Source organism: Campylobacter sp. RM16188 (genome assembly GCF_012978795.1).
GTDB lineage: Bacteria > Campylobacterota > Campylobacteria > Campylobacterales > Campylobacteraceae > Campylobacter_A > Campylobacter_A canis.
In genome coordinates this window covers 1-57,671 of sequence record NZ_LIWQ01000014.1, presented here as the reverse complement: position 1 = coordinate 57,671, position 57,671 = coordinate 1, and the positions used below count along the sequence as shown (strand labels likewise).

The following is a 57,671-nucleotide window of genomic DNA, read 5'->3' as shown; positions in this document are numbered from 1 at the left end:
AAGGTTTGTGTAGTGAAGCGTGAAGGAGCTGGTCTCCAGTATCCAAATTTTGGCTTTAGTGTCTAACTCGGCTAGCGGAGTGCCTACGTTTCCGCCCATTACCGAGCCTTTTGCTTCTAGTAGGTACTGCATCATCTTGGTTGTGGTTGTTTTGCCGTTTGTGCCGCTTATCCATACGCTAAAAGGCATCTTTGAAGCGAAAAAATCATATTCACTTATCAAATTTTGCGATTTTTTAATCAGCTCATGATACGGAGGAAAGCCGGGGCTTGGGATCTCAAGTTCGCTTTTGTCTGGATTAAATTCACTTACCGGCAAAAGATTATTTCCAAATTCATCCTTTGAAATTTGGCTAAATTTGTCATCATATACATCCCAAATTCCTTCATCTTGGCAGTTTTTGGCAATAGCCTTGGTCGTGCCGCCGTAACCGAACAAACTTCTTTTCATTATCTTATCTTTAACGCCGTTAGAGCGATTAGATTTGCTAAAAGCGCGATGATCCAAAATCTAACGATGATTTTGTTTTCAACCCAGCCTTTAATCTCGAAATGATGATGAATAGGCGCCATTAAGAAAATTCTCTTTTTGAAAATTTTAAAGCTTCCAACCTGCAAAATAACGCTTAAAGTCTCAATTACAAAGATAAATCCTATGATAATAAGCAAAATTTCGTTTTTAGTCATAACTCCCATAAGTCCTATGTAAGCGCCTATGCTAAGGCTTCCGCTATCACCCATGAAAACTTGTGCGGGATGGCAGTTAAACCACAAAAACCCCATCAAAGAGCCGATTAGAGCCGAAGCGATGATGATAGTTTCGCCCACGCCGATGATCTTTGGAAGTAGTAAATAAGAGCTAAATAGCGCATGTCCGCAGATATAGGCAAAAATTCCTAACGTGACAAGCGAAAGCATTGCGGGAACGGCTGCAAGTCCGTCAAGCCCGTCTGTTAAATTTACTGCGTTTGAGGCCGCAACTATAACTAGCGTCCAAAAGACTATGGCAAAAATTTTAAGATCCAGTAGCGGGAATTTATAAAACGGCACATAAAATTCGGTTCCTATATCGCCGCTAAAATAAAGCACGGTTGAAACCGCAAACGATACTAAAATTTGAGCTAAAAGCTTGGCTTTAGGACTTAGCCCCGCGTGGTTGTTTGCGCCTAGAATTTTTGATATGTCGTCTTTAAACCCGATCGCCGTAAAACCCGCAAGACAGAGCAAAGAGGCGATAACAAAGCTATTATCAAGTCTGGCGCAGATGATAGTTGCCAGTATCGCAGTTACCATAAAGACTATGCCTCCCATGGTCGGGGTTTTTTCTTTTTTTTGGTGCGTTTTTGGAGCAAGCTCGTAAATCGGCTGACTGGCGTTTTTAGCCCTTGCCCAAGCGATAAATTTAGGCATAAGATAAACGGTAAGCGCAAAAGATATGAAAAACGCTATGCCTGCGCGAACCGTGATGTATTGAAAGATGTTAAAATTTAGGATTTCATAAAGATAATAAAACATGTGAGCCTTTATTTTTAAAAAGAGTAATTTTAGTATAATGCTCTTAAAATTTATCTAAATTTAAAGAATGAAATATGAAACAAAAAACTATTTTAGTAATAACAGACGGCATAGGATTTAATCCAAACTCGGAATTTAACGCATTTGCAGCGGCGAAAAAGCCGACTTATGATTGGTTATTTAAAAATGTGCCAAATTCGCTTATCAAGACTTCAGGTCTTGCGGTAGGCTTGCCTGAGGGGCAAATGGGAAATAGCGAAGTAGGGCATATGTGCATAGGAAGCGGGCGGGTTCTGTATCAAAATTTGGTAAAAATTTCGCTTGGGTTTAAAGACGGCTCACTCTCTCAAAACGCAAAACTAAAAGAGCTTTTTAAAAAGTGTAAAAATATCCACATCATCGGGCTTTATAGCGATGGAGGCGTGCACTCTCATCTTGAGCATTTTGACGATATGTGCAAGCTTGCTATAAATAACGGTTGTAGTGTCTATGCTCACGCTATAACCGACGGTAGGGACGTAGCGCCTACGAGTGCGGCTGAATTTGTGAAGCAGCTTGAAGAGAAATTTAACGTGGCTACGATTTGCGGTAGATTTTACGCTATGGATAGAGATAAGCGCTGGGATAGGGTAAATGAAGCTTACAAGACTATGATTGATGGTGCAAATTTACAGAGCCTAAAACCAAGCGAATATATCCAAAATAGCTATAATGATGGCGTTTTGGACGAGTTTATAAAACCTGCCAGTTTTAACGGCTTTAAAGGGATTGGCAAAGATGACGGAGTTGTGTTTATAAATTTTAGAAACGATAGGATGAGGCAGATAGTAGCGGCGTTTGGCGTGAGTGAATTTAGTGAATTTGAGCGACCTTTCGTAATGGAAAATTTATTAACGATGACCGAATACGACGCGAATTTTAGCTTTCCTGTTTTGTTTGAAAACGACAAGATAACAAATACTTTAGCAGAGGTTATATCTCGTGCCGGACTTCGCCAGCTTCATACGGCAGAGACGGAGAAATACGCTCATGTGACTTTTTTCTTTAACGGCGGAGTTGAGGAACTGCTTGAAAACGAAACTAGAATTTTAATCCCAAGCCCAAAAGTTAAAACTTATGACGAAAAGCCTGAAATGAGCGCTGATGGTGTATGCGATGCGGTTTTAAAAGCGATTGATGATGAGCAGGATTTTATCGTAGTAAATTTCGCAAACGGCGATATGGTAGGCCATACTGGCGATTTTAATGCAGGCGTAAAAGCAGTAGAGGCTGTAGATAGAGCGCTTGGTAAGATTGTCGCTAAGGTAGAGGAAAAGGGCTATGCGATGATAATTACGAGTGATCACGGTAACTGCGAAGAGATGCGAGATAAAAGCGGAATGCTCACAAACCACACGACTTACGATGTGTTTTGCTTTGTGCTAGGTGGTGGAGTAAAGGAAGTAAAAACCGGTGGGCTAAATAATATCGCAGCAAGCGTTCTTAAGCTAATGGGGCTTGAAAAACCGACCGAGATGGACGAGCCGCTTTTTTAGACGCAATATTTAAGTTAGTTTAAAAATTTAAGTCTAGTTAAGCTTTTTTAACTTTACTTTGCTAAAATTGTCCAAATTTTAAATTTATAAACAGAGGCGAAAAAATACGTCAAGAAAGGCAATATATGAAATTCAGTGGGAAAAACGTTCTTATTACCGGTGCAAGCCGCGGTATAGGTGCGCAGATAGCAAAAACGCTTGCAAACATGGGGCTAAAAGTATGGATAAACTACCGCTCAAAGCCTGAGATCGCGGATGCTTTGCAAGCTGAGATAGTATCTAACGGCGGAGCCGCTGCGGTAATAAAATTTGACGCCACCGACGAAGATGAATTTATAAAAGGCATAAATTTGATTGTTGATACCGACGGCGAGCTAAGTTACCTTGTAAATAACGCGGGAATCACAAACGATAAACTTGCACTTCGTATGAAAACGGACGAGTTTATAAACGTGCTAAATGCGAATTTGACATCAGCATTTATCGGCTCAAGAGAGGCTTTAAAAGTGATGAGCAAAAAGCGCTTTGGAGCTGTTGTTAACGTAGCTTCCATAGTAGGCGAGATGGGAAATGTGGGACAGGTTAATTATTCGGCGAGTAAAGGCGGCATGATAGCTATGACAAAGAGCCTTGCTAAAGAGGGAGCGAGCAGAAACGTGCGATTTAACTGCGTAACACCTGGCTTTATACAAACTGATATGACGGAGGTTTTAAGCGAAGAGATTAAGCAAAACTATATAAACAATATCCCGCTAAAACGTCTTGGAGATGCAAGCGAAGTAGCCGAAACTATCGCATTTTTGCTAAGCGATCACGCAAGTTATATTACAGGTGATGTGCTTAAGGTAAACGGCGGACTTTATATGTAGTTTAAGCAAAAATATATTAAAATCTGAAACATTTTTTAATAAGGAGACCCCAAATGGCAGTTTTTGATGATGTTAGAGATGTTGTTGTTGAGCAACTTAGCGTAAGCCCTGAGGCTGTTAAGCCTGAGTCAAAGATTATCGAAGATCTAGGCGCTGATTCACTTGACGTTGTTGAGCTTGTTATGGCTTTAGAAGAGAAATTCGAAGTTGAAATTCCGGATAGCGAAGCTGAAAAGCTAATAAGTATTAACGACGTTGTAACTTATATAGAAAAACTAAATAAATAATTCTTTTTATAGATAAAAATAAGGAGATATATTGAGAAGAGTTGTAGTCACCGGAATCGGTATGATAAATGCTCTTGGACTCGATAAAGAGAGCTCTTTTAAGGCTATCTGCGAGGGCAAGAGCGGAGTGAAGAAGATAACGTCTTTTGACGTTTCTGAATATCCTGTTCAAATCGCCGCTGAAATTACCGACTTTGATCCTTTGACCGTAATGGACGGCAAAGAAGTTAAGAAAGTCGATAGGTTTATACAACTTGGTATCAAAGCAGCTCGCGAAGCTATGACTGACGCAAATTTTGGCGAATTTGACGCTAACGAATTTGGTATAAGCTCGGCTGCAGGTATCGGAGGGCTGCCAAATATCGAGAAGAACTCAAATATACTGCTCGAAAAAGGTCCTAAAAAAATATCTCCGTTTTTTATCCCTTCTGCACTAGTAAATATGCTTGGCGGTATAATTTCTATCGAGCATGGACTTAGAGGACCAAACATTTCAAGCGTTACGGCTTGCGCGGCTTCTACACATGCGATATGTGAAGCGGCTAAGACGATAATGATAGGCGAAGCCGAGAAGATGCTTGTCGTAGGTGCGGAATCTACAATATGCGGTGTAGGTGTCGGTGGATTTGCCGCTATGAAGGCACTTTCAACCAGAAACGATGAGCCGGGAAAAGCTTCTCGTCCTTTTGATGCAGAGCGAGACGGCTTTGTTATGGGTGAAGGAAGCGGGGCTTTAGTGCTTGAAGAATTCGAAAGCGCTAAGGCAAGAGGGGCTAAAATTTATGCTGAGATAGTAGGCTTTGGAGAGAGCGGAGATGCTTATCACATTACGGCGCCGACTCTTGAAGGACCTCTAAATGCTATGAAAAAAGCTCTTAAAATGGCAGGCAATATTAAGATCGACTACATAAATGCTCATGGAACTTCAACTCCAACGAACGATAGAAATGAAACTGCTGCGCTAAAAGAGCTATTTGGCAGCAATTGTCCGCCGGTTAGTTCTACAAAAGGTCAAACAGGACACTGCTTGGGAGCCGCAGGAGCCATAGAAGCGGTCATCTCTATAATGGCTTTACGTGACGGGATTATACCTCCAACCATAAATCAGACAACAAAAGATCCTGAGTGCGATTTGGACTATGTGCCAAATGTTGCTAGAAAAGCCGAGCTTAAAGCTATCATGAGCAACTCGTTTGGCTTTGGTGGAACCAACGGTTCGGTAGTATTTAAAAAATTGGACTAAAATGGCTAGTTATTTAGATTTTGAAAAGAGTATTAAGCAGATTGATGATGATATAGCGAATGCTAAAATTCGCGGCGATGAACATGCTGTTGAAATTTTAAATAAAAATCTAGAAAAAGAGACTGCTAAAATTTACAAAAATTTAAACGAGTATCAAAGGCTAAGCCTTGCTCGTCATCCTGATCGCCCGTATGCTATAGATTATGTGCGCGGGATGATGACTGATTATTACGAAATTCACGGTGATAGGGCATTTCGTGATGATCATGCGATAGTTTGTTATATCGGATATGTCGGCTCTAAAAAAGTAGTTGTTATAGGCGAGCAAAAGGGTCGCGGTACTAAAAATAAACTAAAAAGAAATTTCGGTATGCCTCATCCTGAAGGGTATAGAAAAGCGCTTCGTGTTGCAAAACTTGCCGAGAAATTTGGCTTGCCGATACTATTTTTGATAGACACTCCGGGCGCATATCCGGGAATTGCGGCAGAGGAGCGCGGACAGAGCGAAGCTATAGCTAGAAACCTTTTTGAATTTGCAAATTTAAAAACTCCAATGATAGCGGTCGTAATAGGCGAAGGCGGTAGTGGCGGAGCTCTTGCAATAGGCGTAGCCGATAAACTTGCTATGATGAGAAACTCGGTATTTTCGGTTATTTCTCCTGAAGGTTGTGCCGCAATACTTTGGAATGATCCAAGCAAGCAAGAACAAGCAACTAAGGCTATGAAGATAACCGCAGATGATCTAAAGAGCTTGAATTTAATAGATGACGTTATAGAAGAGCCCCTAAACGGTGCTCATAGAGATAAAGATAGTGCTGTAAAAGCGCTTGCGACATATTTTACAGATGAACTTGCTAAGCTTGAAGATCAAAGCATGGATCAAATTTTAAGCGCTAGAATGAATAAAATCTTATCTGTCGGAGCTTTCCAAGAGGGCAAGTAGGCTGCATTAGTCCTTGCTCTTTATTTACTCTAAAACAACTACTTTTTAAAGTATATTTTATTTCTTAAATTTTAAACTTAATATTATTTAATCTTACAAATTTAACCCCAATATCTACCATAGTAATACTTATTTAAATAGTATATTAATAAATTTTAAGGAAATATTTAATATAGTTTTATTTATAAAATTTGATTATTGTTATTAAGATATTTCTATGCAAGGAGGACTATATGAAAAGTTTGTTTGAAAAAGCCTTTGCTTTTTCTATTTTAACTGCTAGTCTTGTTTTGCAATTAGATGCGGCAGAAATAAAACCAAGCAGAGTAGCACTTGACGAAGTTACTGTAACTGCTACTAAGACTCCAATCAAAGTTGAAGAGGTTCCTGCTAGCGTTGATGTCATAACTAGCGATGATATCAATACCAAAGCGGGTGTAAATAACGTCTTTGATGCGTTAAAAAGCACGCCTGGTTTTACAAGCCCAAGCAATACCTTTGGTTTAGGAGTGTTTGATATCAGGGGCTATGCTCCGTCTTTTCTTTTAAACGGCAGGGATAGTAAGCATTTTGCCATGGATCACACCTTTGATCCGAATTTGGTCGATATGCAGGCTGTAGAGAGGATAGAGGTCTTAAAAGGACCGCAATCAACAATGCATGGTGGACGAGCGATTAGCGGAGTTGTAAATGTGATCATGAAAAAAGGCGATAAGAACCATCCTTTCTTAAGTATAAAATCAGGATTTGGTAGCGATAAATCTTTGCGGGGGGGTGACTTTAGGTGGAGGGGTTGATAAATTCTCTTATATTTTTAGCCTCTATTCCGACAAGAAAGATAAATTTAAAACCCCAAGAGGCGTAATACCTTTTAACAAAACCAAAAGACAAAATTTCTATACAAGGCTTGATTATGATATAAACGATGATCATACTCTTACCTTTGACTATACTTACAATAAATCCAGAAACATAGTTGGTGGCAAAGGTCAGCAGCACGATAAGCTGCCTGATTCTACAAAGAAAATTTTAGATGCCGACCCGTCCGTATACCAAAGCGCCAATTTAAGCTATAACGGAAAATTTAATGATATTTTCTCTTTATATGCGACTCTGGGAGCGGGTGAGCAAAATTTTAATTATTCATATGGATACAACGGCTGGGGAACTACCGATATTAATGACTATCTTAGCAAGCGCAACACAAATGAGATGAAAAATAAGTTTGTATATGCAGAGACTAAGGCGACTTTGAATTTGATGCCTGAGGATAAGCTAAGGATGATAGCCGGAGTTCAAAGTAAAAGCACTAAGCTTGACTATCCTGCTAGGGTTAATAACGTCTTAAATTTCCATACCAAAGAGAAAGAAACTTATATAGCTCCATATACGCAAGTGGAGTATAGACCCATAGATCAAATTCTTGCAATTGCAGGTGTTAGATACGATCGCTATACTTACGATAAGTCAAACAAAAAGAGCTCGACTAGTCCTAGGTTTTCGCTCTCTTACTTTCCTTTTGCCGGCACAAATTTTGATTATACGACTATCTGGGGTTCATACTCCGAAGCGTTTAATCCGCCTGCCGCCTGGCATATGCTGGGAAATGCTTTTGTCGCGGCAAATCCTGACGTAAAACCCGAAAAGGCAAAAGGCTATGAGGTCGGTTTAAAGCAAAGAATTATTGAGTAGGGCAATTTCGAGATTAGCTATTTTCATACAAATTATAAAGATATGATTTCGTCAAAATTTATAACAGGGCCAAAGAGAGTGATATTTACAAATATCGATGAGGCTGTTGTTAAAGGTGTTGAAAGTAAGGTTGAAATTTATCCTACGGACTGGCTAACGCTTTATCTGGGATATACGGCTCTTAGTAAAAAAGATAAAGCAAAAAATCAAGACATTACGGGAAAGCCCGGAACTATCTTGCAATACGGAGTTAGTGTTGATGATTTAAACGGATTTTATGCAAATTTGCAAGGAGTTCAATATAAAAAATATAAAAACATGTCTAGTTATACAGCAAATTTGGGCGAATATCATCCCTCAAATAATAAAACAATCTGGAATTTTAAGATTTTATACCGATATGAGATGGATAATAAGCTTGTATTAGAACCTTATTTTGGGATAAATAATCTAGGAAATCAGGAGTATTATGAGGGCTGGTTGCCAAATTTGGTTGAAGGACGAACTTATCAAGCGGGCGTTTCGTTTAAGATGGAATTTTAAGGGGTGAGCTATGAAAAATAAATTTTTTATCTTGTTGCTTGGATTGATATTTAGTCTTTCGGCGACAGCTCATGACTTTTATATAAATGTAACTCAGCCGTTTTTTAAAGATAAGCCAAAAAGCGTAGTTGTAACTCTCGGCTGGGGACATCTGGTGCCTATAGATGATTTTTTTGAGGGAAAGTCGCTAAATAGCTATGAAATTTATGATCCGACTTTAAAAAAAGCGAATTTGAAATTTGACAAAAAAGCAAATTATGAATTTGAAAAGATTGTAGCCTCGGCGGAAGCGGACGCAAAATTCCCTTCGGCTAAAATTTTTAGCGGAGATGTATTTGCAAATAAGATATACTTTGATACAAACGCAACCGAAGGTGTTTATCAAGTAGCCGCATCTACGGAAAAGATGCAATTTTCTTGGTGGAAAGACGCAAAAGGCCGAAGCAAATGGGATATGATCTATCTGGATGAGATAAAAGACGCCAAGGAGATTTTGCTCTGCTTTAACTTTCAAAGCTTCGCCAAGGCTTTTATAAGCTACGGTAAATGGGTAAAGCCAAAGCTTATAGGACATGATCTTGAATTTTTGCCTGTGAGTGACCTTTCAAACGTGAAGGTTGGAGATGTGGTCGAATTTGAAGTGTTTTTTATGGGCGAGCCTTTGCATGAGATAGTTGATGGAATGCCTTTGCAGATCAGAGCTTACAGTGAGCAAAGCGAGGCGGGATTTGTTGGCTCGTTTGTGATGAAAGGAAAAACTAAATTTAAAGTCACTTCAAGCGGCAAATGGGTTGTAAATTTAAGCTTGAAAAAGCTTGTTGGCAAAGATATGGCTCCTGAGCTTATCGGAAAAGCTCTGCATAAAGGATACAATGCAAGCGCTACGTTTTTCGTAAAAGAGAGGTAATCTAAAAGCAAAATTTGAGCGCGATGAAATTTGCGCTCAAGCTAGCTTGTTGCCAAAATATATAATTCCCGCTCCTAAGATCACAAAGGCTAACCCTATGATGTCAAATTTGTTCATCATCTCTTTTTCTACAAATATCATCCATAAAAACGAAGATAGTATGTATATGCCACCATATATCGCGTAAATTCTGCCCGCAGCTTCAAGGTCGATTTTAGTTAGGATGTAGGCAAATAGTATGAGTGAGATTAGTCCTGCTCCGAGCCAAACAGGAGATTTTGCAAGTCTAAAATATAGCCAAAATGAAAAACAGCCAAAAATTTCAAAAAATGACGCAGCTAAAAATAGATAGATGTTTGTTATCACGAGTCGCCTTTGTCTAAAATTTGAGCGAATTATATCAGAAATTTGGATAAATTTTGATAGTTAAAATCAGATAATGAAGTTGATTAAAAAGAGAAAAGAGCCTAAAAATAGGCTCTTAAATTTTAGTGAAGCTCGCTCCAAACTTTGCGTTTCCATAGCCAGCCAAAGATTCCAAAGATTAAGAAGTATATCATGATATAAATTCCCAAGCTCTCTCTTTCGGCTTTTTTCTCATCGCCCGCTTTTTGCATATAAGCTACGACTTGCTCTTCGGCTTTTTTGTTTAGACCGACTCTTGGCATAGCCGTTCCAGGAAGCATTTTTTGTGTGTCGTTGATAAATTTATGCAAATAATCAGCACCCTTTGAGCGTATCATCATAGATAGATCAGGCGGATTTGACCCCATGTATTCGGCTAAATTTACGCGGTTTGTAAAGACATATTGTTTTTCGTATTTCATGTCGTGACATCTTTGGCAAGAGTCTGCAAATACTTTCTCATCACTTACCTCTTTTGGCGCTACTGACTTAAGATAAGCTACCATATCGGCAAGCTCTTGGTTTATGTCTTCACCGCCGGCTCCGAAAAATGCAGGCATCGGATAAGGATTTTCGTCATTAAATTTATGCTTTAGTTTTAGCGCTATATTTGGATTTTTTATTACTGCTGCAAGGAAAGCGTCATCATATAGATATCCTGCAGTGCTTAGATCAGGCGGAACTACCTTATAAGCTTCGCTTGCACTTGCATTATCCATAGGAGCAGGCATGCCTGCAGCCTCAAGTCCGTGACAACCCGCACAGCCTGCGTTCATAAATACTTCCGCGCCTTTTTCGGCGTTGCCTTTTTTAAAGTCTATAGCACCTATTTCAGCCCAAAAAGTTTTGTACTCTTCAAGAGAGTCTTTCGCCTCTTGCAAGTCTTTTTCCGCATTTTTTATCTTGGCTGTCTCTCCAAGCTTTTTTGCGCTCTCTAAATCAGCCTCTCTTTTACTAACTACTACTTCAGCTTGCTTTACGTCGCCCTCGGCAAAGTTGTAATTAACAGGATCTACCTTAGGATGCATGATCGAGTGAGCATAAGGCTCAATGCCCCAGTATGTTATCAGTGATAGAACAACAACAACTATAAGAATTTTTAGCTCTCTCATTTGCCACCCCTTTTCTTTTCAAGCGTAGTTATGATAGGTAGTACCACAAGAAGCAAGATAAAGAATGTAATCGTTGAGTAAAATCCTATCCATGAATTTGAAATTCCCATTGTAACTCCGTCTGCAGGAAGCTTTCCAAATATCGTAAGAACTATCATGTCAATCACTAGTAGCCAGAACCATACGAAAAAGCCCTTTCTCTCGTGCGCAGGAGCAACAACGTCGCTTCTATCGTATATCGGCATGAAAAATAGCGCGATACCCGCAAATGCAAACGCGATAAGACCGATATTGTAAGCAGAAAAGCCAAATATATCAAAGAAAAATCCGCGTAAAATTTCATACTGCCACAAGAAATACCACTCAGGATAGATGTGCGGTGGAGTTTTTAGAGGGTTGCCCGGCTCAAAGTTGATCGGATCCATCGCGAAGTTGAAGTGAAAGCACACAAGATAGAAGAAAAAGATCATGAAAAATCCGATATACATGAAGTCTTTTGCTAAAAATCCCGGCCAGAAAGGTATAACTTTCGCGTTTGCTTTGTCGCCTTTTAGATATTTTTCAGCCTCTACATCAAAGTCTATCTCCTCGCCTGTTTCATTGTTTACATGAGGAATTCTAAGTGTATAGAAGTGAAGCGCGATAACCGCTATCAAAACAAGCGGAAGTAAGCATACGTGAAGCATGAAAAAGCGCGTTAGAGTCGAGTCGCTAACCGCATAGTCGCCTCTGATCCACTCAACTACGGCATCTCCTATCACAGGAATTCCGCCAAATAAGTTTGTGATAACCATCGCAGCCCAGTAGCTCATCTGTCCCCATGGAAGCATATATCCGCTAAAAGCTTCGGCTGAAAATAGTATGAAAAGCAACATGCCGCTTACCCAGATAAGCTCTCTTCCTTTTTTATATGAACCGTAATAAATCGCGGTAAACGTGTGAATGTAGATGATTAAAAAGATAACAGATGCGGCAACTGCGTGTATATGTCGCCATAACCAGCCATATTCAACCTCTTTCATGATAGTGTAGTTTACGCTGTCAAAGGCTAAATTTATATCAGGCTTGTAATACATCATAAGCAAAAAGCCCGTTACTAAAAGCAATACAAAAAGCGTCGTAAGGATAACGCCCATAGCCCACAAGAAATTTATGTTTTTCGGTATCCAGTACTCGCTAACTAGCACTTTCATCATTTTATTAAGCGCTATTCTTTGATCCAGCCAGTCCATTATCCCCGTCGATTTACGAATTTGTGCCATATTTCCCTCCTATGCCTGATCCACAAGTTTTTCATACTCAGGACCCGTTTCGCCAAGTACTAGCTTAGTCCCGTCTATTTTAAACGGCGGTATATCAAGAGGTCTTGGAGGAGGACCGAAGGTGTTGATACCGTCTACGTTAAATTCTCCCGCGTGACAGGCGCAGATAAAGACTTGCTTGCTTGCTCTCCACTCAGGAATACAGCCAAGATGGGTGCAAAGCGCTATGGCTACTATATATCTTGAATCCCCGACTACTACGTCTCTTTTGTCGTTAGCAGGCATATTTGCATCTTTTTTTAGAATAAAGATAGGTTTTTTACGCCATTCGATTTGGCGCATTTCACCGTCTTTCATGGGACTAAGATCTACGGTAGTAAATCCTGCCGCTTTTACGCTCGGGAGCGGATCCCAAGTTTTTTTGACGGCTACAAGCGAAAAAGCACCGCCTACGGCAGCAACCGCACCGAATGCCAATCCGATAAAATTCCGTCTGTCTTGTGTTACGGACATTATTTTCCTTTCTTATAATAATTTTTAGCTATTATATCTTTTAAACTTTAAAACTTTATTTTATGAACTAAAGATAAAAATATTTTTAAATTTGATTAAGAATTTATTAATGAATAATAATATTTTTTATCAAGATGGTGCATTTGTATTGAAATTTTAGTAAGTATAATTTTACAGTAGCTAAATTTAGTTACTAATTTTATAAAATCCAAATTTCGACCAAGTAAATTTAGCCGAAATTTGGCGGTTAAGATTTATAAATTTACTTTATTTCAAAAGTAAAAGAGGCGATTATAAGCTCCTCATCACATATATTTTTGTCCTCAAAGCCGAATTTGTGAGTGGCTTTTAGTATCCACTTTCCTTTTTTAAGTGCCAAGACTTCCGTTTCGCCTTTTAGATCCGTTGTAGCGTAAAATGCGCTTTTATCTTTTAAAAACCCTTCAAGCGTTCCTTCAATCTTTGCTGTTTTTAAAGGTTTCCCTTCAAATAAGACTTTTATTTTAAACGGTTTGTCCACTTTGAAATTCGCAGGATTTTCAAGCGGGATTATTTCAAGGTGTTGCCCTACAGGCTTGGTTACAAATTCATCTTTTGAACCCCCTATATTTATCACGCTTTTTGCAGGCAAACTAGCGTGTAAGCAGTATTTTGGATTTTTTACGTTTTGTTTAGTGCCGTCGTCATGCCAGTTTCCATCTTCGTCTTGAGTTAAAAAAGTAGGCATAAATTCGCCTAATAACAAGTAGCTTCCCTCTTTAAGCTTATCGCCTTCATAGTGGTAGCTTTCGCCTGTTTGTTTTAGCTCTATCTTGCTGCCGTCTTTTTTTACTACGACTAAAGGGGCAAATGATTTTTGTTTATTTTTAGGAATCTCTTCGTACTTTGGGAAATCATGCCCAAACCCGATATCTGCAGTAAATTTATCGCCGTTTTGTCCAAATACCCAAACATCATGAGCCAAAGCAGAGTTTGTAATCATAAATGCGGTAAAAATGGATAAAATTTTAACCGTTTTCATAAATTCTCCTTTATAAATTTAAAAACTATATCTAACACCAAGCCCAAAGACTCTACCCTTATCGTAAGCGACAAGCAGCCCGTAGCCCCTATCAAATACGTTTGAAAAATACTGTTTATCGGTCAAATTTCTAACATAAGCGTATATATCAAAATTTCCTTTCACATAGCCTATCTTGGTGTCGGCTGTAAAATAGCTCTTTTGCATAAGAGTATTTTGCGGATTGAAGTAAGTTTTGCCTACTAAATTCGTATCAAGTCTTGCATATAACCCAAAAGGAGCATGATAGCTTAAGCCCGTAGTAAATTTATAGCTTGGATTTTTTTCTATCCTGTTGCCTTTGGCGTTTGTGCCGTCTAAATTCGGGTAGTTGCCGTATTTGGTCTTTAGTAAGCTTGCTGCGAAATTTAGATCGATTTGCTTACTTAATCTTGCCGTGCTTTCAAATTCAAGCCCTTTTGAAACGGCTTTATCGGCATTTCCTGTTTTGATATTGTTTGGATTTGCAGGATCAACGAAATAAATATGAGTATCTTTTATATCCATGTAAAACGCGGCAGCTGAAAATCTAAAATTTTCATACGCGCCTTTAATGCCTATCTCATAGTTATCGCTAGTTTGAGAATCAAATCTATTGTCTTCTTTTTCGCCTCCTGCAGCGAAGAGATTAAAGCCGCCGGATAAATATCCCTTAGAGTAAGAAGCGTATGCGCTAAGAGCCTCTGTAAATGCGTAACTAAGAGCAAATTTAGGTAAAAATGAATTAAAAGTTCTTTCATCTTCAAAAACAAAAGGAGCACCTTTGGCTCCTCCGATAGGGTATGAATATGATCTTACGATTACGTCTTTTTTGATTCTTTGGTATCTTCCGCCAAGCGTTGCTTCAAGCTTTGGCGTAATTAGATAGCCTATTTGCCCAAATGCAGACATTGTTTTTTCGTGAGTTTTTGAAGGCGCATCCGATTCGTTTGCATTAGGCAAAAACGGAGGCATTGGCGGAAGCTGCTGTCCGACTCTTTTTTTGTCTATTGTTTCGTTTTCAAAATAAATTCCGCCTATCCATTTAGTATCTTGCCCTTCTTTGCTTCCGACTCTTAGCTCTTGGGAGATGTCTTTGATTCTGATGTCGCTAAATGCGTTAAATCCAAGATAGTTTTTAAAGTCTTTGCCTCCAAAACTCATATCGAAATTTCCTCTTTGTTTTGTGTTTTTAAGCGCTGTAACGGAAGTAAAGTCAAATTTATCAAAATCATAGGTTAAATTTAGTGCGAGTGAATTTGATTTTTCTATCGAGTACGTATCGCTTAGAAATTCCGCATGCTTCACATCTTCTCTTGTTATGGAGTTAAATTTCGCATAAGGTATCATTATGCCGTCGTTTCCGTTGTGTCTTTTGCGGTAAGTGTCAAAAAATAGCTTCATCGCAAGCTTATCTGTAGGCGTAAATTTCAAATTTAGACCGAAATTGTGATCTTTTTTATCATTTGCTTTTTCGCCTTTAAGCTCATTTGTAATCCAGCCGCCGTCTTTTGAAGCAGAGCCGTTAAGTCCAAGATAAAGCGTATCTTGTATGATCGCTCCGCTGGCATCAAACATTCCGGTAAAATATCTATAAGAGCCAAATTCGCTTGCGATACTTCCTGATAGTTCCTCGCTAGGCTCTTTTAGTACGATATTTATAACGCCTCCGATAGAGTCTTTGCCGTAAATCGTACTACTTGGTCCTCGCAAGACTTCTATTCTTTGGATATTTGTAGTAGGTATGTAATATCCGTATCTATTGGCTTGCGCAACGCCGTTTATATAAATCATTACGGGATTTGAGCTGGTAAACGCAGAGCCGTTAAGTCCGCGTGCCGTAACCCCCTCATGAATACCCGTAGTGGCATAGGTATTTGATAAAATTTGCGTTAATTCGCTTATATTTTTTATACCCTTTTCTTCAAGCTCAACTCCGCTAATGACACTTATACTTTGTGGGATTTTTTCTAAATTTTCGCTGATTTTATTTGCTAAGACTTTAACCTCGCCAAGAGCGATGCTCTCTGCGCCAAATACTGCCGAAGCGGTTATGGCGGACAGAGTAACCGCAAATTTTATATATTTTGTCTTCAAAGCTTACTCCTAATTATAAAATTTAAGCTTCATTTTATTATAATCAGATAATTACTATCAATATGATAATAACGTTAAAGGGATTAAAAACTAACGCAAACGGGATAAAATTAATATGGGTATTGATACAAGCCTTTGTAAGTTTTTTAATGATGTGGTTTTGGAAATAAGATTAAAAAACAACAAGAGATTTGGTGAGATTTCGTTTAAAAACAGTGCGGTAGATTGCAAGCTTGAATATTTTGATGTGGGTAATGGGCTTGGATATTGCGCTTATGAAGGCATTTATAACGAAAATTTGAAGTATTCTTTTAAGCGAAACGCTCAGTCTTTTTTGTGCTTTAATGTCGGAAGCGAACATGCTTTTATAGACAGTGATTTAAAAAGTGTAGTTTTAAAGCCGACTAATTTTTGCATAGGCACCGTTCAAGATGAGGTATTATCTGGCGGAGAGCATAAAGTCAAAAGCTGTAAAACTCAGACGATAATTATAAGCAACGAGTTAATGAGCGAATTTGGGCTAAATTTTAGTGATGAGAAATTTAGTGCAAAGACAAATTTGATAAATCCATCTCAAAGTTTGATACTAAAAGAGCTTTTAAATTCTCAAATTTATAGCGGAAAAATGAGAGAAATTTTTATAGAGTCTAAAATTTTAGAGATGGTTTATAAGACTTTAGGATATGCGCAAAGTGAAAAATTATCTGTATGCAAAAGGCTTAAATTTGATGACATAGATATTAAAAATATAATGAAAGCGAAAGAAATTTTACTTAAGAATTTACAAAATCCGCCTACTATAAAAGAACTTGCGCGACTTTGTGCTACGAATGAATTTAAACTCAAGATCGGGTTTAAGCGCTCTTTTGGCGTCAGTATTCATAAATTTTTGCAAAATGAGAGACTTGAAATTTCTAAAAAATTATTAAAGTCTGATGACATAAGCGTTAAGGAAGCCGCTATGATGGTTGGATATAATAACTTCGCTCACTTCAGTAAAATTTTTAAAGAGAAATTCGGCATCTTGCCCAACGAACTTATAAAAGAGCGTAAAATTTATATATTTTAGCCTTAAATTTAACTTATAAATTTAAGGCTAAGAGTAATATTAAATCATGTTTTAAATTTACTCAGCATTTGATTTAGCTTCTCGCCTACATTATAAAGGTGATTTGCAGCCGTTGCTATCTCTTCGGTATTTCGCATATTTAGCGAGCTTATCTGATTTATTTCGTTCATATTTTTAAGCACCTCAGCTATCGCGTCGCTTGTTTTGTTAAAGTCATTTATGCTGCTGGCGGCTTGCTCTTCGCTTTGTTTCATCGCTTCTGTAGCAAAATCAACCGCTTCTATAGTCGCTCCTGTTTTTGTTATGAGCACTTTAATGCTTTTTGAATTTTTCTCTATACTGTCTGAAATTTGAGAGATTGATCTTACTATGGTATTTACCGTTGCACTTATCTCGTCTAGGCTGCTTTGAGTTCCTTCTGCAAGTTTTCTAACCTCATCGGCAACTACGGCAAAGCCTCTTCCGTGCTCTCCTGCGCGAGCCGCTTCTATGGCTGCGTTTAGAGCAAGTAAATTTGTCTGATCTGCTATATCTGAAATTACGTTTAGCACGTCTTTTATCTTGGTTGCTTGGGAGCTAAGCGCACTCATATTGGCAGAAAGCTGCATTTCGCTTTGAGAGGTCTGCTCGACGCTATTTGAAATTTCTATGATATTGTTTCTGGCTTCTTGCAACTTTAAATTTGAGTTTTTAAGAGTTTCAGAGGAGATGACAAGGCTTTCTATAGAGCTTTTTATCTCATCTTTTAGCTCGCTTGACATATTAAACGTATCTTCTACTTTTTTAGTAGTGTTTTCCACGCTTTTACCGACTGTTATAGATGTGGATGAAAGTTCGCTTGAAACAGATGAATTTTCGTTGCTGCTCTCTTTGGCAACCTCGATAGCTGCGCGAACTTTTTCTATGAAATTGTTAAATTCCTGAGCGCTTTGTCCGAGTTCATCGCTACTTTCAACAGGAATTCTTTGAGTTAGATCTCCTTCGCCATCGGCAAGGTCGTTTGCATGATCTTTTAGCCTGTTTATAGGGTTGATTATAAAGAGTTTCATTAAAATCATAAGCGCGATCGTGATAATTATCGTAGCGATACCGCTTACTATCATCTGATCAACCATTCCTTGCGTGGCTGTTTTGATATCGCCATAAACGTGTTCGTTGCTATCTGCGGCAAATATATATCCTATCTGGGCTCCCTCAAAGTCAAACATAGGAATTTTGGTTACAAAATAGCTTTTAGTAGTAAATGCTTGTGTGGCTTCGCTTTCGCTTAAGCTTGCAAGCTCTTTTAATAAATTTTCGTCTAAATTCTTAAGATCTTGTGCGACAACGTATCTGTTTGAGATTATTTTAGGCGCATCTTTTAAGCCGTCGGCTACTTCAAGCAGTGAAGAATTCATCGCGATGATTAAATTTGCTCCTAAATTTTTATTTAGATCTTTAACGACTGATTCAAAGGATTGTATAAACTCAACCGAGCCGATATAAACGCCATTTTCATCAAATATCGGCGCAAGACCTCTTAGCACCAAACCGCTTTTGCCTACCTCTATCCCATGAAGCGGTTTTTTGCTCTCTTTTACCTTTTTTATCGTCTTTCTAAACGAACTTAGATCATCTCCTGATTTATCGTTCCAATGCCTTAAAAAGCTTTTTATGTCGGCATTGTGTATGTGAATTCTTATGTTTTTGTAGTCGGAAAACTCTTTTAATGAATTTGCAAGTTCGTTTATTTTATCCTTGGCGATCTTTTTATCTTGATATGACAAAGCTTGAATAACATATTTGTTTTGGGCTAAATTTATGGCGTTCATAACGCCTACTTGAAATTTGGTGTTGATTTTTTCTTTTATAAACAGAGCAAATGCGGATTCTTTTTGCTCAAATACTCTTTTTTGTATATTTTTGGTGTTGTTTAAGAAAAATACAAACATAACGCCTATAGCTAGGGCAAACAACGCTAAAAGCGGAACGTAAATTTTCCATTTGATAGATAAATTTTTCATTTTTGCAAAACTCCTTTTTTGTAACTCTTCTAATTATTATAAATATAAATTAAATTATGACTTAAAGCGATGATTTTTTACAAAATTTGTCATATTTAGTAAACAATATAAATTTTTCATCCGTTCCCTATCGAAAATTTGTATTATATTCTATAGAATATTAAAATTTTATATAACTAAATATGCAAAGTAAAAAATGATAATAGCTCAATATAATTTGATAATAAGGCGATTTAACTCCTATTTTCAAAATACAGAGCTTTATTTTTAAAATAAAATATATACAAGTATATTAATTAATATAACCGCACTAAATCTAATCAATTAAGTAATCTATACACTCCATTTCGGTAGCAGTCCGGATTTATTTTTTATATCCAAATTTATAAAATTTATATTGATATTAACATGTCTTTTAATACTGCATTTTTACTTGGCAAATTTAATTTATTGCATTAAATAGGATAAAAAATATCTTTTTTGTTGATGTATATCATCGTCTCAAATTTTTTAATGAGATAAACTTACTCTTATTTTATTATAAAGGAGCAAGTATGGGCGAATACAAAAAGTATTGGTTGGCGCTGATTGGCGTTTTGATCTTTGCCTTTGGCATTTTAGGCTACTATGGAGTGGAGGTTTATAGGCAGTCGCCACCCATAGTTAGCTTTGTGGATGATGAAGGAAAAGTATTTATAGAAGAAGAGAGTATCTATAAAGGCCAAGAGGCATGGCAGAGTATAGGAGGCATGCAACTTGGTTCCGTTTGGGGGCACGGAGCTTATCAGGCGCCTGATTGGAGTGCGGATTGGTTGCATAAAGAGCTTGTGGCATTTTTGGACATAAAAGCAAACAAGCTTTATAATAAAAAATATGATGAATTAAGCGATGAAAAAAAGGCCGAGCTTAAAGTAATCCTTAAAAAAGAATATCGCACAAATACCGTTAAAAACGATACTATAGTTTTAAGTAAAGATAGGATAAAAGCCATAGATATAGTAAGACAGGAGTATCTATCTCTTTTTGGAGACGATCCTAAATTTGATAAGCTAAGAGAAGCTTATGCAATGAAGACAAATACGCTTCCGGGCTTACAAAATCGTAAAGAGTTAAACGACTTCTTCTTTTGGACGGCTTGGGCGACAGCTACAAATCGCCCAAATAGCGATGTAACATATACGAACAACTGGCCGCATGAACCTTTGATAGATAATGTTCCAAGTAGCGAAAATATCTTCTGGTCGGTTGCAAGCTTTGTTATATTGCTAGCAGGTATCGGATTTTTGGTGTGGTTCTCATCTTTTTACGGAGCTAAAGAGGATGAAAAGCTTGAAGTCATCACGCAAGATCCTCTTAAAAAACTTGAGCTAACTCCTTCTCAAAAAGCGCTTCCGAAATATCTTTTTGTCGCGGTGGCGCTATTTGTGTTTCAGTTTATGATGGGCGGGTTTGTGGCTCACTATACGGTCGAAGGGCAGGAATTTTACGGTATTGACGTATCTCAATACATCCCTTACTCGCTAGCTAGAACTTGGCATATACAAGCTAGTATCTTTTGGATAGCTACGGGATTTTTAGCTGCGGGATTATTCTTAGCTCCTATCATAAACGGAGGAAAAGATCCTAAATACCAAAAACTAGGCGTTGATCTTTTATTTTACGCACTTTTATTCTTGGTTGTAGGCAGTTTTGCGGGGCAATATCTAGCTATAGCAAACATAATGCCTATAAATTTAAGCTTCTGGCTTGGGCATCAAGGGTATGAATTTATAGAGCTTGGAAGAATTTGGCAGATAATTCTCTTTGTAGGGCTTGTTATATGGATGGTGCTTTTGCTTCGCGGCTTTGTGGGCGGATTTAAAGCTAATGGAGATAAAAATTTACTCGCTATATTTGCAGCTTCTGCCATAGCTGTGGGATTATTTTACGGAGCGGGGTTATTTTACGGTCAAAGAAGCCCGATTCCTATTATGGAGTACTGGCGCTGGTGGGTGGTTCATCTTTGGGTTGAAGGATTTTTCGAGGTATTTGCGACGGCTTCGCTAGCTTTTGTCTTTGTTAGCCTTGGGCTTGCTTCAAAGAAAATGGCTACGTTTGCTACTCTTGCAAGTGCGAGTATATTTATGATAGGAGGAATTCCAGGCACCTTTCACCACTTATACTTTTCAGGAACCACGACACCTATAATGGCTGTTGGAGCCAGCTTTTCAGCTCTTGAGGTAGTGCCTTTAGTGCTACTTGGATATGAAGCGTTTCAGCATTATAGGATGCAGTTTGCTCAAACATGGGCAAAGACGCTTAAATGGCCGCTTTACTGCTTTATCGCCGTTGCGTTTTGGAATATGCTAGGTGCGGGGGTATTTGGATTTTTGATAAATCCTCCGATAGCTTTATTTTATATCCAAGGGCTAAACACAACTCCTGTTCACGCACATGCGGCGCTATTTGGCGTATATGGATTTTTAGCGCTTGGCTTTATTTGGCTAGCTACTATTTATATTTATAAGGATAAAGAGTTTAACGATACTCTTATGAAGGTTGGATTTTGGTCGCTAAACTGGGGACTTATGCTCATGATTTTAACCTCGCTTTTGCCTATAGGAATTTATCAAGCCGTAGCAAGTCTTGAAGTGGGTATTTGGTATGCAAGAAGTGCTGAATTTTTGCAAAGCGAACACCTGCAAATGCTAAGATGGATAAGGATGATAGGCGACATGATATTTATAGTGGGCGGAATTTGCTTCTTTATACAAATTTGTAAATTTATCTTCGGTAAGCCTGCGCTTAAGTCTTAGGATTATAACCGACCTCTAAAATAGGGGTCGGTGTAGTTAAATTTCGATATTTATTGTTTTTTACTAAATTTGTCATATTCAATAAACAATGATAATAGATTTTTCATCTATTATCCTTTGAAAATTGGTATTATATTGTATAGAGTATTAAATTTTTATATAGCCAAATGTATGAATTAAAAAATGATAATAGCACAAGATAATTTGATAATAAGAAGATTTAATTCCTATTTTTTAAAGTATAATGCTTGATTTTAAAACAGGAAATATGTAAGTTTTGTTGATTAATGAAAAATATGAAGCTTTCTACATATTTATTGTAGTGTATAGATTTGTTTATTTATTAATCACCAATATAAATAGTGGAATAATATTAGAGCATATATCTTAATTGTCTATCTATGAGATATTGCGATAAGTTAAGCTTTTGTCAACAAGATAAAGCGGCTTGATATTTTGATATATTCTATATGTTGTTTTTTAAAGAAATTATGGATCTTACATTAAATGAAAATGCAAACGAAGACGATAGTGCTATAAATATCAAGTATATTTTTATATTGAAACAACAAAAAATAAAATATTATTTTGGCTATTGCTCACTATAAAATTTATAGATAATTATTCTATACACTCCATTTCGGTAGAAGTCTAGATTTGTTTTCTATATCCAAATTTATAAAATCTATATTAAAAAGCTCACTTAAATTTCTGTCGGTTAAAATTTCACGAGTGTTGCCAAATTTATATCCATCAATACCGTTTAAAAGTAGTGTTTTGTCTGCCACGGCAAGAGTATGATCGGGATAGTGCGAAGTAAAGATGATACACATTTTATATTCTATATTGAGTCTTTTTATAAGGTTTAAAATAGCATTTTGATGAAACACGTCAAGATATGAAGTCGGCTCATCCATGATAAGTATTTTTGGATTTAATACAAGTGATCTTGCAATTAAAACAAGCTGCAACATTCCTCCGCTTAATTCATCAACATCCAAATTTAAAAAATCGCTAACACCTACTATATCGGCTACCTCTTCAACTCTTTTTTTGTCGCTTTTGCTAGGTCTTTGAAATATACCTATATTTGCATTTATGCCCATAAGTATCATATCTTTTACTTTGAAGCTAAAGGCTATTTTTTCGCTTTGAGGAACATATCCTGTTAGTTTTGCACGACTTTTGTTATCGAGTAACGATATATCGTTGTTGTCTATTAAAATTTTTCCACGGTTAGTTTTTAAGATGCCTAAAATTATCTTGAGAAAAGTGGATTTGCCAATACCGTTTTTTCCTAAAATACCAAGAGTCTCTCCGGAATTTAAACTAAAATTTAAATTTCTTAAAATTTCTTTTTTATCGTATGAAAAGCTTAAATTTTCTACCTTTAAGACCATTTTTTGCCTTTTTTAACCATTATCACGCCTATAAGAGGAGCTCCTACAAGAGCGGTTAAAATACTAAGCGGAATTTCCGCCGAGCTAACGCTTCTGGCAACATTATCCGTAAGCATTAAAAAGATACCCCCAAAAATAGCTGAAATAGGTACTAAAGAGGTGTTATCGGAGCCAAATATCAATCTTGTAATATGCGGGACGAGCAGTCCTACCCAGCCTATAATCCCTGCTATGGCTACACTCGTACTTGTGATAAGTGTGGCAAGAACAACAAATATAAAGCCTAAGAATTTATTTTCGCCAAAAATGCTTGCTTGCTCATTGCCAAGAGATAATATGTTTAACTTCCACCCCATTAGGCTTAAAATAACAAGTCCTATGGTGCAAATCGGAGCTAAAATTATCACATCGTCCCACGATATGGCATTTAAGCTTCCCATTAGCCAATATACTATGCTTGGAAGCTTTTCTTCGGTATCTGCTACGTATTTTACAATAGAAATCAAGGCTTCAAAAATAGCTCCTGTGATAATACCTGCTAAAACCAGCATAAGTTTTGAGTTTTTATTGACCAAAGTGCCTAAGGCATAAGATATCATAACAGCCAAAAATCCAAATATAAAAGCTCCGATTTGTGTGATAAACGGATCTGAAAAGATTAAGATGCAAACTACTGCACCAAATCCAGCTCCGCTTCCTACACCAAGTATATTTGGGCTAACGAGCGGATTTTGAAACATGGCTTGGAAGATGACTCCTGCTACACTTAGGCTTGCACCGACTAAAAAGGCGACTATAAGCCTTGGCAAGCGTAAATCAAAAATAATCGTTTGTAAGGTATCAAAATCATTTGTGTAGTAATTTCTAAACTCTTCAAGTGAAATTCGTCCCACAACTATAGAGAAGACAGATACTAGCGCGAGTAAAAATAGTAAGAAGATATATTTTTTCATTTAGTCTTGAAAAAATCGTAAAATTTGCTATCGCCGTTCATATCAAAGCGTAAAATTTGAGCTATATCGTCATCCTTTAAGTCATACTCATAAAGTATTTTATAGCTTTTTCTCATCTCTTCTACCAAACTCAAATGATTTTGCCCTGAAAAAAGTATGCTAAACCATAGCCATGCAAGGTGTGATTCTCCGGTGGGAGGCTCCCACATATCTCCGCCGATAGGCATTTTGTAAATAGCTTTATTTTTTACCGCTTTTACGCTTTTTAAAAGTTTGTCTTTAAAAAAGTCATTTGGGGTCAAATTATCAAAGTTACTAAGAAGAATAATATCCGGATTTTGTGCAATAATCTCTTCTTTATTGATTATCCTAAAGCCATTGAAATTTGCTATATTTTTACCGCCGCTTAACGAAATTTCATAATCAAAATATGTTTTTTTACCGGCAGCTTCGTAGCTCTTATCTCTTCCAAATATAAACAATACTTTTGGCTTATTTTGGAGGTTCTTTGTAAATTCCTCTATTTTTGCTCTAGTTTGAGCCCTATTGTTTAAAATTTGTGCTACTCTATTCTCTTTTTCGTAAATTTTACCTAGCATATCAAACCAGAAAAGCGGATCTTCTTCCGTCCCTCTTAGATTTACAAGCGCTACGTTTAGACCCACTTTCTTTAGCGGTTCTATAAGCTTTTCTCCTCTCATACCCCATTGGATTACAAGATCCGGAGAGAGTTTAATAAGCTCTTCCATATTTGGCATAAAGTCATCTCCTATACCTCCAACTGGAATTTCCGAAGAGCCTTTTATCATTTTTGATAGCATTGCTCTATCTATATTTTTTTTGGCCATAGGATGGATGGAGGCTAGGCGAGATGTGTTATTTTCAACACTAAGTGAAAACGAAGCTAAAGGAATAGGGAATAGGGCAACGTTTTTAATAGACTCTTTAAAATAGAATTTATTGCCGTTTTGATCTCTAAATTCTACGGCGTTTAAAGATAAGCAAAAAGCTATAACTATCGCTAAAATTTTCAAATTTATCCTTTGAGCTGGAAATAGGGCAGGCTTATAGCCTTACCCTTAAATTTAAAAGCTTGCTTTAAATCCAAGTTTAAAATTCCTCCCCGGATTTAAAAGCGGATTTGTCGCACTTCTTGGCTGCGATATTGCTTCATAGCTTAAACTCGGAGCATACTCTTTGTTAAAAATATTTTCAACACCGAAATTCAGGCTAAGATCTTTAAGCGCTCCAAATTTGCCAAAGCTTTTTCCTAAATATATATTATGTACAAAATATCCGGCTCTTTCTTTTTCCATGCTTTCATCTATGCGCGTTTTGCGTGCAGCCCAATCACCGCTATACTCTATATATGAATTTTTAAGGAAAGTAGAGGAGTATGAAAGCGCTACATGTCCGCTAAGAGGTGCGATCTCAGGCAAAGGCTTGCCGGTGTTTTTATTTTTGCCTCTCGTGTATGCAAGGCTGGTTTTAAACTCTAAAGAATTTAAAACTTTATAGGCCAAATCAAACTCAAGCCCGCTAATTTTCGCTCTATTTATATTTTGAGCCTGATAATAAGTCGTTGCTCCTGTTGTCCAGCTTTTTTCTACGATCAAATCTTTATAATCTCCCGTATAATATATCAAATTTGATCTTAGCATTTGGTCGCTATATCTAAGTCCGGCTTCGTATGTTACACCTTTTTCTATTTTTAACTCCGGATTTGGAAGATAAGCTTCGGCTCCGGAAAATGTTAATATAGGAGCTACTTCACCGCTCATAGGCGCTCTAAATGATGTGGAGAAATTTCCTACAAATTCCAAATCTCCAACCAAAGGATAGATAAGACCAAGCCCATAGCTAGCTCTTGAGTCTTTTCTATTATTTGCGTTTTCATATAGTTTTTTGACGGACGGACTCATGCTGCTATCCATATCAAATGAGGTTTTGATATGATCATATCTTAGATTGGCGCTCAAAATGGCTCCATTGTTAAATCCATACTCAAGCAAGCCAAATCCTGCTACATCAAGTTGCTTAGTTCTGAGCCTATTTCTTAATTTTGGTCCTTTGTCTACGCTTTGATAAACACTATCCCAATCTTCATAATAAAAATCTATTCCATAAGTTTGAGTTAAATTATCGCCTATAAATTTACTTATAAATTTACCGCCATACACTTCGGGTCCGTTAACGTAGTTATCAACTTGTCTTGGCGAGAATGAGCCTATATAAGGTCTTATGTTAAGATGTGTAAAAAGCTCTCTATAGTATAAGCTAGAGTCTAAAATAATTTTATTATTTATATTGGCATCGTAATTAATAGCGATATATTTCTCTCTGAGAGGATCTTCTCTTATATATTTTTGAAATCCTGTTTTATTTGCTGTTCCCGGAGCTCCTACAGAGGTTCCGACAACTCCTCTTTTGGACTCGGTGTATCTTGTTACAAGTTCGATTCTATGATGGTCGGCAAAGCTATATCCACCTTTAAAGTCCAAACTTTTATATCTGTAGTTTGTATTATCTATCTTTCCGGCAGGGGTCTTATATTCTTTGCCGTTTTTGTAATTTAATCCAAGTAAAGCGTCAAATCCATTTCCGACAAACCCGAGCTGTAGGCGATTTTGTGTTCCTTTGTTTACGCTTTGATATTGTGAGCTTATGTAGGTATCAGAGAGTTTAAATTCTCCAAAGACATCTCCGCTTGCTCTTTTTGTTACCAAATTTACTATACCGCCAAAAGCGTCTGTGCCATAAAGTGTACTGGCAGGACCTCTTATGATCTCAATTCTCTCTATTTGATCAGGGCTGAAAATAGAATATTCAAATGCAGGCCTACCTCTAAATCTAAGTCCGTCAATAAACATAGGAACTCTATAATCAGACGAGCTAAATCCTCGAACGTTTATAGTGCCTGAGTCTATTCCTTCATTTACCATCGATACTCCCGGTGCCTCGCTGATTAAAGAAGGGACACTAGTGCCGATTTTTCTTGCAATAGTTTCTTTGTTTATTGCCGATATGCTTTTGCTGATTTGATCCATATTTTGAGAAGACCTTTGAGCTGTTACAGTAACGCTATCTAAAGCTTTAAGATCAATATTGTCATTAGCCATTAAAACACCGACAAGAGCAAAGCTTAGCATAACTTTTCTTTGCATAGAAATCCTTTTTAAATAGTAATAAAACGGCTATTCTATCAGAAATGATAATAATATTCAATTGATTTAAATCAATTGAATTGATACTAAAATTTAGAAATAATTTACATTGTAATATCATATTGATATGTTGTATATAAATAATGTCGTTAAGGCTTTTAAAGGTAAGAGTCGGCTAATTTAAATAATCAATTAGTTTAGCCGTAATCTTTGAAAATGGCAATATGGCATGACCTGAGTTTTTGCTTGCAAATTCTTTTGCATTAGACTCTAGTGCAAATGGTATCAAGTCATCACCGCTTGCACTAACTATCCTAGAGCCAAAAACATAAAACGCTTCGGAGGCTTCAATTGGCTCTCCAGTTTTAAAATCGGTAACTAAAAGCCTGTTTATAGGCACAAAGTGGTGGTTTAGCTTGTAAAAATAGTGAAACATCTGTTTTGATGAGCTAAAAAGGATTTTTTTATTGTCTTTATATTCTATAACGGCTACAAAATTTGGACTTTTAAAAACATCTATAAATTTAATAGGGCAGGTTGAGTTTGTATCGGAAAAATATGGATCATTTTTATCAAGCCCATAGGCAAAATTTAAAAACAAAACCAGGATAATAGAAAATTTTTTCATTTTGTTCCTTACATCAGTTCTTCTAATTTAAATGTGTTATCTTTATTTATCATATAAGTATTGATATTAAAGTTAAATCTTTGTTTTTTATTATAACCTTGAATTTATTATTTGCATAATCATCACTATTAAGCATTAGTCTTATTGGGAGTAGAATTTCAAAAATATCTTTAGGATTTTTTGCCATAAATTCCGGGATTATATTCCTAGTGGTTTTGTTTCTCCCCATTTTCATTCTCATTTTTTATTGTATATATTATCAATTTTTATTTCCTATTCTCATTTTATTTTGACTTTGACAAAATTGCTTAATATAAATGTGTAAAATATCAATCGCAGCAGGTGTAATGCCCGAAATTTCACTTGCTGCAAATAGCGTAGGCGGCGCAAATTTTTCAAGTTTTTCTACCACCTCGTTGCTAAGTCCGCTGATACCGCGGAAGCTAAAGCCTTCAGGAATTTTGACGCTCATCATATCTTTCATTTTATCGATTTGGTTTTTTTGTTCGCTTATGTAGTGCTTGTATTTGCATTCGATTAAAATTTGCTCCAAGCTAGCTTCGTCTAAATTTTCAAAGAATTCATCCAGTTTTCGCAGTTTTTCTTCGTTAAAGCTCTTTCTGGCGACTATCTTTTGAAGTGTGATTTTTTCGCTGATGATATCTTCATTTAAGCTTGCAAGCATAGCTAAATTCTCTTTTGACGGAGTTAGCTCGCGACTTTCTAAAATTTCAAGCCCTTTAGCTAAATTTGCTCTTATGCTTTCTATTTTTTCATAAGTTTTTGCATCTATCAGCCCAAGCTCGCGTCCGTATGAGCCAAGTCTTAAAATCGCGTTATCTTCGCGCAAAAGCAAGCGGTATTCTGCTCTGCTGGTAAACATCCTATAAGGCTCTTTTGTGCCTTTTGTGACCAGATCATCTATCATCACGCCGATATACGCTTCGTCTCGGCGCAAAACCAAAGGCTCTTTTTCATCGATACTTAAAACCGCATTTATGCCTGCCATTAGCCCTTGTGCGCCTGCTTCTTCGTATCCTGTCGTGCCGTTTATCTGGCCTGCTAAGTAAAGCCCCTTTATCTTTTTGGTTTCTAGGCTGTGTTTTAGCTCGGTAGGTTCGACGTAGTCGTACTCGATAGCATATCCGTGGCGAACTATGCGAGCCTTTTCAAAGCCTTTTACCGAGCGCAGCATCTTAACTTGCACTTCGTAAGGAAGGCTCGTTGAAAATCCGTTGATGTAGTATTCAGTCGCTTCAAGAGTTTGAGGCTCGATAAAAAGATGGTGGCGCTCTTTATCTGCAAAGCGATTTATCTTATCCTCTATGCTTGGGCAGTATCTTGGTCCGACACCCTCGATTTGCCCCGTAAAAAGAGGCGCTTTATCGAAATTTGAGCGGATAGTCTCGTGTGTGATGTCGTTTGTGTAAGCTATGTAGCAAGGCAGTTGGGTAGGGTTAAAATTCTCGGTTCTAAAGCTAAACGGCTTTGGATTTTCATCCCCACCTTGCTTTTCAAGCACGCTAAAATCAATCGTCTTGGCATCTATCCTTGGACAAGTTCCTGTTTTTAGCCTGCCCATTTTAAGTCCTAAATTTGCAAGGCTTGAGCTTAAATTCGTAGAGCTTAGCTCGCCAACGCGTCCTGCTTCAAGCTTGTTAAATCCAACGTGAATAAGCCCGTTTAAAAAAGTTCCCGTAGTAATGATGAGCTTTTTGGCTCCATACGTATTTTCAAGATGTGTTTTTACGCCTGTTATCTCGCCGTTTTGAGTTAAAATTTCAGTTGCTATCTCTTGAGAAATTTCCAAATTCGGAGTGTTTAAAAGCAAATTTCGCATATAGACTCTATATCTGTCCATATCAATTTGTGCTCTTGAGCCGCGAACTGCAGGCCCTTTGCTCTCATTTAACACGCGAAACTGAATTCCCGTAGCGTCCGTTGCAAGCCCCATAGCTCCGCCAAGTGCGTCTATCTCTTTTACGAGATGACCTTTTGCTAGTCCTCCGATTGCGGGATTACAGCTTGCCGCACCGATTTGCTCTGCTAGAATTGTTATAAGAAGTGTTTTTTTACCCATTTTTGCAGCCGCCGTGCAAGCTTCAATGCCCGCATGACCGCCGCCGATTACGACTACATCATAATTATCCACTAAATTTGCCTTTTAAAAATAAGGGGGATTTTAGCCAAAAAGTTATAAAGGCTAGCTGACTTGATTTAAAAATTGAAATTTGAAAATCGCTAAAACACTTTTTGACTACATTTTTTATATGAGTATAGAGAATTTTAGAAATTTAAATGAGTAAAATGTATTAATTTTTAATTTTATATATTAAATTTAAGAAATAATATAATATTTTATCAATTAAATTATAATCATCTATATAAAATTAATAAAAATTGATAATATAAAATATAAAATCTCAGAATTTTTATTTATATATTCCTTATATACACGCTAATTATATAAAAATCGCCCTGTTTTCATTAATAAATATTAAAAAAATATAAATTATAAGACTTAATATAAAAATTAAAAATTTGTCAGATAGATGACGGAAATTTTCTTGCAAATCATATAGAATTGTCTTGTCTATTTTAAGAAAAGCGGTGGTTATAAAATGAGTGTATCAAAGCTTTTGAATTTGCATAAATCAATAAATACCTTCAAACATATATTGATTTATAAAATTTCTAACAGCATATCATATGCGTGTATTAAATTTCAAAACACCGAAAGAGAAATAACGGCAGGGAAATACTATGGGTTGCTTAACCCAAATCAAGTAAGCAAGAGCTCATTTGTGGCAGTTCTTGGTTATATTAGGAGGAATTTATGAAAAAGCATAAATTTGTAATCGCTGATTATAAGCGCTGTATAGGTTGCGCTACTTGCATGGCGGCCTGTTTTAAGAGCGCTTATGAGCGAGGCAAGCTGTCAAAAGCTCGTCTAACGGTTCTTAGACAAGCGGGTGGCGTTATGCCGTCTCAATGTAGGCAGTGCGATGATGGGCCGTGCGCAAACGTTTGTCCGACCGGAGCTCTTAGGTTTGATGATAACTGCATAGAGCTTCATGAGGAAATTTGCATAGGCTGTAAGATGTGCACTATCGCTTGCCCTTATGGTGCTATTAGCTCAAGTGCAGAGCTTATGCCGTCTGTTAATTATGCGGTTGAGCCAAAATACTATCTTGAGATAGAGTCTCAAGCCGGTGCAAAAAATATCGCTATAAAATGCGATATGTGCTACGGTCGCGAGGGAGGTCCCGCTTGTGTCGATGTTTGTCCTACAAGCGCTCTTATAATGGTTGATCCTATGCTTAATGAGCACAAGCTTGGCAGGAAGATAGATTTTGAAGCGGCGGATAAATTTGTAAATAAAATTTTACAAGGAGCTAAAATTTGCTCTCCTCAAGGGGGTGAGCTATGATAAGTGTTTACACTCTTTTTTGCGTAAGCTCGATTATTAGTATTTTACTTTACGGCGCTCCAAAGGCTGCCGTTAAGGTTGGCTTTGGGCTTAGCGCGTTAAGCTGTTTTTACGCTATGGTTCACTTTGTAAGCAATATGGGCTCAAGCGATAGTTTTGCGCTTTTTGGCAATTTCCTTTATTCTCCGAATTTCGCTTTAAATCCACTTGGAAATTTCTTTAGCTTTGTTGTTGTATTTATCGGCTTTGCAAGTAGCGTTTACGGCATGAGCTATGCTGAAGAATACGTCAAAAAAGCCAATGTAGGAGTTTTTGCCTGTTTGTTTAATCTGTTTATATTATCAATGCTTCTAGTTATTAGCGCAAACAACGTATTTTGCTTTATTGTGCTTTGGGAGCTTATGACCCTTATATCATCGTTTTTAATCCTTGTAAATGACGGAAAAGGCACTTTAAGAGCGGTAATGATATATCTTGGCATAGCTCAAGTCGGAGCATTTTGTATCACATGCGGCTTGCTTCTTATGGCTTATTATGCGGGAAGCTCGGAATTTTCTGCGTTTATGAACGTAAAAATGCCTATGGGCGCTTCTGTGATAGTTTTTATTCTGTTTCTTGTCGGCTTTGGTAGCAAGGCGGGCATGTGGCCGTTTCACGTTTGGCTTCCGCTTGCTCACCCCGCAGCGCCTTCAAACGTTTCAGCGCTTATGAGCGGAGTTATGATAAAAGTTGCGTTATTTACTCTTGTCAAATTTACTCTGTTTTTGCCGATGAGTATATATTTTGGGCTTACTATATTGATTTTAGGTGCCGCTAGTTCTCTCTTTGGCGTTCTTTATGCGCTTTGCCAACACGATTATAAAGCCTTGCTTGCTTATCACTCCGTTGAAAATATAGGAATTATTTTACTTGGTTTGGGAACCGGAATTTACGGCGTTGCAGCAGGCAATATGACGCTAGCCGCGGTAGGTTTTTTAGCGGGTTGCTATCACGTAGTAAACCACGCGATATTTAAAGGGCTTCTCTTTCTTTGTGCAGGTTCGGTTCTTCATGCAACTCACACAAGAGATATGGACGTGCTTGGAGGACTTGCTAAAAAAATGCCTTGGACAAGCGTGGGTATGTTTATAGGCATCATGGGCATTGCCGCGCTTCCGCCTGTAAACGGCTTTGTGTCCGAGTGGTTTACCTATCAAGGTATGCTTCAAGGAGCCATGGAGCAAGGAATTTTTACCAGATATGCATTTACCCTTTCTGTTGTAGCTCTTGCGCTTACGGGAGTTTTGGTGGGCATGCACTTAAAACTTTATGCGGTTATATTTGCAGGAACTCCAAGAGATAAGAAAATTTGGGAAAATGCAAAAGAAAGCCCTGTGGGCATGGTTTTAGGAATGGTGATTTTGATGATAGGTTGTGTCGGCTTTGGTGTTGGAGCAAATATCATTGTCGATTATATTATGCAAGCTGTTAATTCAATATCTCCAAGCGGATATGATGCGAGTTTAGGTGCCACATCTATCACATCTCCTATCGGAAGTTTTGTATCTACTCCTTTAATAGCGATTATTTTATGCTCTACCATGATACTTCCTTTTGCGATTTTGGTAGTAATGAAGGCAAATAGAACCAAGCCAAGAGAGACTGATCCTTGGGCTTGCGGATTTAAATACAGTTCACGTATGCAAATGACAGGAGGTCCTTTTACGGGCGATCTTAGAAAGATTATGGATTGGCTGTTTAAAGGGCATAAAAAAATAATTACAAAGGGCTATTTTAATCCTGTAGAGTATCATAATCACCCGCAAGACATCTGGTGGGGAATGATATATGAGCCTATCATTAACCGTTGCAAGAGTATAGCCGATAAGATAGGCATAATGCAAAGCGGTTATACAAACGTGTACTCTCTTTATATTATTGTCTATTTGTGTGCGATACTCGCAGTTAGTTACTTTTTGATTTAAGGGGCGTAAGATGGAAACTATACTTTTAATGATATTTCAAGTTGTCGTTATCGTCTTGGTTGCGCCTTTATTTGACGGTATAGCTAGAAAGCTTAGAGCTAAGCTTCAGTCAAAACAAGGAAGCGATTTTTTTCAAACGTATCGCGACATTATAAAGCTATTTAGACGCGGAAGAACAGTGCCTGAATGCTCTCACTGGGTGTTTAGATATGCGCCGTTTTTCTTGTTTGCAACATCTGCTGCGATTTTGGCGGCTATCCCTATAACGTATAGCAAGGAGACCATATTTGGCGCTTATTCTGATATATTCGTTATTCTTTATCTGGGCGCGCTTTTAAGATTTGTCTTTGGCGCGGCATCTATGGATAGCGGAAATCCTTATGCGGCAACGGGCGGCGGACGCGAACAGATGCTTGCCGTATATGTAGAGCCTGTTATGATTATGTGTTTGATCGTCGTTATGCTTAGTGCAAAGACTTCAAATTTGGTTGAAATTCAACAAATGGTAAAAGACGGAACCATAGGATATCAAATTCCAAGCTTTGCGGTTGCGTCAATCGCCTTTTTATGGTGTATGTATGTAGAAACGGGTAGAAAGCCTTTTGACTTGGCAGAAGCCGAACAAGAGCTTCAAGAAGGTTTGCTCGGAGAATATGCAGGAAGTGATTTGGGCTTAGTGCAAGCGTCTCTTATCCTAAAACAATTTGCAATGATAGGACTCTTTTTAACTATATTTGAGCCTTGGAATTTTTCAAATCCGTTTTTAGCCATTGTTATATTTGTTCTAAAAGCGGGAGTGTTTTATGTCGCTGCGGTGTTTATAGATAACTTCGGCCCACGCTTTAAGATGACGTCAAGCCTTCGCAAAAACGCTATCGGCGCGCTTGCCATATCCTTTATAGCGTTGACGCTTTATGTTGTAGGAGTGTAAGATGCAAACTCTAGATATTTTAGCAATATGTATGATAGTAACATCTTTGGCTGTCTTCGGACTTAGAAATTTAAAAGCCTCGGTGGGCGTTTATGCAATCCAAACTTTGATATTAGTTAGCATCTTTTTCATGCTATCTTCTAAATTTAACGCTCCTCAGCTATCAACTTGGGCTATAGTGGCATTTTTTACCAAGGTTTTATTTGTGCCTGCTATTTTGTTTTGGCTAATTAAAAAACTTGGAGTCGTATCTGAAGACGAGCCTGTAGCAGGGTTTTTCGTAAGCCCCGTTATAGCCATGGGTTTTAGTCTGGCGTGTTCTATGAGCATAAATCCTATCTTTTTGGAATTTTCGCTTATAAAAGATCAGATTATGCTGCTGGCTGCCGTATGCGTATTTATGATGGGAATTTTCGGTTTTATGCTTAGAAATTCTTTCGTAAAACAAATTTTAGCTTACTGCCTTTTTGAAAACGGCATACATCTAAGCTTGGCTCTTATGGCTTACAACTCTCACGAGCTTGTCGAGCTTGGGATCTTAACCGACGCGATATTTGCAGTAATCATAATGAGCGTTCTGGCTATTAGATTTTACAAGGCTTACGATAGTCTTGATACGTCTAAAGCTACGAATTTAAGGGGTTAAAGATGGATAGTTTAATTTTGATATTAATTTTACCGCTTATAGGAGCTTTGGTTTTGTTCTTATCTCCTAAAAACTATACGCTTCTTAGCACGGAGCATGCCGCAATATCGGGCGCAACATCTTTTGCGCTGCTTTATAACGTCTGTAAAGTGCTTAGCGACGGTACGTTTTTTAGCTATGATGAGTTTTTGTTTCTTGATGGTCTTGGTTGCGTATTTTTGATACTTATTGCAGTAACCGGATTTTTAGTAAATTTATATTCCACTCAATATATGAAGTGGGAGCTTGAAGAGGGGCATATAAATTTAGAAGATCTTAGAAAATACTATGCGCTTTGCCATGTTTTCGTATTTACCATGACTTTAAGCGTTATTTGCAATAACATAGCCTTTATGTGGGCCGCTATCGAGGCTACAACGCTGGCTTCCGTTTTTTTGGTTGCTATCAACAAAGATCAAAAATCAACGGAGAGCGGCTATAAATACATAGTCCTTTGCTCTATCGGCTTAGCATTTGCTCTATATGCTACGGTTGTTTTATACTCTGCTACTTTCTCAAATGTAGGAAACGGCGAAGAGGCGATGCTTTGGACTACTATCATGAGTAATGCTAAGGAGTTAAATTCAGATGCCGCTAAATTGATATTTGTTTTGGCTCTTATCGGTTTTGGTACGAAAGCGGGGCTTGCTCCTACTCATACTTGGCTACCTGATGTTCACGCTCAAGGTCCTGCACCTATATCAGCGCTTCTTTCGGGCGTTCTTTTAAAATGCGCTATGCTTGCGCTTTTAAGATACTACGCCGTTACCGCTAATGCTACGGGGTTTGAATTCGTGCAAGATATTATGCTGATTTCGGGCACTTTGACACTATTTATAGCGGGAATTTTCTTAGTTAGACAACACGACGTAAAAAGAATGTTTGCATACCACTCTATAGTTCATATGGGCGTTATAGCTTTTGCTTTGGGTATCGGAGGAGAACTTGGAATTTTCGCTGCGATCTTTCACTGCTTGGCACATAGCTTTACAAAAGCGCTTGCGTTTTGTTCTACCGGAAATATAGCAAGAATTTACGGCCACAAAGACATGAGCAAGATGGGCGGCATGATAAAGATAGCGCCTATTACTACGATAATGTTTGGCGCAGCGGTTTGTTCTTTGGTCGGAGTGCCTGCTTTTGCGATATTTGTTAGCGAATTTTTAGTTTTTAAAGGCGCGATAGTTACGGGTCAGTATTTTGCAGTTGCGCTATTTGCAATAGCCCTTGCCATCATCTTTATAGCCGACTTTTCGCACTTTAATATGGCAAGCTTTGGTGAGCCAAAAGGAGTGATCGTTCACAATAAAGAGATGAGTATGTTTGAAAATTTACCGCTTATCGGACTTTGTGCGCTTATTATCATCTTTGGCGTTTGGCATGTGGATAGCTTTTTTGTCTTGGTTGAAAGCGGCGTTAAAATAATAATGGGAGCTTAAGATGCGTGGAGATAAATTTATAGAAATTTTAAAAACTAAGGTCAAAATCCTTGAAGTAACAAGACAAGCCAAGGATCAGATCACTGTTTTGGTTGATAGAAACGATCTTCCGCTTGCGGTAAAAACGCTTTATTATGATATAGGCGGATTTATTTCTACTATGATACCAAATGACGAAAGAGCCATAAACGGAAATTTCGCGCTTTATTACGCTATTTCTATGGAGGGCTCAAAGATGACAGAGGCTGATGATTTTGCGCCTGAGGATAAGTGCTTTATCACTGTTAAGACCTTAATCCCGGGAAATGACCCGACATTTCCATCGGTTACTCCTTTAGTTCCGGCTTGCGTTTGGTATGAGCGTGAGGCTTATGATATGTTCGGTCTTATCGCAGAAGGACTTCCCGATAAGCGCAGGTTGGTTCTAAGCGATGATTGGCCCGATGGACTTCATCCATTAAGAAAAGACGCTATGGACTATCGATATAGACCAAATGCGGTAGCTCATCAAGACGAGCCGGAGGCTGAATTTTTATTTCCTAGCGGAGATAGCGTAGTGGATGTTCCGCTTGGTCCTCTTCACGTAACAAGCGATGAACCGGGTCACTTTAGGCTATTTTGCGACGGAGATGAGATAATAGATGCCGATTATCGCCTCTTTTATCAGCACAGAGGTATGGAAAAGCTCGCCGAAAACAGAATGAACTACGATCAAATGGGCTATCTTGCAGAACGCGTATGCGGAATTTGCGGATACGCTCACGCAATTGCTTGTATAGAAGCGGCAGAAAAGGCTATCCGTCTTGAAATTCCGCTTAGGGCTCAAGCTATTCGCGTGATATGCCTTGAGATAGAGCGTCTTCATAGCCATCTTTTAAATATCGGCTTAGCCTGCGAGGTTACGGGCAACTATAACGCATTTATGCATATCTTTAGAGTAAGGGAATACTCTATGGAGCTAGCTCAACTTGTAACGGGAGGTCGCAAGACATACGGAAACGTCATAATGGGCGGTTTAAGACGCGATATGACAAATAATGAGATTAAAAAAGCTATCGAGATAATAAACAATCTTGATGTTCAGATAACTGAAATTTGGGATGCGGTCATGGATGATAAGCGTCAGATAGGGCGCTGGAAAGGTGTGGGCGTACTTGATAAACAAGTTGCCAGAGACTTTAGCCCCGTTGGCCCAAATATGAGAGGTTCGGGCTTTAAACGAGATAATCGCTACGATCATCCTTACGATTTTTTTAATCAGCTTGAATTTGAAGTTGCTGTTGAGCACGGAGGAGATGTCTTTAGTAGAGAGGTCGTAAGATATAAAGAGCTAAAAAGCTCCATTCATATCATACGCCAATGCTTAGAGCTCATGCCTCAAACTCCTATTATGATAGATCCAAAAACCATGATCAAACCTGAAAATTTCGCTCTTGGTCACGATGAAGCGCCTAGAGGCGAAAATGTGCATTGGATCATGCAAGGAAGCGCTCAAAAGGTATTTCGCTGGAGATGTAGAGCGGCAACTTATAACAACTGGCCAAGCCTTAGATATCAGTTTAGAGGTAACACGATAGCCGACGCCGCGCTTATAGTCTGTTCGCTTGATCCGTGCTATTCATGTACCGAGCGTGTAACATTAGTCGATGTAAGAAGTAAGAAATCTAAAATTTTAACAGAAAAAGACCTTAAAAAATTCTGCCAATCAGGCGGGGTCAGTAAAAAGGATCTAAGATGATGAAACTCTTTGACATAACCGAGAAATACGGAAAAGCGACATATGCTTATCCGTTTGAACCGTATAAAGTTCATGAAAATTTCCGTGGTCAGCCACACTATACTTATGATCTTTGTGTAGGCTGTGCGGCTTGTGGAGTCGCTTGTCCAAGCAATGCCATAGAGATAAAGATGAACGAGAGTCAAGACAAGCTTATATGGCAGTTTGATTGCGCTAGATGCATATTTTGCGGACGCTGTGATGAGGTTTGCCCGACAGGAGCGGTAAGACTAAGCGATAGCTTTGAGCTGGCGGTTAAATTTGACAAAACCGCACTTATTCAAAGAGGAGAACTTGAGGTTGAAAAATGCAAATGTTGCGGTAAGTCCTTTACTCCAAAAAGATTAATTAACTACAGCTACGAAAAGCTTGCCGGCGCAAATTTGCTTCCGGGAAGATTGCAGGAAGCAAAAGAGTATCTTTATATCTGTCCTGAATGCAAAAAAGCCCAAGCGGTTACAAGATTAACCAAGGGCACAGAGGAGGCGATAAAATGAGTTTATATCAAGTTCCTGAAAATATAAAAACGGCAAACGATCTAACCGCAAAGCTGGAGCATCTTAAAAATATAAAAAGAAGCTTTAGCGTTTATAGGATAGATTGCGGAAGTTGCAACGGTTGCGAGATAGAAATTTTTGCAGCCATTACTCCTATGTGGGATCCTGAGAGGTTTGGCTTTAAACTGGTGGCAAATCCTCGTCATGCGGATATATTGGTCTGCTCAGGACCTGTTACCAGACAGATGTATTATCCTCTTCTTCGTGCTTATGAAGCGGCTCCCGATCCGAAGATAGTCGTGGCTTTTGGTGCGTGCGGAAGTAGCGGCGGTATATTTTATGACGCTTATAGCGTTTGGGGAGGAATTGACAAGATAATCCCCGTGGATGTGTATATCCCCGGTTGTCCGCCACATCCTGCAAGTGTTATTTACGGTCTTGGCATGGCTCTTGGCATAATCGATCAAAAGCTTCAAAGAAGAAGCTATGAGCAAGACAATACCTTGCCTCCGCCTGTTGAAAAGTCCGTTTTGGGCGATACTCTTTTTGAAAGAGATTTGCAAGCCGAGTCAAAGAGGCTAATGAGCTATATCTTTGGTAGAACTCTTTTTGAAAAATATATGAGCGCTATTAAAACATCAACCGATGCAAAAAACCCAAAAGCGAGCAAAGAAGCCATCCTTGAAGCCATCAAGCATGAAGACGACCCAAGGTACGCTGAGTGCATGGCGCTACTTCATAATGATGTTTATCTAAAATACGCAAAAGCGGATAGTGAATTTTCAATAGATGTTCAAAAAGAAATTTGGGATAAAAGATGATACAAATTTACAAACTCACAAAACGCCATATGGATGAAAACGAGAAGATGCCAAGAGAGCTTAAGGATATCAAAATTTTCTCCACATGCGTTGGTCATGGAGTCGGGACTATTGATTTCAGTGAGAAAATTTTAGAGCTTAGCGATGATGAATTTGAAGAAATTCTAAGCAACTCGGGCGAATATGTGAAATTCAAAATCGGAAATTTAAGCAAGTATTTTGAAGTTGAAATTTTCCCCGAGCATGCGGCTAGGCTCATCCCGCAGCTAGCAGAGGGTAAATTTAAAGAAATTTTACTTAATCTAAAAGAGGGATATCTTGTGCTTAGAAAGGATTTTTGATGAAAAAGGCTATTCTTTGTATAGGAAATCCGCTTCGCGGGGATGATGATGTGGGTAATGAGGTAGGACGAATAGTTGAAGAGAATTTAAAAGAGTGGAGGGTATTTTACGGGCAAGATGTGCCTGAGGACGAATTTGGTGCGATTAGAGAATTTGCGCCTGAAATTTTGATTGTCGTTGATGCGATGAGCGGCTTTAGCGAAGGCAAGATCGAGTTTTTTGATCTGAGCGACGAAAAGGACTATATCTATTCAACCCATAATTTGCCAACTCCCGTTCTTTTGAGTTATCTTCGTAAAATTTGTCCAAAAACGCTTTTTTTAGGCATTAGCGTGCTTCTTGAAAACGTCCTTGATTTTAAAGAGGGGATGAGCGAGAGAGCTAAACAAAGCGCTAAAAAAGCTTATGAAAAAATTTTACAAATTGATTTGAATTTAAAGGAGACAGCATGTTAAATCCTGCGCAAACGGCTCAAGCCATATCAGGCTCAATGGAACACAAGGCTCATACTCCGCTTATAAGCGTCATATTTTTAGCTATTATGGCAGGAGCCGCGATAGCTATGGGCGATATATTTTGGGCTCATTCTACTGTCGGTATGGCTGAAAAGCAGTCAATCGGCATGGCAAATTTCATAGGCGGCATAACTTTTAGTTGCGGTCTTATGATGGTTGTTTTTTACGGAGGTCATCTTTTTACAAGTTCGGTTCTATCGGGAGTTAGCGCCTATGAGGGCAAGGTTAAGCCAAGTCAGGCGGTATTTTATTGGGCGGTTGTCTGGCTTTGTAATTTTGCGGGCGGAGCGCTGATTGCTTATATGTATTACTATTCGGGATTGCCTTTAAAATTTGACGGCTATATCTTGCAACACTTTGTTCCTGCAGGCGTAGGCAAGGTAACCGCGCCTTTTCACGAGCTTTTCATAAGGGGCATTTTTTGTAACGTCTTTGTTTGTATGTCTATATGGACTGCAACATCAGAAAGTAATTTAGCGGGCAAATTTTTTGCCATTATGTGGATGATAGGCGCATTTGTGGCTTGTTCTATGGAGCACTGCGTGGCAAATATGTTTATCATAACAGAAGCGCTTATAGCCAAGGCTCACTATCTGGCTCAAGTAGGCGGAGATATGAAAGAGCTAGACCATATGCTGCATACTAGCGTGGCCGGATTAAACGAGTTAAATTGGACGAATTTCTTGGTTAAAAATTTAGTTCCCGTAACTCTTGGAAATATCGTAGGAGGACTATTTTTCGTAGGACTTGTAGGATTTATGGCAAACAAATTTGATATGAAGGATTGATATTTGTTTGCTATTTTAAAATTTAGCTGCGAATTTAGGCTTTTTGGTTTTATCAAGAGGCCTAAATTCTCTTAGCTCGCTTTAAATTTAGATATCTGAAATTAGCTTTTAAAAATTAGTTTGTGTAGCTTTGTAATCTTTCATAATCTATAATCAAAAATTCGTGTGGAGTTATCTTTCTGATGACGTCTTCTTTGATCAGTTCGTTAAATGCCGTTGATGCGCTTTGTCTTTTAAGTCCGACAAACGAAGATAAAATTTTAACCGAAAAAGGCAAAAACACATATCTATATCCGTTTTGTTTGAGATCTTGTTCGTTTGCAAGCTCTATCAAAAAGCTTGATATGCGACCTTTTGCATCTTCAAACAATATCGATTTTATTATCTGTCTTTGCAGTAAAGTTATGTTTAGCATTGTCTGATAAAGACCTTTTGTAAATTCGTGATTTTGCAGCATCTCTTCTATATTTTGAGTTTCTATGGAGTAAATTTCGCTATCTTCGTAAAATTTCAATAGCGCAGGTGTCATCAAGTATGGTGATGTTGTTTTTTTGTAAGTGATATATGATAAATTCTTCTCCGTCTTCAAAAAACGATAGCTTTGCAGATCCGCTTTTAAAGATTATGATTTTTATGAAATCGCTGTAAAGGATGCAGCCTTTTTCTAGGGTTTCGTGTTTAAATTTAGATAGCTCGGCCTTGCTTAGTATATCCATGGTTTGTGTTTCTAATAGGCCTAAACGAGATGTTTTCACTTTTTTCTCTGTTTGTAATAAATTTTTGTATTTTATCTTAATCAGATAAAACGCTTTATTAATCAAAACAGATTATCTGAAATATTCTTATTAATCAATATAAATATAAAATATAAAAGTTAATATATAAACTTAAGTAAATAGATTCTTTTTATATTTTAAAATTTTAAAGATACAACAAAATATTTAAAACATATACTTATATCTTATGTTTAAACATATCTAAATACTAAGTTAATTAAATACTAATATATCGTAAAATAAAGCAATATATAATATGCAAATTTAGCATATTACTTAAAATTTTTTTAAATAAAATAATTAATTTTAAAATTAAATTTATTTTTTTAAGAGTATAATATTTTTCGTATATAAATTTAATAATTTTAGAAAGGGGAAGTGAATATGCAAACCATTGTAAAAACCACCTGTCCATATTGCGGCACGGGTTGTGGCATTGATCTGATCGTTGAAAACGGCAGAATCACAGGTGCAAAGCCGACTGAAAAGCATCATGTAAATGACGGCGAACTTTGCTTAAAAGGTATGTTTGGCTGGGAGTTTGTAAATTCTCCAAAACGCTTAACGAAGCCTATGATACGTAAAAGAAACGGGGTTTACGATAAGCACGGTGAGCTTGAAGAGGTAAGTTTTGACGAGGCTTATGAATTTATCGCCGATAAATTTAAGAGCACGGTTGAAAAATACGGTCCAAATTCGATAATGGGCTTTAGTTCCGCTCGCTCAAATAACGAAGATAACTATGTCTTTCAAAAATTCTTTCGTGCTCAAGGAAGCAACAACGTAGATCACTGCGCTCGTCTTTGACACGCTCCGACTGTGGCAGGTCTTGCCAGTACACTTGGAAACGGAACGATGACAAACGATTTGGTTGAATTTGCTACCGATACCGATGTGTTTTTGCTAATAGGCACGAACACGAGCGAGTGCCATCCGATTATAGCGATGCAGATGCAAAGAGGCTTAGAGCGCGGCGCTAAAATGATAGTAATTGATCCAAAACGCACCGATATGGCAAAAAAAGCCGATATATACATGCAAATTCCGATCGGGTCAAATATAAAAACGCTAAATACGATGATAAATTTAATCATAAATGAAAATTTGTGCGATGATGAATTTATCAAAAACTATACTCACGGTTTTGAGTATTTAAAAGAAGCGGTTAAGGACTTCACGCCGGAGCGATACGAGGCTGAAACGGGAGTTAAAAAAGAGCTTATTATAGAGGCTGCCAGAATGTATGCCAAAGCCGATGCGGCAGCGATTTGCTATACTATGGGCATTACTCAGTTTACCGACGGCACATCAAATGTATTTTCTTTATCAAATTTGGCTCTTATAACAGGAAATTTAGGCAAAAAAGGCGCAGGAGTAAATCCGCTTCGCGGGCAAAATAACGTTCAGGGAGCTTGTGATATGGGCGCACTTCCAAACGTCATCCCCGCAGGTGCCGTAAACAGCGAGTATGCACAAGAGCAAGCGCGCAAAATTTGGCATTTTGAGCTAAATCCAACTCCGGGAATTAAGCTAACGCAAGCTCCTGAAAAGATGGATAGCGGCGAGCTTAAGCTACTTTATGTATTTGGCGAAAATCCTGTGATGAGTGATCCTTGGACGGAGCACTTTGTGCATGCCGTTCATCATCTTGACTGCTTTATCGTGCAGGATTTGTTCCTAACCGAAAGCGCTCAAAAGGCCGATGTGGTCTTGCCCGCAGCAGGTTGGGGCGAAAAAGACGGAACGTTTATCAACACCTCTCGCAGGGTTCAGCGAACAAGAAAAGCAAGCGAGCCTGTAAGCGGAGTTGAACCTGACTGGAAGGTGGTTTGCAATATCGCTAATCGCATGGGGCTTGAGGGCTTTAAATTTAACGACGCGGAGCAAATTTGGAATGAACTGCGCGAGCTTATGCCTAAATTCTTTGGCGGTATAAGCTACTATAGGCTTGAAAAACTCGGCGGTATAAGCTGGCCTTGCCCTGATGAGGAGCATGCGGGAACGCCTGATCTTTACACTGATAAAAAATCCATGCTTCCTGACGGAAAATTTCGCCTTGTGCCGGTGCTTTACGTAGATGATAAAGCAAGTCGCGCAAAGGCTGAAGCGGAATTTAGACAAAAATTTGATATCCCTAGCGATTATCCGGTGGGAAGCGGCGCGCTTAGCGAAATTCCGGATGAGGTTTATCCTTGTCTTTTCACTACTGGAAGAAAGGTATATCACTATCATACGGGAACTATGACTAGAGAGTGCCCTGCGCTTGAGTATGGAGCAGGCATGGAAGGCGCGCTTATAGAAGTAAGCCCCGATATAGCTAGAGAGCGCGAGCTTGATGAAGGATGTTACGCTCTTGTAGAGAACAAACGAGGCAAGATAGCCGCAAAACTTCGCATAAACCCCGATCTGAAAGAGGGAACTATATTTACGACGTTTCATTATAGCGAGGCGGATGGAAACGAGCTTGCAAACGCAGATGATCCAGATCCGCTATCAGGAATCACTCCACTTAAGATGACGATAGCAAATATCAAAAAATTAAGCGAGAGTGAATTTATTGATTTCAGAGAGAAAAACGAGATGAGTATGCACTCTGAAACCCCTTATTTATCGGTTAGACGATATTAAATTCTTAGGCTCTAAATTTTAGAGCCTACTTCTTATCTTTTGTAAATAAGCTTGCTGTGAGTAGAAATTTAGTAAAATTTTTAAAAATTTAAAGGCTAAATTATGTTTAACGGACTTATTCGCGAGATAGCCGAGGTTGTTAGCTATTCTCAAAACAAGCTTAGACTAAAGGCGAAACATAGACCAAATTTAGGCGATAGTATCGCGGTAAATGGCGCTTGCTTAAGCGTTATAGAGCTTTTTGCGGGCGGCTTTAGTGTGGAGCTAAGTGCGGAAACCAGAGCCGTTATAGCGACTGAAAATTTAAAAGGGCGGGTTCATATGGAGCCTGCTATGAGGCTTAGCGATAGAGTGGATGGGCATTTGGTGCAAGGTCATATCGATGCGCTAGGCGAAATTTCAAAGATAGTTAGGCATGAAAACGGAGTGGATTTTTATATAAATTTGCCGCGAGATATCATGCACTTAATGGCAAACAAGGGCAGTATCTGCGTGGACGGGGTAAGCCTTACGATAAATGAGGTTACGCCAAACGGAGTGCGCCTAACGATCATTCCAATAACGTTTCGCGAGAGCCTTTTTAGCGAGTTTAAAATAGGCCGAAGAGTAAATATCGAAAGCGATCTTTTGGCGCGCTACGTAGCTCACCAGCTTGGTTTTAAAAAGCAGATGAGTTGGGAAGAGATAGATCATGTCGCAAGTCTTTATTAAGAGTCTTTATGCAAGATGTCGGTGTAAATTTAGTATTTGATGTTGAGCGTTTTTACGGCGGATTTACTAGCAAATTTGGCGGAGTGAGCGTAGGAGATTATGAAGGCTTAAATTTAGGCGATCATGTAGGAGACGAGCCTAAAAACGTGTCTAAAAATCGCGAAATTTTAGCGAATTTGCTTGGCGTAGAGATAAGAAATCTAAAATTTATGCGTCAAATTCACTCAAACCGCGTGGAAATAATTAGAAATTTAGATGATGAAATAGCGCTTTGCGACGGCATAATCACAAATTTAAAAGGCGTTGCGCTTTGCGTTTTGGTGGCTGACTGCTCGCCTATTTTGATATTTGATGAGGTGCGAGAGGTTGTGGCTGCTATCCATGCGGGAAGAGCGGGAACCGTAGGTAAGATTTGCACCAATGCCGTAAATTTAATGAAGCGCGAATTTGGGTGCAGCGAGCAAAATTTAAGCGTTTTTGTTGGACCAAATATCAAAGGCGGTTGCTATGATATAGGCGGGCTTGATCTTGGCGAGTTTAATAGATACAAAAACGATGGGAAATTTTATATAAACGCCGCTTTGGCTGATGAATTTAAGGAACTTGGCGTAAAGAGCGTAAAATTTGATGAAATTTGCACGCATTGCGATGAGAGGTATTTTTCTTATCGCAGAGAGCGAGTTACGGGAAGATTTGCGGGTTTTATTATGGCGAGATAGCGATTAAGCTTGGCTGCTTGATTATTGATCAGATATTGCTTATTAAATTTAAATACGCAAATTTGTAGAATTATTAATAAACTTTGAAATATAAGGAATTTTAAGCTTTTTATTCTATTTTTCTATTTTATTCTTAAATTTTGTTGTATTTCTCATTTAAAATTATTATTTAATTTTTTAGCCCAAAAAACTTGATTTTAATTATCAGTTATGTTATACTCAACCTGTCCAATCTTAAAATTTAACAAGGAGATAGTAATGAAGAAGATATTAACTTCTTTAGTCGTAGCAGGTGCGTTAAGCGGTGCTTTTGCACATGATTTTTGGGTCGCAGGATCAAATATGGATAAATTTAGCGCCGACATCGGTTACGGACATAGCTTCCCAAAACCTGAAGCGATAGCCGAGAAGAGATTAAGTCTTTTTGCTCCGCTATATATAGTGGATAAAACCGGTGCTAAAACCGTTTTAAAGCAAGCCGGCGAAAACTATCACTATGAGGGCGAAAAGCTCAAAAAAGGCTCTTATGTGCTGGCGGGCGACTATAAACCTACATTTTGGTCAAAAGATAAGGACGGCAAGTGGCATCAAGACGGACATAAAGAAAATGTAAAAAACGTTGAATCTTGCGGATTTCACGCTAGAACGGCTAAAAGCATAATCGTAGAAGGCGATCAGGTGGAGGACTTCATCTATAAGCCGATAGGTCAGATCGTAGAAATCGTGCCTCTAAGCGATGTTACGAAGATCAAGGTTGATACTCCTTTTAAATTGCAATTTTTCGCTAACGGCAAGCCTGCGAAAGTTGCTAAAGTTACGGGCGTGATTGAAGGATTTCCTGAGGGTAAATATACATTTTTTGGCACTACCGACCTTCAAGGCGTGATCGAAGTTATAGCTATCAAAGAGGGAAATTGGCTATTTCAAGCCAAGCACGAGACAGCTTACGCAGATCCTAAAAAATGCGACAAAGAAGAGCTTGACGCTAGCCTTGTAATAAAAGTAAATAAATAATCTTTCTTACCGATCGGACTAGTTCCGATCGCCTCTTTTTGCTTTGATAATTCAGTTTTGTTGTTTTATAATTTTATTTTTTAAAATACTTAAAGGACTGCATAATGGGATATGAAGCATTTGCGCCTAAGGATTTAAGAGTGGTAAAAATAATTCAAAACGCCAAGAAATTTGGAGTGGAAAGACTTCAAAACGAAGCTTTGGTAAAGGAATTCTTAAACTGCGAGCAAATTTCATTAAGCGAAGATGAGCGCGAAAACATGAGACAAATTTTTATAAATTTGATGAAGATTGAAGAGGAAGTGCAATTAAGCGGGTGAAATCATGAAAAAGATAGCTTTGATTGTTTTGTTGGCCTTTACTCTTTTTGGCGCGCAGTTGCAAGAAGCACAAAGACTCTTTCGCATAGGAGATGAAAAAGCCGCGATAGAAATTCTAACAAAGTCTTGCGATAGCGGGCTTTTAGACTCTTGTATTATGCTTGGTAATTTTTACTTTTCAAACGATAAGCTTAAGTATGAAAATGCCGTCAAACTATATCAAAAAGCCTGCGAAGGCGGAAATTTACTAGGCTGTGATAGACTTGCGAGCGCTTATTATGAGGGCAGAGGGGTTAAGCAAGGCTTCGCGTTTGCTGCTAAATTTGCTAAGCAAGCTTGCGATGGCGAGATCTCGTATAGCTGCATAGTCTTAGCGAATTTGCACTACTACGGAAACGGTGTCATAAAAGATCATGCGCAGGCGCTTAAATTTTACGAGCGGGCATGTGAGCTTAAAACCGCTTCAAGTTGCGTTATGGCGGCAAAGATGCATGAAAAAGGCGAGGGTGCGCCAAAAGACATACAAAAATCGCTTCTTTATCATGAAAGAGCATGCGCTCTTGGAGCTAAATCAAGCTGCGATAAGGCTCAAAATCTAAAATAAACGATAAATTTAATCCACCAAAAAGAGATGATTTGTTAATATCACGTCCTTAAAATTTCACAAAAAGGACAAATTTGAAAAAGATTATTTGCATGATGGTTTGTGCTGGAGCGCTTTTTGCCTCGACTTTAAATAAGGCGGATGATGCTTATGTAGAGGGCAGATACGAAGAGGCGGCGAAGCTTTACGAGAAGGCTTGCGATGAGGGCGATATGCAGGGATGCTATAACCTTGGCGCCATGTATGAAAACGAAAGAGGCGTTAAATATGACATGCAAAAGGCTGTTAGACTCTATGAAAAAGCCTGCAACGGCGATAATGTCTATGGCTGTTATAACCTTGCTATGGTTTATAGCGATTTGAAAGATTACTCAAAGGCTGTTATGCTTCTAACGAAAGCTTGCAACGGCGAAGACGGCATGGCGTGCTTTAACTTAGGCGTGTTTAACTTCAAAGGCGAAGGCATAAAAGAGGATAAAAAGGCAGGCAACGAATTCTTTAAAAAAGCTTGCGAATACGGCACTTCTGAAGGTTGCTACGAGCTTGCGCGCTCTTACGTAAGAGGTCAAGGGATTGAGCTAAATTTCAAAAAAGCCGAAGAGTTTCACGCTAAAGCTTGCCAGATGCATCACGCAAGAGGCTGTTATAACGTAGGTGCGCTAAATACAAATCCAAAAGTTAAAGCCCACATGAAGCAAGATAGAGATAAGGCTAAGGAGTTTTTTAAGCAAGGCTGCGATCTGGGTGATGAGCAAAGCTGTGAAAATTTGATGTTTATGGAGCTTGGAAAGCTTTGATTTAATTTTGTATAAAGGCTAAAATTTCTTTAAATTTGCTAAAATAAAAAATCTACATTTAAAATTTAAAGGAGTTAGCATGCTACTACTTAAAAATGCAAATTTATTTACCCCTGAGCATGTGGGAGATAGCGATGTGCTTGTGGGCGGAGGTAAAATTTTAGCTATCGGAAAAGGACTTGATTTCCGCTGTGAAAGCCTTGAAACTTACGATCTTAAAGGCAAAATTTTAGCTCCCGGACTAATCGATCAGCACGTCCATATCACGGGTGGAGGAGGCGAAGCGGGATATCATTCAAGAACTCCTGAAATTAAGTTAAGCGAGATCGTAAAGCATGGTATCACGACTGTCGTTGGAGTTTTAGGCACTGATGGCTGTACCAGAAGTCTTGAAAATCTTTACTCCAAAGCAAAAGCGCTTGAATTTGAAGGAATTTCGACATTTATCCATACAGGTTCATACGCTACGCCAACCGTTACTTTTACGGGAAGTATTACTAAAGACTTAGTGCTAATCGATAAAGTTAGAGGCGTTAAAATTGCAATGTCGGATAACAGAAGCAGTTATCCGACCGATGAAGAGCTCATCAAAATACTAACTCAGATAAGAATTGGAGGCATGATATCCAAAAAAGGCGGCGTGATGCATATGCACATGGGCGGACTATCTAGCAAGCTTGATGCGGTGTTTAGGATACTGAAAGACTGCGAATTTCCTGTTCAGTACTTCTCGCCGACACATTGTGCCAGGACAAAAGATCTCTTTGATGAGTGCTTGAAACTGCAAAAGATGGGCGGATTTTTTGATATCACAAGCGGCGGAAGCCAGTTTGCTCCGCTTCATGAGGTGATCGCTTACGGCATTGAAAAGGGCTTAAAGCTAGACATGATGACGATGAGCTCTGATGGCAACGGAAGTGTGCCTAAATTTGATGAAAGTGGTGCTCTGGTCGGATACGGATGTGCAAGTTGCAGTGCAAATTTAGACGTGCTAAAAGCTGTTACTGAAAATAAAATTTTAACTCACACGCAGGCTTTTGCTTTGATGGGAAAAAATGTGGCTAAATTTTTGAATTTGGAAGGTAAAGGCTCTATAAAAGTCGGTTTTGACGCGGACTTTACGAGCTTTGATGAAGATATGAGTGTTCAAGATGTAATCGCAAAAGGAGAGTTTTGCGTGAAGGAAGAAAAGATAGTTAAAAAGGGATTTTTTGAGTGATTTTATTGCGACCGTGATAGTAAATTTGCGATTGTGATTGAAATTTACAGGCTCTGGTTTAGTGTGCCGGGGTCTGTAAATTTTGATAATTAAAATTTACTAAGAATTTTGCTTTTAACCAAAGCCTATTCATAAAATTTAGCTTAATTTTATCTTACTTTCAGTATAATCCAAGCTTCAATTCACACACACCAATCCTAAAATTTGGTTGCGACAAGTGCAAATTTGTCGTTAATGGGTGTGGAGGAGAAACCTAAATTTCGCGCAAAAGCGCACAAGGAGAACCGATATGGTAACAATGAGAGATTTGCTAGAGTGCGGCGTTCACTTCGGACACCAAACACGCAGATGGAACCCAAAGATGAAAAAATTCATTTTTGGCGAGAGAAAAGGTATCTACATTATAGATCTACAAAAAACTATCCGCTACTTCCGCTACACTTACAACATCGTTCGTGACGCAGCGGCAGAGGGTAAAACCATCCTTTTTGTAGGAACAAAAAAACAAGCCGGTCAAACAGTTGGCGAATATGCTGAAAAATGCGGAATGCCATACGTAAATCACCGCTGGCTGGGCGGCATGATGACAAACTTCGGAACTATCCGCCAAAGCATACGCAAGCTTGAAGTTATCGAAGCTATGGAAGAGGACGGTTCAATCAATCTTCTAACCAAAAAAGAAGCTTTAATGCTAAGAAGAAAAAAAGAGAAGCTTGTAGCCTACCTTGGCGGAATTAGAAATATGAAAACTCCACCTGATATGATCTTTGTTATCGATACAGTTAAAGAAAAAATAGCAGTCCAAGAAGCTAACAGACTAAAAATCCCTGTAGTTGCACCAATCGACACAAACTGCGATCCTGACGTAATTGATTATCCAATCCCTGGAAACGACGATGCTATCCGCTCGGTACAACTTTTCTGCCAAGAGATGGCTGAGGCTATCATCGAAGGACGCTCACAACTTGAAAAAGACGGCGGCGTAGCCGAAGAGGGCAAAGAAGAGGTTACTCAAGATGAGAAAGATGCTGTGCTAGAAGAGGCATTTAGCGAAGAAGAATTTGAAGCGGAGGATGAAGAATAATGGAAATAACCGCACAAATGGTAAAAGAGCTCCGTGAAGCAACCGGAGCTGGAATGATGGATTGTAAAAAGGCTTTAGCCGAAGCTAACGGCGATATGGAAAAAGCCGTAGATATACTTCGCGAAAAAGGTCTTGGACAAGCCGCTAAAAAAGCCGACAGACTTGCAAGCGAGGGTCTTGTAACGGTTGAAGTATGTGAACACTGCAAGAAAGCAACTATCACGGAGATAAATTCAGAAACCGATTTCGTTGCCAAAAACGTTCAGTTTCAAAACCTCACAAAAGACACTACCGCTCATATCCAAGCAAACTCTATCTCTAGCGTAGAAAGCCTCAATGAGAGCGTTATAAACGGTGTTAAATTTGAAGATTATTTCAAGGGTCAAATCGCTACAATCGGCGAAAATTTGGTAGTAAGACGCTTTGAGACGGTTAAAGTAGATGAAAACGGCGTAGTAAACGGATATGTGCATTCAAACGGACGCGTTGGAGTTATCATCGCTGCAGCTTGCGATAGCGCTCAAACAGCTCAAAAAGCAGAGGATTTCATAAGAAATTTATGTATGCATGCAGCCGCTATGAAGCCAAGCGTGATAAGCTACAAAGATCTTGATAGAGAATTTGTGGAAAAAGAATTTATCGCTCTTAAAGCTGAGCTTGAAAAAGACAATGAAGAGCTAGTTCGTCTTGGCAAACCGCTTCACCACATCCCAAGTTACGCAAGTAGATTGCAACTTACCGATGATGTGATAGCAAAAGCCGAAGACGCGATAAAAGAAGAGTTAAAAGCGGAAGGTAAGCCTGAGAAAATTTGGGATAAAATCATACCTGGCAAGATCGAAAGATTTTTTGCGGACAATACCGTATTAGATCAAAGACTTACTCTTTTAGGCCAATTTTACGTAATGGACGATAAGAAAACCGTTGAGCAGGTAATAACTGAAAAGAGCAAAGAGCTTGGCGGTAAAATCGAGATCGTAAAATACGTTAGATTTGAGCTTGGCGAAGGCTTAGAGAAGAAAAACGAAGATTTTGCGGCGGAAGTTGCGGCGCAAATGGCTTAAAAATGGAAATTTTAAAGGGCGTAGATCTTAGCTTTGCGTATGATTATACGCTCTTTGAAAATGTCAATATATCTTTAAATTCCCGCGAAAGCTCGGCTATTTTAGGCGTAAGCGGATGCGGGAAATCAACTATACTTCATATACTTTCAACACTGCTTAGGCCTAAAACGGGCGAGGTTATTTATAAAGGCAAGTCGCTTTATGATCTCTCTTCAAGCGAGCTTTTGCAGATTCGTAGACTTGATTTCGGAATTATTTTTCAAGCCCACTATCTGTTTAAAGGCTTTAACGCAAGGGAAAATATCGAACTTGCAGGAATTTTATCGGGTCAAAATATAGATGAAAATATCCTCGAAAATTTAAAAATCAAAGAAGTTTTAAATCAAAAAGTAGGCGAATTGAGCGGAGGGCAGCAACAGCGCGTGAGTATCGCCAGAGTGCTATGTAAAAAGCCAAAAATAATATTTGCCGACGAACCTACCGGAAATTTGGACAAACAAACTGCAAATGACGTAATGCAAACTCTTTTTGAGTATATCAAAGCAAACGATGCGGCACTTGTGCTAGTAACTCATGATAACGATTTAGCCGCAAAGTGCGATAATCAATACAGGCTGGATAATAAAGAGCTGGCAAAAATTTCCATTTAGTATATTCTTTTACCTATATATTGTTTTTGTATATATAAGCCATAAACGCTCAAATTTCATATAAATTTTTAAAATCAAAAGTCAAAGAGTAAGCCCATATTTCTTATTAAATGTCGTAAAGGCCTTTAATTTCGGTCTATTTTAGCGCTTAAACAAATAACTTGTAGTCTTACTTTAAGGTGGTCTCAAGCCTAAGATTATAAAAATACTTTAACAAAGTAGAAACTATAAAGCAGTTTTTAGGCTCAAAATAGGGCTTAAATCTCTTGTTGCAAATTTAAAATTTCAAGCCAAAACAAAGTAAAATTTTGTAAAATAGATAAAAATTTTAAAAGAGCGGTATGGAGATAGTTCAATTTTTCGGCACCGATAGAGTGATAACCTTTATGCTGTTATTCGCCAGATTAAGCGGACTTATAGTGTTTTTCCCGTTTTTTGGCCATTCTCAAATTCCAATTTCTGCAAAAACCGCTTTAACGTTTTTTCTAACGATTTTTTTATTTCCCGTAGCAAGCGTTAAAAACGGCGAAATTTACTATCTTGTAGTTGAAATTTTAAGCGAACTTATGCTTGGACTTTGTGCAGGACTGCTTGTAACTATCGTATTTGGCATACTTCAGCTTGCCGGCGAGCAAATTTCTATGGTTATGGGATTTTCTATGGCCAGTGTGCTTGATCCTCAGACAGGCATAAACTCGCCCGTGATGTCAAATATCATAAATTTTCTTGCCTTGATGACGTTCTTGGCATTTGACGGACACCATCTTTTGTTGCTGTTTTTTGCAAATTCACTCACCCATATCCCGCTTGGCGAATTTTACCCAAGCGCAAATATAGTCCACTACACTTCAAAATCCATGATAAATCTCTTTATGTTCGGTTTTATCATGTCGTTTCCTATCCTTGCGCTTTCTTTGCTGTCTGATCTTATCTTTGGGATGCTTATGAAAACCATGCCGCAGTTTAACCTGCTAGTCGTAGGCTATCCTATCAAAATCGTTATAGGATTTGTCGTGCTTATAGCTATTTTAACGGGTATGATGGAGCTTTTTAGCGAGCTTATGCTTAGAGTGATAAACGACATGCCCTCTTTGTTTTTTAAACTAAGCTAAGAGTAATCAAAAATATCTTAAAATACTTTCTTAAGGTTTTTTCAAAGGAGTCTTCATGAAAGTCGCGCTTGTTAATAACAATCCCGCAGTTTCCCGCTTGGCTACGCTTAGTTTAAGCAAAATGGGTTGCGAATATGTCGAGGTTGCAAGTTTAGACATGCTTGATAGCGGACTTTTTGACGTGCTCATCATTGATAGCGACACTCAGATAGAGGATGTTGATTTAAAAAACCTTGCAGATAAAATTTTATACCTTGCTTCAAAGAACTCACCTGAATTTGCCAGTGCAGATAAAGTCTTATTTAAGCCTTTTTTGCCGACGGAATTCGTATCTGTGATGGAAAAATTAAGTCCAAAAGAAGAAGAGTCAAGTGAGATTGAAGAATTTAAAGATACTCAGGAATTCGTAGCGCCTCTTGAAGAGAGCAAATTTATAGATGAGTTTGACGATAAGATGTTTGATGATGATCTGCCTGAGATTGACGAGGTGCAGGATAAGGAATTTGCTCTTGATGATTTGGATTTGGGCGCTGAATTTGATGAAGATGGCTTTGATGAACCGAATTTAAAAGATGATGAACTAACTAAGCAGCTAAGCGAGCTTGTAAAATCAATTGATGATATGCCTAAAGAAGTTGCCGAGGATGAAAATTTAAATCAAGCAGAAGATGAAGCTATGCAGGCTGAAATGCTAGTCCGCGAAGAGGAGTTGTTAAAAGAATTTGACTTTAGCGATGAGCCTTTAAAGCAAGATGAAGAGGATAAATCGGAGTCTAAAGAAGAAAAATTCGACGAGTTAATGAGCGAGCTTACTTCACCTGCGTATGATGAAGAGCTTGACGTGATAGAAAGCATTAAAAACGATATAGACGAGATAGAAAATTTAGACGCTAAATTTGAAGAAGAGCTGCAAGAAGAGTTTGAGCAGTTTAGTGTCAATGAAGAATCTTTAGATGAAACCGCAAAAGAGGATATACAAAATTTCGCTCAAAAGCTTGAGTTGCCTGATGAATTTGACGCTGAATTAGATGATGAAAAATTTGATGTTGCAAACGAAGTGGAATTTGAGATAAAAGAGCAAGAAGAGTTCGTTGCGGCCAAAGATGAAGAGGCTTCTAGCGAAGTGGAAATTGAAGATTTTAAAATTTATCAATCTGACGGGTCGGATTATGAAAATATCGATCAGATAAGCGAAACCGAGATCAAACGAGCTCTTGAAGAAGGCAACGAAGAAGCGGTGCAAATAAACCAAACGGATGTAAAAAACGAACTAACTCATAAAATCACCGAGCATATCGCTACTTCGCTAAGCGTAAGCTCTATAAAAGACGCGCTAAAAGGCATGAATATAAAGATAAATATAACGTTTGAGGAAAAGTGAATTTGAAAGGACAAATTTTAATCATCAGCGGTCCAAGCGGAAGCGGTAAAAGCACTCTTTTAAACAGGCTTTTGGCTGAAGAGAGCAATTTATATTTTTCTATTTCATCTACCACCAGAAAGATAAGAGATGGTGAAAAAGATGGAGTGAATTATTATTATATAAGCGAAGATGAGTTTAAGAAGGGTATTGAAGAGGGAAGCTTTTTAGAATGGGCGAATGTGCATAAAAACTATTACGGAACTTCTTTAAAACCTGTTCTTGCGGCATTAAATGAGGGCAAAATAGTCGTGTTTGACGTTGATGTTCAAGGGTTTCATTTAACCAAAGAGAAATTTGCAAATTTGATCACCTCCGTTTTTATAACGGCAACGGACAAAAAAGAGCTTAGACGTAGGCTTGAAGGCAGGGGAACCGATACTGCCGAAATGATAGAAAATCGCCTTATGAACGCAGCCGGCGAGATGGAGCACATCTTGGAGTATGACTATTTGCTTATTAATGATGATGTGGAAAAAAGTTATGAAAATTTAAGAGCGATTTTAAAATCAATGAAGCTAAAAAGTGCGAATATAAATTTGCGTCAAACCATTAATAATTGGATAGATTGCTAAAATTTATGATAAGATTACGAAAAATTTAAAGGAGAGAAAATGGGTCCAAGCGTCCAACAACTACTTATAATACTTCTTATAGTCGTATTGCTATTTGGTGCAAAGAAGATACCTGAACTTGCAAAGGGACTTGGTAAGGGCATAAAGAGCTTTAAATCAGAGATGGAAAGTGACGATAAAAAAGCTGAAAATATAGAAAAAGTCGAAGAGAAGAAAGAAGATACGCTAACCGCTACTAAGGCCGACGAGACAACTAAGAACGCCTGAGGATAAGAGTGAAAAATTTAGTCATAGATGAGATAAAAAAATATATAAGCGATGATTTTGTATTAGAAAAGCCAAAAGACAAGAGTTTGGCGCATTATGCCACGCCTCTTGCTTTTTCTCTTGCAAAAGAGCTTAAGAAATCTCCAAAAATCATAGCCGAAGAGATCGTTTCTAAATTTAGCGGTAGCGAAATTCTTGAAGCAAGCGCACTAAACGGATATATAAATTTTAAATTAAATAGCAAATTTTTAGATAGACTTGCTAGCGATAGCCTTGCAGATCCTCAAAATTTCGCAAAAGGCGGAGCGGATAGAGAAAAGATACTGATAGAGTATGTAAGCGCTAATCCAACAGGACCACTTCATATCGGACATGTAAGAGGTGCCGTATTTGGCGATACATTAGCTCGCGTAGGAGCTTATATCGGCAAGGATATCACGACTGAGTACTATATAAACGACGCAGGCAACCAAATAGACCTGCTTGGAATTTCCATAAGTCTTAGGGCTCGCGAAGAGCTATTTAAAGAAGAAGTAAATTATCCTGAAAAGTATTATAGAGGGGATTATATCTTAGATATCGCACGCGAAGCAAACGATAAATTTGGCAAAGAAATTTTTTATGATGAAAGTAGAAATTTAGAGCTTGCAGAGTTTGGCAAAGATATAGTGTTGGGTCTTATCAAACAAAATTTGGCTGAAGCTAAAATTTTTATAGATAATTGGGCTAGCGAGAGAAGTTATTATAACAAGCTTCAAACCACTCTTGAAAAGCTTAAAAAATGCGGCGGTATCTATGAGGATGAGGGTAAAATTTGGATAAGATCAAGCGAAGCAGGAGATGAAAAAGATCGTGTGATAGTTAGGGAAGATGGGCGCGAAACCTACCTTGCGGGCGACATAGTCTATCACAATGACAAATTTGAGCGCGGATATGATAGGTATATCAACATCTGGGGTGCCGATCATCACGGATATATCGCCAGAATGAAATCCGCGATACACTTTTTAGGGTATGATGAAAGCAGGCTTGAGGTGCTGCTAACTCAGATGGTTTCGCTTCTTAAAAACGGCGAGCAGTTTAAGATGAGCAAGCGCTCGGGCAACGTGGTGCTTATGAGCGATGTGACTGCCGAGATAGGGTATGAAGCGCTTAGGTTTATGTTTTTAAGCAAAAAGAGCGACACACATCTTGAATTTGATGTTGATGAACTAAAGCGAGAAGATAGCTCAAATCCGATTTTTTATATCAACTACGCTCATGCGCGCGTGAATCAAATTTTTGCAAAAGCGGGTAAAAGTATAGATGATGTAAATAACATTGAGTTTAAAAGCTTAAGTGAGGATGCTAAGAATTTGCTTTTTGAAGCACTTTCTTTAAATGACGTGCTTGTAGATGCGTTTAATGCTCGTGCAATGCAGAAAATTTTCGACTATCTAAAATCGCTTTCCGCAAATTTTCATAAATTTTATAACGAAAATCGCGTTGTAGGAAGCCAAAATGAAGATGAGCTACTAAAGCTCTTTGCAGTCGTAGCCCTCTCGGTAAAA

The 57,671-nt window shown here is 38.3% G+C and carries 53 protein-coding genes and 1 pseudogene (1 of these 54 running past the window's edge); 37 read left to right on the top strand and 17 right to left on the bottom strand.

Translation table 11 applies throughout. From position 1 onward, the window contains the following. A protein-coding gene (gene murD / locus CDOM16188_RS09040) for a UDP-N-acetylmuramoyl-L-alanine--D-glutamate ligase (RefSeq protein WP_172201545.1) crosses the window boundary here: on the bottom strand, positions 1 to 450 show its beginning. Its footprint begins 795 nt before the window's first position; only the first 450 of its 1,245 coding nucleotides appear in the window; the start codon lies at positions 448 to 450; its stop codon lies off the left edge, out of view. Further along, entirely contained in the window at positions 450 to 1,514 is a 1,065-nt protein-coding gene (gene mraY / locus CDOM16188_RS09035) for a phospho-N-acetylmuramoyl-pentapeptide-transferase (protein ID WP_172201543.1), read from the bottom strand. The genes murD and mraY overlap by 1 nt, the downstream gene beginning before the upstream one ends. Before the next feature lie 74 nt (positions 1,515 to 1,588). On the opposite strand from mraY, the gene gpmI reads away from it, so the two are divergent. The 8 genes and pseudogenes from gpmI (at position 1,589) to CDOM16188_RS08990 (ending at position 9,533) form a co-directional block, all read left to right on the top strand. Further along, entirely contained in the window at positions 1,589 to 3,049 is a 1,461-nt protein-coding gene (gene gpmI / locus CDOM16188_RS09030) for a 2,3-bisphosphoglycerate-independent phosphoglycerate mutase (protein WP_172201541.1), read from the top strand. Between the two features lie 125 nt (positions 3,050 to 3,174). Continuing rightward, complete coding sequence (gene fabG, locus CDOM16188_RS09025; protein ID WP_172201539.1) at positions 3,175 to 3,918, top strand: 3-oxoacyl-ACP reductase FabG; 744 nt, start codon at positions 3,175 to 3,177, stop codon at positions 3,916 to 3,918. Between the two features lie 53 nt (positions 3,919 to 3,971). Then, complete coding sequence (gene acpP / locus CDOM16188_RS09020) at positions 3,972 to 4,205, top strand: acyl carrier protein (protein ID WP_169939845.1); 234 nt, start codon at positions 3,972 to 3,974, stop codon at positions 4,203 to 4,205. A 31-nt stretch (positions 4,206 to 4,236) separates the two neighbouring features. After that, complete coding sequence (locus CDOM16188_RS09015; RefSeq protein WP_172201537.1) at positions 4,237 to 5,448, top strand: beta-ketoacyl-ACP synthase II; 1,212 nt, start codon at positions 4,237 to 4,239, stop codon at positions 5,446 to 5,448. Between the two features lies 1 nt (position 5,449). Then, on the top strand, positions 5,450 to 6,391 hold the full coding sequence (accA, locus tag CDOM16188_RS09010; RefSeq protein ID WP_172201535.1) for an acetyl-CoA carboxylase carboxyl transferase subunit alpha: 942 nt from the start codon (positions 5,450 to 5,452) through the stop codon (positions 6,389 to 6,391). Positions 6,392 to 6,624: 233 nt separating this feature from the next. Beyond that, positions 6,625 to 7,188 (top strand): TonB-dependent siderophore receptor, encoded by a 564-nt coding sequence (locus CDOM16188_RS09005; RefSeq protein WP_172201533.1) that lies wholly within the window; start codon positions 6,625 to 6,627, stop codon positions 7,186 to 7,188. Beyond that, a pseudogene (locus CDOM16188_RS11360) lies at positions 7,166 to 8,626 on the top strand (TonB-dependent receptor plug domain-containing protein). Before CDOM16188_RS09005 ends, CDOM16188_RS11360 begins: the two are co-directional and overlap by 23 nt. 10 nt (positions 8,627 to 8,636) lie before the next feature. Beyond that, entirely contained in the window at positions 8,637 to 9,533 is an 897-nt protein-coding gene (locus tag CDOM16188_RS08990; RefSeq protein ID WP_172201527.1) for a DUF4198 domain-containing protein, read from the top strand. 36 nt (positions 9,534 to 9,569) lie between these two features. Here the strand turns inward: CDOM16188_RS08990 and CDOM16188_RS08985 are convergent, their stop codons facing one another. From CDOM16188_RS08985 to CDOM16188_RS08960, 6 genes are all read right to left on the bottom strand, one after another. Continuing rightward, entirely contained in the window at positions 9,570 to 9,899 is a 330-nt protein-coding gene (locus CDOM16188_RS08985) for a YnfA family protein (protein ID WP_367649346.1), read from the bottom strand. A 122-nt stretch (positions 9,900 to 10,021) separates the two neighbouring features. Next, positions 10,022 to 11,050, bottom strand: coding sequence for a c-type cytochrome (locus CDOM16188_RS08980; RefSeq protein ID WP_172201525.1), 1,029 nt, complete (start codon positions 11,048 to 11,050; stop codon positions 10,022 to 10,024). Next, positions 11,047 to 12,312 (bottom strand): cytochrome bc complex cytochrome b subunit, encoded by a 1,266-nt coding sequence (locus CDOM16188_RS08975; protein ID WP_169972779.1) that lies wholly within the window; start codon positions 12,310 to 12,312, stop codon positions 11,047 to 11,049. The genes CDOM16188_RS08980 and CDOM16188_RS08975 overlap by 4 nt, the downstream gene beginning before the upstream one ends. Before the next feature lie 9 nt (positions 12,313 to 12,321). Further along, a complete protein-coding gene (gene petA / locus CDOM16188_RS08970; protein ID WP_172201523.1) occupies positions 12,322 to 12,825 on the bottom strand; it encodes a ubiquinol-cytochrome c reductase iron-sulfur subunit in 504 nt (167 codons plus the stop codon). 262 nt (positions 12,826 to 13,087) lie between these two features. After that, positions 13,088 to 13,846 carry a DUF4198 domain-containing protein gene (locus tag CDOM16188_RS08965; RefSeq protein ID WP_172201521.1) on the bottom strand — a complete coding sequence of 253 codons (759 nt, stop codon included), beginning with the start codon at positions 13,844 to 13,846 and terminating at the stop codon, positions 13,088 to 13,090. 18 nt (positions 13,847 to 13,864) lie between these two features. Further along, positions 13,865 to 15,961, bottom strand: a complete 2,097-nt coding sequence (locus CDOM16188_RS08960) for a TonB-dependent receptor (protein ID WP_172201519.1) — start codon at positions 15,959 to 15,961, stop codon at positions 13,865 to 13,867. Positions 15,962 to 16,076: 115 nt separating this feature from the next. Here CDOM16188_RS08960 and CDOM16188_RS08955 point away from each other — a divergent pair, with 115 nt between their 5' ends. Beyond that, entirely contained in the window at positions 16,077 to 17,030 is a 954-nt protein-coding gene (locus tag CDOM16188_RS08955; protein ID WP_172201517.1) for an AraC family transcriptional regulator, read from the top strand. Positions 17,031 to 17,074: 44 nt separating this feature from the next. On the opposite strand, the gene CDOM16188_RS08950 is transcribed toward CDOM16188_RS08955, so the two are convergent. Continuing rightward, positions 17,075 to 19,033 carry a methyl-accepting chemotaxis protein gene (locus CDOM16188_RS08950; protein WP_172201515.1) on the bottom strand — a complete coding sequence of 653 codons (1,959 nt, stop codon included), beginning with the start codon at positions 19,031 to 19,033 and terminating at the stop codon, positions 17,075 to 17,077. 554 nt (positions 19,034 to 19,587) lie between these two features. On the opposite strand from CDOM16188_RS08950, the gene CDOM16188_RS08945 reads away from it, so the two are divergent. Beyond that, positions 19,588 to 21,828, top strand: coding sequence for a nitric-oxide reductase large subunit (locus CDOM16188_RS08945; protein ID WP_172201513.1), 2,241 nt, complete (start codon positions 19,588 to 19,590; stop codon positions 21,826 to 21,828). Between the two features lie 626 nt (positions 21,829 to 22,454). Here CDOM16188_RS08945 and CDOM16188_RS08940 read toward each other — a convergent pair. The 6 genes from CDOM16188_RS08940 to mnmG form a co-directional block, all read right to left on the bottom strand. Then, entirely contained in the window at positions 22,455 to 23,228 is a 774-nt protein-coding gene (locus CDOM16188_RS08940) for an ABC transporter ATP-binding protein (protein WP_172201511.1), read from the bottom strand. Further along, positions 23,219 to 24,181 (bottom strand): iron ABC transporter permease, encoded by a 963-nt coding sequence (locus CDOM16188_RS08935; RefSeq protein WP_172201509.1) that lies wholly within the window; start codon positions 24,179 to 24,181, stop codon positions 23,219 to 23,221. Before CDOM16188_RS08935 ends, CDOM16188_RS08940 begins: the two co-directional genes overlap by 10 nt. Continuing rightward, positions 24,178 to 25,215 (bottom strand): ABC transporter substrate-binding protein, encoded by a 1,038-nt coding sequence (locus tag CDOM16188_RS08930; RefSeq protein WP_172201507.1) that lies wholly within the window; start codon positions 25,213 to 25,215, stop codon positions 24,178 to 24,180. The genes CDOM16188_RS08935 and CDOM16188_RS08930 overlap by 4 nt, the downstream gene beginning before the upstream one ends. A 51-nt stretch (positions 25,216 to 25,266) precedes the next feature. Next, positions 25,267 to 27,345 carry a TonB-dependent receptor gene (locus CDOM16188_RS08925; protein ID WP_172201505.1) on the bottom strand — a complete coding sequence of 693 codons (2,079 nt, stop codon included), beginning with the start codon at positions 27,343 to 27,345 and terminating at the stop codon, positions 25,267 to 25,269. 175 nt (positions 27,346 to 27,520) lie between these two features. After that, positions 27,521 to 27,973, bottom strand: a complete 453-nt coding sequence (locus CDOM16188_RS08920) for a nitrous oxide reductase accessory protein NosL (RefSeq protein ID WP_172201503.1) — start codon at positions 27,971 to 27,973, stop codon at positions 27,521 to 27,523. Between the two features lie 259 nt (positions 27,974 to 28,232). Continuing rightward, the gene (mnmG, locus tag CDOM16188_RS08915; protein ID WP_172201501.1) at positions 28,233 to 30,125 is read right to left on the bottom strand and encodes a tRNA uridine-5-carboxymethylaminomethyl(34) synthesis enzyme MnmG; all 1,893 of its coding nucleotides are present in this window, start codon (positions 30,123 to 30,125) and stop codon (positions 28,233 to 28,235) included. A 684-nt stretch (positions 30,126 to 30,809) separates the two neighbouring features. Between mnmG and CDOM16188_RS08910 the strand changes: the two genes are divergently transcribed. From CDOM16188_RS08910 to CDOM16188_RS08860, 11 genes are read left to right on the top strand one after another with little or no spacing between them, the layout of a single operon-like run. Then, entirely contained in the window at positions 30,810 to 31,403 is a 594-nt protein-coding gene (locus CDOM16188_RS08910; protein WP_169939872.1) for a 4Fe-4S dicluster domain-containing protein, read from the top strand. After that, positions 31,400 to 33,367 (top strand): proton-conducting transporter membrane subunit, encoded by a 1,968-nt coding sequence (locus tag CDOM16188_RS08905; RefSeq protein WP_172201499.1) that lies wholly within the window; start codon positions 31,400 to 31,402, stop codon positions 33,365 to 33,367. Before CDOM16188_RS08910 ends, CDOM16188_RS08905 begins: the two co-directional genes overlap by 4 nt. A gap of 10 nt (positions 33,368 to 33,377) precedes the next feature. Then, a complete protein-coding gene (locus CDOM16188_RS08900; RefSeq protein ID WP_172201497.1) occupies positions 33,378 to 34,298 on the top strand; it encodes a respiratory chain complex I subunit 1 family protein in 921 nt (306 codons plus the stop codon). Position 34,299: 1 nt separating this feature from the next. Continuing rightward, positions 34,300 to 34,944 carry a hydrogenase 4 membrane subunit gene (hyfE, locus tag CDOM16188_RS08895; protein ID WP_172201496.1) on the top strand — a complete coding sequence of 215 codons (645 nt, stop codon included), beginning with the start codon at positions 34,300 to 34,302 and terminating at the stop codon, positions 34,942 to 34,944. 2 nt (positions 34,945 to 34,946) lie between these two features. Next, positions 34,947 to 36,422 (top strand): hydrogenase 4 subunit F, encoded by a 1,476-nt coding sequence (locus CDOM16188_RS08890; RefSeq protein ID WP_172201495.1) that lies wholly within the window; start codon positions 34,947 to 34,949, stop codon positions 36,420 to 36,422. 1 nt (position 36,423) lies between these two features. Further along, positions 36,424 to 38,160 (top strand): NADH-quinone oxidoreductase subunit C, encoded by a 1,737-nt coding sequence (locus CDOM16188_RS08885; protein WP_172201494.1) that lies wholly within the window; start codon positions 36,424 to 36,426, stop codon positions 38,158 to 38,160. Continuing rightward, a complete protein-coding gene (locus tag CDOM16188_RS08880; protein WP_169939884.1) occupies positions 38,157 to 38,696 on the top strand; it encodes a formate hydrogenlyase complex iron-sulfur subunit in 540 nt (179 codons plus the stop codon). Before CDOM16188_RS08885 ends, CDOM16188_RS08880 begins: the two co-directional genes overlap by 4 nt. After that, positions 38,693 to 39,517 carry an NADH-quinone oxidoreductase subunit B family protein gene (locus CDOM16188_RS08875; protein WP_169939886.1) on the top strand — a complete coding sequence of 275 codons (825 nt, stop codon included), beginning with the start codon at positions 38,693 to 38,695 and terminating at the stop codon, positions 39,515 to 39,517. Before CDOM16188_RS08880 ends, CDOM16188_RS08875 begins: the two co-directional genes overlap by 4 nt. Next, positions 39,514 to 39,858 carry a formate hydrogenlyase maturation HycH family protein gene (locus CDOM16188_RS08870; protein WP_172201493.1) on the top strand — a complete coding sequence of 115 codons (345 nt, stop codon included), beginning with the start codon at positions 39,514 to 39,516 and terminating at the stop codon, positions 39,856 to 39,858. The genes CDOM16188_RS08875 and CDOM16188_RS08870 overlap by 4 nt, the downstream gene beginning before the upstream one ends. After that, positions 39,858 to 40,313 (top strand): hydrogenase 3 maturation endopeptidase HyCI, encoded by a 456-nt coding sequence (locus CDOM16188_RS08865; protein WP_172201492.1) that lies wholly within the window; start codon positions 39,858 to 39,860, stop codon positions 40,311 to 40,313. Before CDOM16188_RS08870 ends, CDOM16188_RS08865 begins: the two co-directional genes overlap by 1 nt. Then, on the top strand, positions 40,307 to 41,161 hold the full coding sequence (locus CDOM16188_RS08860; protein ID WP_172201491.1) for a formate/nitrite transporter family protein: 855 nt from the start codon (positions 40,307 to 40,309) through the stop codon (positions 41,159 to 41,161). Before CDOM16188_RS08865 ends, CDOM16188_RS08860 begins: the two co-directional genes overlap by 7 nt. Before the next feature lie 115 nt (positions 41,162 to 41,276). Here CDOM16188_RS08860 and CDOM16188_RS08855 read toward each other — a convergent pair whose 3' ends face one another. Together CDOM16188_RS08855 and CDOM16188_RS11355 are read right to left on the bottom strand one after the other, a co-directional pair. Beyond that, complete coding sequence (locus CDOM16188_RS08855; RefSeq protein ID WP_253908175.1) at positions 41,277 to 41,675, bottom strand: Crp/Fnr family transcriptional regulator; 399 nt, start codon at positions 41,673 to 41,675, stop codon at positions 41,277 to 41,279. After that, a complete protein-coding gene (locus tag CDOM16188_RS11355; RefSeq protein WP_253908174.1) occupies positions 41,656 to 41,916 on the bottom strand; it encodes a hypothetical protein in 261 nt (86 codons plus the stop codon). The genes CDOM16188_RS08855 and CDOM16188_RS11355 overlap by 20 nt, the downstream gene beginning before the upstream one ends. Before the next feature lie 405 nt (positions 41,917 to 42,321). Here CDOM16188_RS11355 and CDOM16188_RS08845 point away from each other — a divergent pair, with 405 nt between their 5' ends. The 16 genes from CDOM16188_RS08845 to argS all read left to right on the top strand — a co-directional run. Next, complete coding sequence (locus tag CDOM16188_RS08845; protein ID WP_253908173.1) at positions 42,322 to 44,565, top strand: molybdopterin oxidoreductase family protein; 2,244 nt, start codon at positions 42,322 to 42,324, stop codon at positions 44,563 to 44,565. A gap of 102 nt (positions 44,566 to 44,667) precedes the next feature. Further along, on the top strand, positions 44,668 to 45,276 hold the full coding sequence (gene ribE / locus CDOM16188_RS08840) for a riboflavin synthase (protein WP_172201489.1): 609 nt from the start codon (positions 44,668 to 44,670) through the stop codon (positions 45,274 to 45,276). 8 nt (positions 45,277 to 45,284) lie between these two features. Next, positions 45,285 to 45,995 (top strand): peptidoglycan editing factor PgeF, encoded by a 711-nt coding sequence (pgeF, locus tag CDOM16188_RS08835; protein WP_172201487.1) that lies wholly within the window; start codon positions 45,285 to 45,287, stop codon positions 45,993 to 45,995. A 258-nt stretch (positions 45,996 to 46,253) separates the two neighbouring features. Next, complete coding sequence (locus tag CDOM16188_RS08830) at positions 46,254 to 47,009, top strand: DUF4198 domain-containing protein (protein ID WP_172201485.1); 756 nt, start codon at positions 46,254 to 46,256, stop codon at positions 47,007 to 47,009. A 104-nt stretch (positions 47,010 to 47,113) separates the two neighbouring features. Continuing rightward, the gene (locus tag CDOM16188_RS08825) at positions 47,114 to 47,329 is read left to right on the top strand and encodes an acetyltransferase (protein WP_172201483.1); all 216 of its coding nucleotides are present in this window, start codon (positions 47,114 to 47,116) and stop codon (positions 47,327 to 47,329) included. A 4-nt stretch (positions 47,330 to 47,333) separates the two neighbouring features. Then, the gene (locus CDOM16188_RS08820) at positions 47,334 to 47,933 is read left to right on the top strand and encodes a tetratricopeptide repeat protein (RefSeq protein ID WP_172201481.1); all 600 of its coding nucleotides are present in this window, start codon (positions 47,334 to 47,336) and stop codon (positions 47,931 to 47,933) included. 74 nt (positions 47,934 to 48,007) lie between these two features. Next, on the top strand, positions 48,008 to 48,730 hold the full coding sequence (locus CDOM16188_RS08815; protein ID WP_172201479.1) for a tetratricopeptide repeat protein: 723 nt from the start codon (positions 48,008 to 48,010) through the stop codon (positions 48,728 to 48,730). A 79-nt stretch (positions 48,731 to 48,809) separates the two neighbouring features. Continuing rightward, complete coding sequence (gene iadA, locus CDOM16188_RS08810; RefSeq protein ID WP_172201477.1) at positions 48,810 to 49,949, top strand: beta-aspartyl-peptidase; 1,140 nt, start codon at positions 48,810 to 48,812, stop codon at positions 49,947 to 49,949. Between the two features lie 289 nt (positions 49,950 to 50,238). Next, positions 50,239 to 51,033, top strand: a complete 795-nt coding sequence (gene rpsB / locus CDOM16188_RS08805) for a 30S ribosomal protein S2 (RefSeq protein WP_169939912.1) — start codon at positions 50,239 to 50,241, stop codon at positions 51,031 to 51,033. Further along, a complete protein-coding gene (gene tsf, locus CDOM16188_RS08800) occupies positions 51,033 to 52,097 on the top strand; it encodes a translation elongation factor Ts (RefSeq protein ID WP_172201475.1) in 1,065 nt (354 codons plus the stop codon). The genes rpsB and tsf overlap by 1 nt, the downstream gene beginning before the upstream one ends. Before the next feature lie 2 nt (positions 52,098 to 52,099). Next, positions 52,100 to 52,747 carry an ABC transporter ATP-binding protein gene (locus tag CDOM16188_RS08795; protein ID WP_172201473.1) on the top strand — a complete coding sequence of 216 codons (648 nt, stop codon included), beginning with the start codon at positions 52,100 to 52,102 and terminating at the stop codon, positions 52,745 to 52,747. A 341-nt stretch (positions 52,748 to 53,088) separates the two neighbouring features. Next, positions 53,089 to 53,859, top strand: a complete 771-nt coding sequence (gene fliR / locus CDOM16188_RS08790) for a flagellar biosynthetic protein FliR (protein ID WP_172201471.1) — start codon at positions 53,089 to 53,091, stop codon at positions 53,857 to 53,859. 55 nt (positions 53,860 to 53,914) lie between these two features. Further along, on the top strand, positions 53,915 to 55,240 hold the full coding sequence (locus CDOM16188_RS08785) for a hypothetical protein (protein WP_172201469.1): 1,326 nt from the start codon (positions 53,915 to 53,917) through the stop codon (positions 55,238 to 55,240). Positions 55,241 to 55,242: 2 nt separating this feature from the next. Then, positions 55,243 to 55,854, top strand: coding sequence for a guanylate kinase (gene gmk / locus CDOM16188_RS08780; RefSeq protein ID WP_172201467.1), 612 nt, complete (start codon positions 55,243 to 55,245; stop codon positions 55,852 to 55,854). A gap of 39 nt (positions 55,855 to 55,893) precedes the next feature. Further along, on the top strand, positions 55,894 to 56,121 hold the full coding sequence (locus tag CDOM16188_RS08775; protein ID WP_169939924.1) for a twin-arginine translocase TatA/TatE family subunit: 228 nt from the start codon (positions 55,894 to 55,896) through the stop codon (positions 56,119 to 56,121). Positions 56,122 to 56,129: 8 nt separating this feature from the next. After that, positions 56,130 to 57,671 (top strand): arginine--tRNA ligase (gene argS, locus CDOM16188_RS08770; protein ID WP_172201465.1); only part of this gene is annotated, 1,542 nt, incomplete at its 3' end.

Excerpts from the sequence above, each read along its gene's own strand:
- hyfE (WP_172201496.1), top strand. The coding sequence starts at position 34,300 with ATGCAAACTCTAGATATTTTAGCAATATGTATGATAGTAACATCTTTG.
- fliR (WP_172201471.1), top strand. The coding sequence starts at position 53,089 with ATGGAGATAGTTCAATTTTTCGGCACCGATAGAGTGATAACCTTTATG.
- CDOM16188_RS08875 (WP_169939886.1), top strand. The coding sequence starts at position 38,693 with ATGAGTTTATATCAAGTTCCTGAAAATATAAAAACGGCAAACGATCTA.
- CDOM16188_RS08940 (WP_172201511.1), bottom strand. The coding sequence starts at position 23,228 with ATGGTCTTAAAGGTAGAAAATTTAAGCTTTTCATACGATAAAAAAGAA.
- CDOM16188_RS08860 (WP_172201491.1), top strand. The coding sequence starts at position 40,307 with ATGTTAAATCCTGCGCAAACGGCTCAAGCCATATCAGGCTCAATGGAA.
- CDOM16188_RS08830 (WP_172201485.1), top strand. The coding sequence starts at position 46,254 with ATGAAGAAGATATTAACTTCTTTAGTCGTAGCAGGTGCGTTAAGCGGT.
- ribE (WP_172201489.1), top strand. The coding sequence starts at position 44,668 with ATGTTTAACGGACTTATTCGCGAGATAGCCGAGGTTGTTAGCTATTCT.
- CDOM16188_RS08990 (WP_172201527.1), top strand. The coding sequence starts at position 8,637 with ATGAAAAATAAATTTTTTATCTTGTTGCTTGGATTGATATTTAGTCTT.
- rpsB (WP_169939912.1), top strand. The coding sequence starts at position 50,239 with ATGGTAACAATGAGAGATTTGCTAGAGTGCGGCGTTCACTTCGGACAC.
- CDOM16188_RS08920 (WP_172201503.1), bottom strand. The coding sequence starts at position 27,973 with ATGAAAAAATTTTCTATTATCCTGGTTTTGTTTTTAAATTTTGCCTAT.
- acpP (WP_169939845.1), top strand. The coding sequence starts at position 3,972 with ATGGCAGTTTTTGATGATGTTAGAGATGTTGTTGTTGAGCAACTTAGC.
- tsf (WP_172201475.1), top strand. The coding sequence starts at position 51,033 with ATGGAAATAACCGCACAAATGGTAAAAGAGCTCCGTGAAGCAACCGGA.
- CDOM16188_RS08825 (WP_172201483.1), top strand. The coding sequence starts at position 47,114 with ATGGGATATGAAGCATTTGCGCCTAAGGATTTAAGAGTGGTAAAAATA.
- CDOM16188_RS09005 (WP_172201533.1), top strand. The coding sequence starts at position 6,625 with ATGAAAAGTTTGTTTGAAAAAGCCTTTGCTTTTTCTATTTTAACTGCT.
- CDOM16188_RS08865 (WP_172201492.1), top strand. The coding sequence starts at position 39,858 with ATGAAAAAGGCTATTCTTTGTATAGGAAATCCGCTTCGCGGGGATGAT.
- CDOM16188_RS08900 (WP_172201497.1), top strand. The coding sequence starts at position 33,378 with ATGGAAACTATACTTTTAATGATATTTCAAGTTGTCGTTATCGTCTTG.
- CDOM16188_RS08785 (WP_172201469.1), top strand. The coding sequence starts at position 53,915 with ATGAAAGTCGCGCTTGTTAATAACAATCCCGCAGTTTCCCGCTTGGCT.
- CDOM16188_RS08950 (WP_172201515.1), bottom strand. The coding sequence starts at position 19,033 with ATGAAAAATTTATCTATCAAATGGAAAATTTACGTTCCGCTTTTAGCG.
- CDOM16188_RS08890 (WP_172201495.1), top strand. The coding sequence starts at position 34,947 with ATGGATAGTTTAATTTTGATATTAATTTTACCGCTTATAGGAGCTTTG.
- CDOM16188_RS08975 (WP_169972779.1), bottom strand. The coding sequence starts at position 12,312 with ATGGCACAAATTCGTAAATCGACGGGGATAATGGACTGGCTGGATCAA.
- CDOM16188_RS08945 (WP_172201513.1), top strand. The coding sequence starts at position 19,588 with ATGGGCGAATACAAAAAGTATTGGTTGGCGCTGATTGGCGTTTTGATC.
- CDOM16188_RS08870 (WP_172201493.1), top strand. The coding sequence starts at position 39,514 with ATGATACAAATTTACAAACTCACAAAACGCCATATGGATGAAAACGAG.
- CDOM16188_RS08910 (WP_169939872.1), top strand. The coding sequence starts at position 30,810 with ATGAAAAAGCATAAATTTGTAATCGCTGATTATAAGCGCTGTATAGGT.
- CDOM16188_RS08880 (WP_169939884.1), top strand. The coding sequence starts at position 38,157 with ATGATGAAACTCTTTGACATAACCGAGAAATACGGAAAAGCGACATAT.
- CDOM16188_RS08905 (WP_172201499.1), top strand. The coding sequence starts at position 31,400 with ATGATAAGTGTTTACACTCTTTTTTGCGTAAGCTCGATTATTAGTATT.
- petA (WP_172201523.1), bottom strand. The coding sequence starts at position 12,825 with ATGTCCGTAACACAAGACAGACGGAATTTTATCGGATTGGCATTCGGT.
- CDOM16188_RS08965 (WP_172201521.1), bottom strand. The coding sequence starts at position 13,846 with ATGAAAACGGTTAAAATTTTATCCATTTTTACCGCATTTATGATTACA.
- CDOM16188_RS08885 (WP_172201494.1), top strand. The coding sequence starts at position 36,424 with ATGCGTGGAGATAAATTTATAGAAATTTTAAAAACTAAGGTCAAAATC.
- mraY (WP_172201543.1), bottom strand. The coding sequence starts at position 1,514 with ATGTTTTATTATCTTTATGAAATCCTAAATTTTAACATCTTTCAATAC.
- CDOM16188_RS08935 (WP_172201509.1), bottom strand. The coding sequence starts at position 24,181 with ATGAAAAAATATATCTTCTTACTATTTTTACTCGCGCTAGTATCTGTC.
- gpmI (WP_172201541.1), top strand. The coding sequence starts at position 1,589 with ATGAAACAAAAAACTATTTTAGTAATAACAGACGGCATAGGATTTAAT.
- CDOM16188_RS08955 (WP_172201517.1), top strand. The coding sequence starts at position 16,077 with ATGGGTATTGATACAAGCCTTTGTAAGTTTTTTAATGATGTGGTTTTG.
- CDOM16188_RS08925 (WP_172201505.1), bottom strand. The coding sequence starts at position 27,345 with ATGCAAAGAAAAGTTATGCTAAGCTTTGCTCTTGTCGGTGTTTTAATG.
- accA (WP_172201535.1), top strand. The coding sequence starts at position 5,450 with ATGGCTAGTTATTTAGATTTTGAAAAGAGTATTAAGCAGATTGATGAT.
- pgeF (WP_172201487.1), top strand. The coding sequence starts at position 45,285 with ATGCAAGATGTCGGTGTAAATTTAGTATTTGATGTTGAGCGTTTTTAC.
- CDOM16188_RS08980 (WP_172201525.1), bottom strand. The coding sequence starts at position 11,050 with ATGAGAGAGCTAAAAATTCTTATAGTTGTTGTTGTTCTATCACTGATA.
- CDOM16188_RS08820 (WP_172201481.1), top strand. The coding sequence starts at position 47,334 with ATGAAAAAGATAGCTTTGATTGTTTTGTTGGCCTTTACTCTTTTTGGC.
- CDOM16188_RS08795 (WP_172201473.1), top strand. The coding sequence starts at position 52,100 with ATGGAAATTTTAAAGGGCGTAGATCTTAGCTTTGCGTATGATTATACG.
- CDOM16188_RS08775 (WP_169939924.1), top strand. The coding sequence starts at position 55,894 with ATGGGTCCAAGCGTCCAACAACTACTTATAATACTTCTTATAGTCGTA.
- iadA (WP_172201477.1), top strand. The coding sequence starts at position 48,810 with ATGCTACTACTTAAAAATGCAAATTTATTTACCCCTGAGCATGTGGGA.
- fabG (WP_172201539.1), top strand. The coding sequence starts at position 3,175 with ATGAAATTCAGTGGGAAAAACGTTCTTATTACCGGTGCAAGCCGCGGT.